The organism is Bacillus sp. FJAT-45066 (assembly GCF_002335755.1).
Classification (GTDB): domain Bacteria; phylum Bacillota; class Bacilli; order Bacillales; family Bacillaceae_I; genus Bacillus_CD; species Bacillus_CD alkalisoli.
Genome location: NZ_NISQ01000001.1, coordinates 2,536,959 through 2,594,629, shown reverse-complemented (window position 1 = coordinate 2,594,629; position 57,671 = coordinate 2,536,959). Strand labels below are relative to the sequence as shown.

The 57,671-nt window shown below is 36.5% G+C and carries 56 protein-coding genes and 2 pseudogenes (2 of these 58 cut by a window edge); 37 read left to right on the top strand and 21 right to left on the bottom strand.

Going from position 1 to position 57,671, the window contains the following annotated elements; genetic code table 11:
* Positions 1–174: the 5' end (the start) of a DUF3231 family protein gene (locus CDZ92_RS13150; protein ID WP_096155656.1), read on the bottom strand. It extends 834 nt beyond the left edge of the window; 174 of the gene's 1,008 nt are visible here — the first part of the coding sequence; it begins with the start codon at positions 172–174; its stop codon lies beyond the left edge, outside the window.
* 144 nt (positions 175–318) lie between these two features.
* On the bottom strand, positions 319–429 hold the full coding sequence (locus CDZ92_RS20520) for a helix-turn-helix domain-containing protein (RefSeq protein WP_369679963.1): 111 nt from the start codon (positions 427–429) through the stop codon (positions 319–321).
* A gap of 512 nt (positions 430–941) precedes the next feature.
* Here CDZ92_RS20520 and CDZ92_RS13145 point away from each other — a divergent pair.
* The 5 genes from CDZ92_RS13145 to CDZ92_RS13125 all read left to right on the top strand — a co-directional run bounded on the left by CDZ92_RS13145 (position 942) and on the right by CDZ92_RS13125 (position 9,636).
* Positions 942–2,219: a hypothetical protein gene (locus CDZ92_RS13145; RefSeq protein ID WP_096155655.1), complete on the top strand. Its 1,278-nt coding sequence runs from the start codon at positions 942–944 to the stop codon at positions 2,217–2,219.
* Positions 2,219–2,566: an endonuclease/exonuclease/phosphatase family protein gene (locus CDZ92_RS13140; RefSeq protein WP_096155654.1), complete on the top strand. Its 348-nt coding sequence runs from the start codon at positions 2,219–2,221 to the stop codon at positions 2,564–2,566. Before CDZ92_RS13145 ends, CDZ92_RS13140 begins: the two co-directional genes overlap by 1 nt.
* A gap of 664 nt (positions 2,567–3,230) precedes the next feature.
* Positions 3,231–5,390 (top strand): glycoside hydrolase family 3 N-terminal domain-containing protein, encoded by a 2,160-nt coding sequence (locus CDZ92_RS13135; protein ID WP_096155653.1) that lies wholly within the window; start codon positions 3,231–3,233, stop codon positions 5,388–5,390.
* 19 nt (positions 5,391–5,409) lie between these two features.
* Positions 5,410–8,754, top strand: a complete 3,345-nt coding sequence (locus tag CDZ92_RS13130; RefSeq protein ID WP_096155652.1) for a GH36-type glycosyl hydrolase domain-containing protein — start codon at positions 5,410–5,412, stop codon at positions 8,752–8,754.
* A gap of 108 nt (positions 8,755–8,862) precedes the next feature.
* On the top strand, positions 8,863–9,636 hold the full coding sequence (locus tag CDZ92_RS13125) for an alpha/beta hydrolase (protein WP_096155651.1): 774 nt from the start codon (positions 8,863–8,865) through the stop codon (positions 9,634–9,636).
* 64 nt (positions 9,637–9,700) lie between these two features.
* Here the strand turns inward: CDZ92_RS13125 and CDZ92_RS13120 are convergent, their stop codons facing one another.
* Positions 9,701–10,039, bottom strand: coding sequence for a hypothetical protein (locus tag CDZ92_RS13120; RefSeq protein ID WP_096155650.1), 339 nt, complete (start codon positions 10,037–10,039; stop codon positions 9,701–9,703).
* 19 nt (positions 10,040–10,058) lie between these two features.
* Positions 10,059–10,328 (bottom strand): 30S ribosomal protein S14, encoded by a 270-nt coding sequence (gene rpsN, locus CDZ92_RS13115; protein WP_096155649.1) that lies wholly within the window; start codon positions 10,326–10,328, stop codon positions 10,059–10,061.
* Between the two features lie 265 nt (positions 10,329–10,593).
* Here rpsN and CDZ92_RS13110 point away from each other — a divergent pair, with 265 nt between their 5' ends.
* Both CDZ92_RS13110 and CDZ92_RS13105 read left to right on the top strand, forming a co-directional pair.
* Entirely contained in the window at positions 10,594–11,118 is a 525-nt protein-coding gene (locus tag CDZ92_RS13110; RefSeq protein ID WP_096155648.1) for a hypothetical protein, read from the top strand.
* Between the two features lie 394 nt (positions 11,119–11,512).
* Complete coding sequence (locus CDZ92_RS13105) at positions 11,513–13,369, top strand: bifunctional diguanylate cyclase/phosphodiesterase (protein ID WP_096155647.1); 1,857 nt, start codon at positions 11,513–11,515, stop codon at positions 13,367–13,369.
* Positions 13,370–13,578: 209 nt separating this feature from the next.
* Here the strand turns inward: CDZ92_RS13105 and CDZ92_RS13100 are convergent, their stop codons facing one another.
* The 3 genes from CDZ92_RS13100 to CDZ92_RS13090 are packed head-to-tail and all read right to left on the bottom strand — an operon-like array spanning position 13,579 to position 15,522.
* Positions 13,579–14,286, bottom strand: a complete 708-nt coding sequence (locus CDZ92_RS13100) for a hypothetical protein (RefSeq protein ID WP_096155646.1) — start codon at positions 14,284–14,286, stop codon at positions 13,579–13,581.
* Positions 14,279–15,157, bottom strand: a complete 879-nt coding sequence (locus CDZ92_RS13095) for an ABC transporter ATP-binding protein (protein WP_096155645.1) — start codon at positions 15,155–15,157, stop codon at positions 14,279–14,281. Before CDZ92_RS13095 ends, CDZ92_RS13100 begins: the two co-directional genes overlap by 8 nt.
* A gap of 2 nt (positions 15,158–15,159) precedes the next feature.
* Positions 15,160–15,522 carry a GntR family transcriptional regulator gene (locus tag CDZ92_RS13090; RefSeq protein WP_096155644.1) on the bottom strand — a complete coding sequence of 121 codons (363 nt, stop codon included), beginning with the start codon at positions 15,520–15,522 and terminating at the stop codon, positions 15,160–15,162.
* A gap of 594 nt (positions 15,523–16,116) precedes the next feature.
* On the opposite strand from CDZ92_RS13090, the gene CDZ92_RS13085 reads away from it, so the two are divergent.
* From CDZ92_RS13085 to CDZ92_RS13075, 3 genes are all read left to right on the top strand, one after another.
* On the top strand, positions 16,117–16,644 hold the full coding sequence (locus tag CDZ92_RS13085; RefSeq protein ID WP_096155643.1) for a hypothetical protein: 528 nt from the start codon (positions 16,117–16,119) through the stop codon (positions 16,642–16,644).
* A gap of 365 nt (positions 16,645–17,009) precedes the next feature.
* On the top strand, positions 17,010–17,942 hold the full coding sequence (locus CDZ92_RS13080) for an SEC-C metal-binding domain-containing protein (protein WP_096155642.1): 933 nt from the start codon (positions 17,010–17,012) through the stop codon (positions 17,940–17,942).
* 54 nt (positions 17,943–17,996) lie between these two features.
* Entirely contained in the window at positions 17,997–18,164 is a 168-nt protein-coding gene (locus CDZ92_RS13075; protein WP_096155641.1) for a zinc-ribbon domain containing protein, read from the top strand.
* Positions 18,165–18,230: 66 nt separating this feature from the next.
* Here the strand turns inward: CDZ92_RS13075 and CDZ92_RS13070 are convergent, their stop codons facing one another.
* From CDZ92_RS13070 to katG, 3 genes are all read right to left on the bottom strand, one after another.
* Positions 18,231–18,986 (bottom strand): ABC transporter permease, encoded by a 756-nt coding sequence (locus CDZ92_RS13070; protein WP_096155640.1) that lies wholly within the window; start codon positions 18,984–18,986, stop codon positions 18,231–18,233.
* Complete coding sequence (locus CDZ92_RS13065) at positions 18,983–19,705, bottom strand: ABC transporter ATP-binding protein (RefSeq protein ID WP_096155639.1); 723 nt, start codon at positions 19,703–19,705, stop codon at positions 18,983–18,985. The genes CDZ92_RS13070 and CDZ92_RS13065 overlap by 4 nt, the downstream gene beginning before the upstream one ends.
* A 478-nt stretch (positions 19,706–20,183) precedes the next feature.
* Positions 20,184–22,367: a catalase/peroxidase HPI gene (gene katG / locus CDZ92_RS13060; protein WP_096155638.1), complete on the bottom strand. Its 2,184-nt coding sequence runs from the start codon at positions 22,365–22,367 to the stop codon at positions 20,184–20,186.
* Between the two features lie 407 nt (positions 22,368–22,774).
* On the opposite strand from katG, the gene CDZ92_RS13055 reads away from it, so the two are divergent.
* The 7 genes from CDZ92_RS13055 (at position 22,775) to CDZ92_RS13025 (ending at position 27,327) form a co-directional block, all read left to right on the top strand.
* On the top strand, positions 22,775–23,461 hold the full coding sequence (locus CDZ92_RS13055; RefSeq protein WP_096155637.1) for a DUF421 domain-containing protein: 687 nt from the start codon (positions 22,775–22,777) through the stop codon (positions 23,459–23,461).
* Between the two features lie 414 nt (positions 23,462–23,875).
* A complete protein-coding gene (locus tag CDZ92_RS20350) occupies positions 23,876–24,115 on the top strand; it encodes a DUF1648 domain-containing protein (protein ID WP_255249820.1) in 240 nt (79 codons plus the stop codon).
* A gap of 446 nt (positions 24,116–24,561) precedes the next feature.
* The gene (locus CDZ92_RS13045; RefSeq protein WP_096155636.1) at positions 24,562–25,089 is read left to right on the top strand and encodes a DUF6773 family protein; all 528 of its coding nucleotides are present in this window, start codon (positions 24,562–24,564) and stop codon (positions 25,087–25,089) included.
* 1 nt (position 25,090) lies between these two features.
* Positions 25,091–25,288 carry a helix-turn-helix transcriptional regulator gene (locus tag CDZ92_RS13040; RefSeq protein WP_096155635.1) on the top strand — a complete coding sequence of 66 codons (198 nt, stop codon included), beginning with the start codon at positions 25,091–25,093 and terminating at the stop codon, positions 25,286–25,288.
* Between the two features lie 286 nt (positions 25,289–25,574).
* Entirely contained in the window at positions 25,575–26,282 is a 708-nt protein-coding gene (locus CDZ92_RS13035; RefSeq protein WP_096155634.1) for a hypothetical protein, read from the top strand.
* 85 nt (positions 26,283–26,367) lie between these two features.
* Positions 26,368–26,928 carry a hypothetical protein gene (locus CDZ92_RS13030; RefSeq protein ID WP_096155633.1) on the top strand — a complete coding sequence of 187 codons (561 nt, stop codon included), beginning with the start codon at positions 26,368–26,370 and terminating at the stop codon, positions 26,926–26,928.
* 99 nt (positions 26,929–27,027) lie between these two features.
* Positions 27,028–27,327: a hypothetical protein gene (locus tag CDZ92_RS13025; RefSeq protein WP_096155632.1), complete on the top strand. Its 300-nt coding sequence runs from the start codon at positions 27,028–27,030 to the stop codon at positions 27,325–27,327.
* Positions 27,328–27,399: 72 nt separating this feature from the next.
* Here CDZ92_RS13025 and CDZ92_RS13020 read toward each other — a convergent pair whose 3' ends face one another.
* The 3 genes from CDZ92_RS13020 to CDZ92_RS13010 are packed head-to-tail and all read right to left on the bottom strand — an operon-like array spanning position 27,400 to position 29,688.
* A complete protein-coding gene (locus tag CDZ92_RS13020) occupies positions 27,400–28,707 on the bottom strand; it encodes an FtsW/RodA/SpoVE family cell cycle protein (RefSeq protein ID WP_096155631.1) in 1,308 nt (435 codons plus the stop codon).
* Positions 28,694–29,137 (bottom strand): PadR family transcriptional regulator, encoded by a 444-nt coding sequence (locus CDZ92_RS13015; RefSeq protein WP_096155630.1) that lies wholly within the window; start codon positions 29,135–29,137, stop codon positions 28,694–28,696. Before CDZ92_RS13015 ends, CDZ92_RS13020 begins: the two co-directional genes overlap by 14 nt.
* Positions 29,134–29,688 carry a sigma-70 family RNA polymerase sigma factor gene (locus tag CDZ92_RS13010; protein ID WP_096155629.1) on the bottom strand — a complete coding sequence of 185 codons (555 nt, stop codon included), beginning with the start codon at positions 29,686–29,688 and terminating at the stop codon, positions 29,134–29,136. Before CDZ92_RS13010 ends, CDZ92_RS13015 begins: the two co-directional genes overlap by 4 nt.
* A gap of 218 nt (positions 29,689–29,906) precedes the next feature.
* On the opposite strand from CDZ92_RS13010, the gene CDZ92_RS13005 reads away from it, so the two are divergent.
* The 11 genes and pseudogenes from CDZ92_RS13005 to CDZ92_RS12960 all read left to right on the top strand — a co-directional run bounded on the left by CDZ92_RS13005 (position 29,907) and on the right by CDZ92_RS12960 (position 39,970).
* Positions 29,907–30,479: a general stress protein gene (locus CDZ92_RS13005; protein ID WP_096155628.1), complete on the top strand. Its 573-nt coding sequence runs from the start codon at positions 29,907–29,909 to the stop codon at positions 30,477–30,479.
* 286 nt (positions 30,480–30,765) lie between these two features.
* Positions 30,766–32,775, top strand: a complete 2,010-nt coding sequence (locus tag CDZ92_RS13000) for a zf-HC2 domain-containing protein (protein ID WP_096155627.1) — start codon at positions 30,766–30,768, stop codon at positions 32,773–32,775.
* A gap of 215 nt (positions 32,776–32,990) precedes the next feature.
* On the top strand, positions 32,991–33,512 hold the full coding sequence (locus CDZ92_RS12995) for a hypothetical protein (protein ID WP_096155626.1): 522 nt from the start codon (positions 32,991–32,993) through the stop codon (positions 33,510–33,512).
* A 93-nt stretch (positions 33,513–33,605) separates the two neighbouring features.
* Positions 33,606–34,877 (top strand): competence protein CoiA family protein, encoded by a 1,272-nt coding sequence (locus CDZ92_RS12990; RefSeq protein ID WP_096155625.1) that lies wholly within the window; start codon positions 33,606–33,608, stop codon positions 34,875–34,877.
* A 172-nt stretch (positions 34,878–35,049) separates the two neighbouring features.
* Positions 35,050–35,163 (top strand): RAxF-45 family protein, encoded by a 114-nt coding sequence (locus CDZ92_RS20415; protein WP_303621592.1) that lies wholly within the window; start codon positions 35,050–35,052, stop codon positions 35,161–35,163.
* A 315-nt stretch (positions 35,164–35,478) separates the two neighbouring features.
* Complete coding sequence (abc-f, locus tag CDZ92_RS12985) at positions 35,479–37,356, top strand: ribosomal protection-like ABC-F family protein (protein WP_096155624.1); 1,878 nt, start codon at positions 35,479–35,481, stop codon at positions 37,354–37,356.
* Between the two features lie 3 nt (positions 37,357–37,359).
* A complete protein-coding gene (locus tag CDZ92_RS12980) occupies positions 37,360–37,692 on the top strand; it encodes a DUF559 domain-containing protein (protein WP_255249819.1) in 333 nt (110 codons plus the stop codon).
* Positions 37,693–37,757: 65 nt separating this feature from the next.
* Positions 37,758–37,982, top strand: a pseudogene (locus tag CDZ92_RS12975) (23S rRNA (pseudouridine(1915)-N(3))-methyltransferase RlmH); the annotation flags it as partial.
* Between the two features lie 106 nt (positions 37,983–38,088).
* Positions 38,089–38,757 (top strand): annotated as a pseudogene (locus tag CDZ92_RS12970) (DNA alkylation repair protein).
* A 351-nt stretch (positions 38,758–39,108) separates the two neighbouring features.
* Positions 39,109–39,519 carry a CBO0543 family protein gene (locus CDZ92_RS20515; protein ID WP_369679962.1) on the top strand — a complete coding sequence of 137 codons (411 nt, stop codon included), beginning with the start codon at positions 39,109–39,111 and terminating at the stop codon, positions 39,517–39,519.
* Positions 39,509–39,970, top strand: a complete 462-nt coding sequence (locus CDZ92_RS12960; protein WP_096155622.1) for a CBO0543 family protein — start codon at positions 39,509–39,511, stop codon at positions 39,968–39,970. The genes CDZ92_RS20515 and CDZ92_RS12960 overlap by 11 nt, the downstream gene beginning before the upstream one ends.
* Positions 39,971–40,086: 116 nt before the next feature.
* Here CDZ92_RS12960 and CDZ92_RS12955 read toward each other — a convergent pair whose 3' ends face one another.
* Genes CDZ92_RS12955 through CDZ92_RS12945 form a run of 3 tightly spaced genes read right to left on the bottom strand, consistent with a single transcriptional unit; the run spans position 40,087 to position 43,782 of the window.
* Positions 40,087–41,205 carry a Ger(x)C family spore germination protein gene (locus CDZ92_RS12955; protein ID WP_096155621.1) on the bottom strand — a complete coding sequence of 373 codons (1,119 nt, stop codon included), beginning with the start codon at positions 41,203–41,205 and terminating at the stop codon, positions 40,087–40,089.
* Entirely contained in the window at positions 41,189–42,298 is a 1,110-nt protein-coding gene (locus CDZ92_RS12950) for a GerAB/ArcD/ProY family transporter (RefSeq protein ID WP_157842781.1), read from the bottom strand. Before CDZ92_RS12950 ends, CDZ92_RS12955 begins: the two co-directional genes overlap by 17 nt.
* A gap of 23 nt (positions 42,299–42,321) precedes the next feature.
* The gene (locus CDZ92_RS12945; protein ID WP_096155619.1) at positions 42,322–43,782 is read right to left on the bottom strand and encodes a spore germination protein; all 1,461 of its coding nucleotides are present in this window, start codon (positions 43,780–43,782) and stop codon (positions 42,322–42,324) included.
* Positions 43,783–43,895: 113 nt separating this feature from the next.
* On the opposite strand from CDZ92_RS12945, the gene CDZ92_RS12940 reads away from it, so the two are divergent.
* Positions 43,896–45,599, top strand: coding sequence for a methyl-accepting chemotaxis protein (locus CDZ92_RS12940; protein WP_096155618.1), 1,704 nt, complete (start codon positions 43,896–43,898; stop codon positions 45,597–45,599).
* A 253-nt stretch (positions 45,600–45,852) separates the two neighbouring features.
* The gene (locus CDZ92_RS12935; RefSeq protein WP_096155617.1) at positions 45,853–46,179 is read left to right on the top strand and encodes an MGMT family protein; all 327 of its coding nucleotides are present in this window, start codon (positions 45,853–45,855) and stop codon (positions 46,177–46,179) included.
* Positions 46,180–46,368: 189 nt separating this feature from the next.
* On the opposite strand, the gene CDZ92_RS12930 is transcribed toward CDZ92_RS12935, so the two are convergent.
* On the bottom strand, positions 46,369–47,217 hold the full coding sequence (locus CDZ92_RS12930; protein ID WP_096155616.1) for an AraC family transcriptional regulator: 849 nt from the start codon (positions 47,215–47,217) through the stop codon (positions 46,369–46,371).
* Positions 47,218–47,587: 370 nt separating this feature from the next.
* Here CDZ92_RS12930 and CDZ92_RS12925 point away from each other — a divergent pair, with 370 nt between their 5' ends.
* Together CDZ92_RS12925 and helD are read left to right on the top strand one after the other, a co-directional pair.
* Complete coding sequence (locus tag CDZ92_RS12925) at positions 47,588–48,181, top strand: hypothetical protein (RefSeq protein WP_096155615.1); 594 nt, start codon at positions 47,588–47,590, stop codon at positions 48,179–48,181.
* Positions 48,182–48,565: 384 nt separating this feature from the next.
* Positions 48,566–50,878 carry an RNA polymerase recycling motor HelD gene (gene helD / locus CDZ92_RS12920; RefSeq protein WP_096155614.1) on the top strand — a complete coding sequence of 771 codons (2,313 nt, stop codon included), beginning with the start codon at positions 48,566–48,568 and terminating at the stop codon, positions 50,876–50,878.
* A 321-nt stretch (positions 50,879–51,199) separates the two neighbouring features.
* On the opposite strand, the gene CDZ92_RS12915 is transcribed toward helD, so the two are convergent.
* Together CDZ92_RS12915 and CDZ92_RS12910 are read right to left on the bottom strand one after the other, a co-directional pair.
* Complete coding sequence (locus CDZ92_RS12915; protein WP_255249818.1) at positions 51,200–52,171, bottom strand: sensor histidine kinase; 972 nt, start codon at positions 52,169–52,171, stop codon at positions 51,200–51,202.
* Positions 52,172–52,184: 13 nt separating this feature from the next.
* Positions 52,185–52,883: a LytR/AlgR family response regulator transcription factor gene (locus CDZ92_RS12910; RefSeq protein WP_096155613.1), complete on the bottom strand. Its 699-nt coding sequence runs from the start codon at positions 52,881–52,883 to the stop codon at positions 52,185–52,187.
* 176 nt (positions 52,884–53,059) lie between these two features.
* Between CDZ92_RS12910 and CDZ92_RS12905 the strand changes: the two genes are divergently transcribed.
* Entirely contained in the window at positions 53,060–53,809 is a 750-nt protein-coding gene (locus tag CDZ92_RS12905) for an ABC transporter ATP-binding protein (protein WP_096155612.1), read from the top strand.
* The gene (locus tag CDZ92_RS12900; protein WP_096155611.1) at positions 53,799–54,956 is read left to right on the top strand and encodes an ABC transporter permease; all 1,158 of its coding nucleotides are present in this window, start codon (positions 53,799–53,801) and stop codon (positions 54,954–54,956) included. Before CDZ92_RS12905 ends, CDZ92_RS12900 begins: the two co-directional genes overlap by 11 nt.
* A gap of 366 nt (positions 54,957–55,322) precedes the next feature.
* On the opposite strand, the gene CDZ92_RS12895 is transcribed toward CDZ92_RS12900, so the two are convergent.
* A complete protein-coding gene (locus tag CDZ92_RS12895) occupies positions 55,323–56,126 on the bottom strand; it encodes a hypothetical protein (RefSeq protein WP_096155610.1) in 804 nt (267 codons plus the stop codon).
* Between the two features lie 172 nt (positions 56,127–56,298).
* Between CDZ92_RS12895 and CDZ92_RS20345 the strand changes: the two genes are divergently transcribed.
* Positions 56,299–56,421, top strand: a complete 123-nt coding sequence (locus CDZ92_RS20345; protein ID WP_255249817.1) for a hypothetical protein — start codon at positions 56,299–56,301, stop codon at positions 56,419–56,421.
* 12 nt (positions 56,422–56,433) lie between these two features.
* On the top strand, positions 56,434–56,703 hold the full coding sequence (locus CDZ92_RS12890) for a DUF6054 family protein (RefSeq protein ID WP_255249857.1): 270 nt from the start codon (positions 56,434–56,436) through the stop codon (positions 56,701–56,703).
* 61 nt (positions 56,704–56,764) lie between these two features.
* On the opposite strand, the gene CDZ92_RS12885 is transcribed toward CDZ92_RS12890, so the two are convergent.
* Positions 56,765–57,013, bottom strand: a complete 249-nt coding sequence (locus tag CDZ92_RS12885; protein WP_141395229.1) for a hypothetical protein — start codon at positions 57,011–57,013, stop codon at positions 56,765–56,767.
* Positions 57,014–57,429: 416 nt separating this feature from the next.
* On the opposite strand from CDZ92_RS12885, the gene CDZ92_RS12880 reads away from it, so the two are divergent.
* Positions 57,430–57,671, top strand: partial view of an ABC transporter ATP-binding protein gene (locus CDZ92_RS12880; RefSeq protein WP_096155608.1) — the 5' end (the start) only. Its footprint extends 652 nt past the window's final position; 242 of the gene's 894 nt are visible here — the first part of the coding sequence; the start codon lies at positions 57,430–57,432; its stop codon lies off the right edge, out of view.

Sequence of the window (57,671 nt, the reverse complement as noted above, 5' to 3'; positions counted from 1 at the left end):
AGTACCAACATAAGGGGCTATCTCTCCATATAGATTATTCATAATAGTCTTGGCTTTTTCGTCATCGGCTTGCTCTATAAAATATTCTAACATACGTAAAATCATTGTCTTTTCTTGATACGTAAGCCATAATACACCTAATTCAGATGACGTAATTGCTGATTTTTCTGGCATATAATTTCCTCCAAAAATTTTTTATCTGCTTAGGTTTAGCTTAATATGGTATCTTCATTCACTTTTTTTATACTATTTTACTCATTTTCCTTCCACATAAAACCGATAGTTTAAGTACAAAATCGCACAACGGAACGTTTGTAATTAATCGGTGTTCCTTCTGTAATAAGTAGGGGGGGCACCTTCCATATTTTTAAAGAAACGGCTAAATGACTGGATTGTTTCAAATCCTAATTCATCTGCAATGGTAGAAATGGTGTAATAATGAATTGCGTCGGTTGCCTATTGGTATCAAGCGGCGCCGCACAATCCATTCCCTGCATTGCCAGATAATGAGGACCTAGAAGTAATATAGAGGTAAATATTCTAAATCACGCTTAATCTGGGTTTCTTATCTGGTTAGATAAGAAACTCGCTGCAACTCCTAGACAAGACATTTTCTAGAAATTTTATATAAATTAGTTAAAACCCTTGATAAAACGCTTTCATCACTTTAGAATAAAAAATAACACTTTCATTGAAACGTTTCAATGGAAGTGTTAGGTTAAATGTCATGTAAGGTTGAATGGAATCTTTAATCTATGAACCGCGGACGATAGATTTAAGATTTCAAAAGAAAATATTGATTCATAAATATAATAAACATTTAATGCAGAATTATATAGTATTAAAATGCAAAATTATATAGTATTAATTGTTTTTTTCACTTAACACACCTTAATTATGAAACTGATTCAAATAATAACAAAGTGGAGAGGAATATTTATATGAAACCTATAACAGATTTTTATTCAAAATTACCAAAAGACGTAAAAACGTTCTTTGATCGTCAGTATCGTGATTCCTATGAATTGTTAGAAGCATCTCGTCACCCTAAGACAGGCCTATATGCAGACGGTTTTATGACATTAGGAGAAAACCCAGATTTTCGTTGCTCGGTTGCAGCTACAGGCGTTGGTCTAATTGGCCTTTGTGTCGCTGATCTAGAAGGATGGACAGATAATGCGGAGGAGAAAGTGACTACTACATTAAAAGCTCTTCGCGGAGAAGTAGAGGGTTGCTCCGTTGCTCGTGACGAATCAACAGGATTTTTCGCTCACTTCGTTGATATGGAAACAGGTGAAAATATTAAATCAGAAATTTCCACGATTGATACGTCAATCGTAATAGCAGGTGCTCTTTTTGCTGGCCACCATTTTAAAGAAAAAGCACCTCATATACTAGAAATGGCACAAGAGCTATTAAAGGAAATTGACTGGAGTGTTGTTGTAGCTGATAAAGATACGGGTGTCATTAACATGGTCGTGAAAGAAGGAAAAGGGACACTTCCTCTTCCTGCATATAACGAATATGTCATCGTTGCCTACCTTGCACTATTAGGGCAACCGGAAAACAAAGACATCCAAGATCTATGGTATAAAAACTTCTCAGAAGATAAAATAAAAGATTTACCTATCGTCAACTACCGCGATATTCCAGTACTTACGGACAGTGCAGGGAAAAACTTCTTGTCATCATTTGTACATCAGTTCCCGTTCTATCTTGTACCGAATTATGGGGATAGCGAAGTTTATAAGGAATTTTATGAGAATGCTTGTACGGCCGATCGCTTAAAGTGGAAAGAGCTTGATGATGTTCCATCCTACGTATGGGGCTATGGAGCAGGTCCAAATGATGGGCTTTTCGGTGGATATCATGCGGATAAAATAAATAATGCACCACACGATATTGCATCTGCATATATTGTTGCTGGTTTCCTTCCAGTATATCCTGCGGGAATACATGATCTATATGCGTTGTACAAACTTCACATTCCGTATGATGTATATACGAATGAAAATGATAAAGAGGATGAAAATAAGTTCCGCGCTGCTTATCAATATGGATTACATCGCTACTCTTGGTGGCATCTAGAACAGCCAGAACGCTGGTATCCAACGAAAGTAACGTTAATTGACTGGAGTTCAATGTTATATGGACTAGCTGCATTTAAACACGGAATGAACTTCTTTACGGAACGTTTAACAAAAGTAGAAGAGAAATAATGCACGATTTTCAATTAGAAAAGCGTGGTGAAAAGATGGAACTAAAAGTAATGACGTTTAACATTAGGGTTCATGTCCCTCAGGATGGTAGTAATGCATGGCCATACAGAATAGAGAAAGTGTCTAAAATAATTTTGGACCATTCTCCACTTGTTATCGGAACGCAAGAAGGCTCATTGCATATGCTTGAGGATATAGGTAAAAGGTTGCCAGATTATCGTTGGACAGGTCAAGGTAGGCGAGGCGGCATGAAGGATGAGTTTTGTGCTGTTTTTTACAAATATAACTTGATAAGGCGTCTCAAGTTCATTATCGTCAAAGAAAAAGACAAAAATGAACTTGATTAGACGTATCAAGAACATTATCTCCAAAGAAAAACTCAAGAATGAACTTGATATAAAAGAGGTTTTGGCATACCCAAGTGAACATAAATTGAATTGGCCCCAAGACGGTTGTTTGCTCTTTGGGGCAGCTCCTATATATTTTTAATTAGCAAAATTTTGTACAGTCTCTTTTTCTTCATATATTTAAAAAATAAAAAGCTCCAAAAATACGTCATAAAAACATTGAAAACGTATACATAAACCTATATAATAATTTTATTGAAACGTTTCAATGAAAAAGTAGTTTTGTAAATAAACCTATCTTTTTTTCATTGAAATATTTTTTTGAGTTTTTATTGTAACGTTTCAATTATTGATAAATCATCAGATACTATATTAAATTGGCTCTGTTAAAGGTTAGTGTTGATTTTTGATACCAACCTAGCAGTTGATTTCCGCGCAAGTCGTAGACTCCTGCGGGAGTAGCGGTGGCCTGGAGACCCCACAGGCGAAGCCGAGGAGTAGGTTTTTTCACGACAGTGAAAATAACCTTCCTTTTTACCGCCCGCGGAAAGCGGAGACTTGCGCGGAAATCAACAGCGGTCTTTAACAGAGCCATTAAATTAAATAATTTATGCTGGCATGTAGCCAAGATAAAAGAAAACTTATAGTTTAACGGAGGGGTAATATGACGAAAAGTCGCTCGCACCAAATACTTGAACAAATGACATTAGATGAGAAAGTAGCACAGCTGCTACAATTAGCAACGTTATTTTATAAAGGATCCTCACACGAAGGACAAATTACAGGTCCGATGCAGGATATGGGGATTAACGAAGAGATAGTAAATAATAGCGGTTCCGTTCTTGGTGGTGCTGGTGCACAGGAAGTTATGAACATACAAAAAACATACATGGAAAATAACCGTTTAGGCATCCCTTTACTAATGATGGCAGATATCATCCACGGTTTTAAAACTATTTTTCCAGTTCCATTAGCAATTGGTAGTTCGTGGGACATGGAGTTAGCAGAGAAAAGTGCAGAAATTGCAGCAGTAGAAGCTGCTGTATCTGGAGTGCATGTAACGTTTGCACCGATGGTAGATTTAGTTCGTGATCCTCGCTGGGGAAGAGTAATGGAGTCAACTGGTGAAGATCCATTCCTAAATTCCGATTTTGCTAGAGCAATGGTACGTGGATTCCAAGGATCGGATTTAACGAATGATACAAACAGAGTTGCAGCCTGTGTGAAACACTTTGCTGCCTATGGAGCTGCAGAAGCTGGAAGAGATTATAATACGGTAGATATGTCCGAGCGTATTCTTCGTGAATCGTATTTACCAGCATATAAGGCAGCTCTTGATGAAGGCTGTGAAATGGTAATGACAGCATTTAATACAGTGGACAGCATTCCTGCTACTGGAAATAAAAAATTAATGCGAGAAATACTTCGTGATGAATGGGGCTTTGACGGTGTTATTATCTCTGACTGGGGAGCTGTAAAAGAAATCATCGCACACGGAGTAGCTGCTGATGAAAAAGAAGCGGCGCAAAAGGCAATTGAAGCAGGTGTTGATATTGAAATGATGACACCTTGCTATATTTCTAATTTAAAAGAGCTAATTGAAGATGGAACTATTTCTGAAAGCTTACTAAATGAATCAGTGCTACGTATTTTGCAATTAAAAGAAAAACTAGGATTATTCGAAAATCCATATCGTGGCGCAAATGTAGAACTAGAAGAAAAGTTAATTTTAAGTGAAGAACATCGTCAAGTTGCGAGAGAACTAGCAACAAAATCATGTGTCTTAATGAAAAATGACAATGTGCTGCCTTTACAAAAAGAACAAAAAATCGCATTAATTGGTCCTTTCGCACATAATGGCGACATTTTAGGCCCATGGTCTTGGCAAGGTTCACAAGAGGTTGCAGTAAAAGTAGATGAAGGCTTTAAGATGAAAATGGATCCAGCCAACCTTTTCGTAGCGCAAGGCTGTGATATTGAGGCCGGAACAGAAGAACAGCTTCAAGAAGCAATCAACGCGGCAAAAAATGCTGATGTGATCGTCCTTGCATTAGGTGAGCATTCCAGAATGAGTGGAGAAGCGAAGTGTCGTGCAGATATTCGTTTACCAGAAGCACAACTTCACTTAATTGCCCAGTTAAAGAAATTAGCCAAGCCAATGGCAGTAGTATTGTTCAATGGACGTCCATTAGATTTACACGGAGTTATCGACCAAACAGATGCAGTGTTAGAAGCATGGTACCCAGGAACAGAAGGTGGAGCAGCTGTTGCGGATTTATTATTCGGTGATGCAAACCCATCAGGTAAGATTACCATGTCGTTCCCATATTCAGTTGGTCAAGTTCCAGTTTACTATAACTGCTTCAATACAGGTCGCCCGCAGGATGAACCTGTGACAGAATATGTATCTAAATATTTAGATATTCCAAATACGCCACTTCTTCCATTCGGATTCGGACTAAGCTATACAAACTATGTGTACGGTGAAGTATCACTTTCTACCGATACACTTACAGTAGATCAACCGATAACTGTAACGGTTGATGTTACGAACAACGGTGATGTAGCCGGTGATGAGATTGTACAGCTCTATATCCGTGATCTTGTTGGAGAAGTTGTACGACCGTTAAAAGAACTAAAAGGGTATGAAAAGATTACATTAAATCCAGGTGAAACGAAGACGGTTACATTCACGATTACAGAAGAAATGCTTCGTTACCACCATGCTGATTTACAGTTTAGTAGTGATGCAGGAAAATTCCTTGCATTTGCTGGTCCTAACAGCGTAGAAACACAAGAAAAAGAATTCGTATTAGTAAAATAACGCAATATAGGAGGACATCATGACAACAACAATTGAAACGTCAAAATACAATCTAAAAGCGGGAGAAATAAACTTTACATTCTTAAACAGTGGTGACTTATTTGAAGCAAGTCATAACTGGGTGATGATTAATCAACTATTAGCTAACCCTGTTGATGGATCATTAAATAACATTTACTTACGTTTACATCGTGAAGGGGGAATGCAAGTTTTTCCTCTTCTAGGCGTGAAATCTCCAAGCACATTTTATGCATCGGAAAAAGCAATGACTTGGAAAGGAAACATTGAGGAAGTAAATTATGAAGTAACATTCCATTTAACTACTCACGGTGTTTGGTTCTGGGATGTGAAAGTAGAAGGGGAAAATGTTGAAGTTGATGTGATTTACGGACAAGACATGTCAATTGCGAGTAAAGGTGCTGTTCGTAACAATGAAGCATACGTTTCCCAATATGTAGACCACACTGTTTTTGAAACAGGGGAAAAAGGTTATGTTGTATGTTCTAGACAAAACCAACCACAACCTGGTGGATTCCCTTATATGCAACAAGGTTCATTAACAAAAGCAACAGGCTATTTAACAGATGGCTTCCAATTTTTCGGTTTACCTTATAAAGAGACGGATATACCAGAAGTATTATTACAAGATTCACTTCCAAATAAAGTATACCAATATGAGTTTGCTTATACAGCACTACAATCTGAGAAAGTAACACTAGCTGGTGCTACACAGTTTGTGTTCTATGGCTTATTTAAAGAAAACCATGAAGAAGCAATTACAGAGTTAGAGTTTGAAGACGAAGTGAAACTTGCGTGGGAAAGTATCCAAGGGACAGTAGTTGAACTTGGGGTGGAACAACCTAAGGTTCGAATCTCTGAGAAAATTGGTACACCAGTCCATTCGGAATCCTTAACAATCGATGAAGTAAATAAATACTTCCCGACTAGACGTCAAGAAGAGTGGGATGGAGATACGTTATTATCTTTCTTCACAGAAACACATGAGCATGTCGTGTTAAAAGAGAAAGAGTTAGTTGTGGAACGTCCACACGGTCATATTATCATGACTGGTCAAAATGACAAAATGAAGGAAAATGTGTTCTCGTCTACATCTTATATGTACGGAATATTTAATTCTCAAGTAGTTGTTGGAAATACTTCTTTTAATAAGATGCTTTCTAATGCTCGTAATGCATTAAATATTTTCAAAACATCAGGTCAACGTATTTATGTAGAAGTAGAAGGAACGTACCAACTATTAACGATGCCTTCAATGTATGAAATTGGTTTTAACTATGCACGCTGGTATTACAAAACAGCAACAGATATGATCATCATTACAAGTTACACAATGGTGGACACGCCAGAGCTTCAACTACATGTTCAATCAGAAAGCGGGACACAATACCGTTACCTTGTGACAAACCAAGTGGTTGTAAATGCGAACGAGTTAGAAACACCATACGTTATGGAAGAAGAAAACGGGGTTGTGACGTTTACAGCTCATGAATCTTCTATGAGTGCAAATGTTTATCCAGAGTTAACATACAAGTTCTGTGTTGATGGTACGAACATGACGATTAGTAATGAAGAAGCATTAGTAGAAAATGCACACCTTAATTCTGCAGCATTAGTAGTTTTAGAACTTGATAGCACTAGCGATTGGACGATGACGATTCAAGGTTTATTATATGGTGAGGAAGTTCCTTTTACAGAGAAAAATGCTGCGGATGAAATTGCACGTTACCGTGAATTTTTACGCGAATGTATGAATGGCTTTGACTTATCGCAAAATGGTGGAGAAACAGAAGAGTTAGAAAAAGTGAACAGTGTTGCATGGTGGTACACACATAATATGTTAGTGCATTTCACTGTACCACACGGTTTAGAGCAGTATAGTGGTGCAGCTTGGGGAACTCGTGATGTATGCCAAGGGCCGACAGAATATTTCATGGCTACGCAGAAATATGAATCGGTAAAAGAAATTTTGAAAACAGTGTACAGTCACCAATTTGAAGACGATGGCAACTGGCCTCAATGGTTCATGTTCGACCGTTATAACAAAATTCAAGCAGGAGAAAGTCATGGAGACATTATCGTATGGCCTTTAAAGGTGCTTGCAGATTATTTATCCGTTACAAAGGACTTCTCTATTCTAGAGGAAAAAGTTCCGTATACAATTCGTGGCCAGTTTGACTTAACGGAAGAAACAGCAACTATTTTTGATCACGCGAAAAAACAAATTGACTATATGAAAAACAACTTTGTTCATGATACGTATTTAAGCTCCTATGGTGATGGAGACTGGGATGATACGCTTCAACCTGCTAACGCACAATTAAGAGACTACATGGTTAGTAGCTGGACCGTTTCTTTAACGTATCAAGTAATGAAAAAGTTTGCTACTGTACTAGAGGAAGTTAACAAAGAGGAAGCAACAGAGCTAATGGCGTTAGCCGAGGGCATTGAAGCAGACTTTAAGAAATATATGCTTAAAACAGACGTAATTCCAGGCTTTGTTTACATGGAAGAGCCAGGAAAAGTAGAATATATGGTTCATCCAGAAGATACAAAGACTGGTATTAACTATCGTCTACTTCCGATGACAAGAAGTATGATTAGTGAACTATTAACACCAGAACAAGCAGCTTCTCACTATGAGTTAATCAAAAAAGAGTTTTACTGCCCAGACGGCGTACGCTTAATGAACCGTCCAGCGAAATACGAAGGCGGAGTAAGTAAGCACTTCAAACGTGCGGAACAAGCTTCTAACTTTGGTAGAGAAATAGGTTTACAGTACGTTCATGCTCACATTCGTTTTGTAGAAGCGATGGCGAAGTTAGGTAAAGAAGAGGAAGCATGGAAAGGCTTATCCATGATTAATCCAATCGGTATTCAAAACGTTGTACCGAATGCAGAACGTAGACAAAGCAACGCATACTTCAGTAGTTCTGACGGGAAATTCAATTCACGTTATGAAGCACAAGAACAGTTCGGGAAATTACGTGATGGAAGTGTGCAAGTAAAAGGTGGATGGCGTATTTACTCCAGTGGACCTGGAATCTATATGAACCAGCTTATTAGTAATTGCCTAGGTATCCGTCAGGATAATGGTGGATTAGTAGTAGACCCAGTACTTCCAAACCATTTAGATGGACTAACATTTGCTTATAAGTATAATGAACGACCTGTTACCTTTACGTACCACCTACAATCAGGTGAAAGGTATATGGAAATTAATGGTCAAAAGATAGAGGCTGAAACAACTTCGAATAGATACCGTCAAGGCGGACTGTTCGTAGATAGTGAGAAATTAATGTCCTTACTGAACGAAGACTCCAACAATATAGCTATATATCTATAAAAGTAATGTGGTGGTCAATTATGACCGCCACATTATCTTTATTCAAGGCTCTTAAGACCTAACGAAGCAATTGTTTGGAAGGCTAAATTATAGGGGGGAAGAGTAAAGATGGCAATAATAAAATGTGATTTTTTCTCCGAAGTATTAGGTTTAAGTACTTCCATGACAGTAATATTACCGCAAAAACCACTAAATAATATAGAGAAGGATACAAAGCTTCCTACTCTGTATTTATTACACGGATATAGTGATGATGATACCATTTGGACCCGCAGAACTTCTATTGAGCGTTATGTAGACGGATTAGGCTTAGCGGTAGTTATGCCGCAAGTACATCATAGCTACTATACGGATATGGAGAATGGTCACCGATTTTGGACATTCTTATCAGAAGAGTTACCAGTAGTAGCTCGAACATTTTTTAATCTATCTGACAAGCGAGAAGACAACTTTGTTGCCGGATTATCTATGGGAGGCTACGGTGCCTTTAAGTGGGCACTTCGCCAACCAGAAAAATTTGCAGCCGCAGCTAGCTTATCTGGGGCATTAGATGTTGTGAATACAATGGAAATAATGCCAGAAGAAAGAAAAAGAGGGTTTGAGCTAATTTTTGGTGATAAAGCAGTAAAAGATACGGAGAATGATTTGCTTTGGTTATTGCAGCAAAAAAGTGGTGAAAATCAGATGCCCCTTCTTTATCAATGCTGTGGTACAGAGGACTTCTTATACCACCAAAATGTAAAGTTTAAAGAGGTTTGTGAGCAATCCAACGTCGAACTAACTTCAACCTTTAGCCCAGGTAATCATGAATGGGGTTATTGGGATGCACAAATTCAAGATGTATTAAAGTGGCTACCACTTGCTCGTAATAAACACGATTGATGTGAAATGGGGACGGGGTTTGTTTCACATTTTACTACTAATAATGTGAAACAATCCCCGTCTGTCATAATAAATAGAAGAAAAATTTTTTATCATTTTGATTAAAAGAACTTGTATAGTCTATTAAGCATGCTGATTGAAGTCTTTGATCTAGTTTTACAGAAATTTCTCTTTCAACTTCTTGTATCATTCTTCGAATTTCGTCAGATGGTAAACTAAAATGTATCGACGCAATATGATACGGATGATTTTTAGTAAGTAATTGAAAGTATTGTTCAGGTGTCTCAGCTTGTGATTCATAGCTTCCTTCCATATCCTCAATGAATTTATAAATCATTTTCTTTTCTTGGGGAAGAGAAGAGATTATACTTTTTTTCATGTAACTAGCAAAATACTCATTCAATGCAACACACCTCAGTTCTTTACCAACTAGATTTCTTCACACCAGGAATTTGTCCTTTATGAGCAAACTCTCTAAAAGCAATTCTAGACATTTTAAATTTGCGTAAGTACCCTCTTGGTCTTCCAGTCACCTCACATCTATTCTTAAGACGAGTTGGGGAAGAATCTCTAGGTAATTTTCTTAAGCCTTCAATGTCACCTTTTTCCATAAGTGCTCTTCTTTGGTCGGCATATTTTTCTACTAGCTTCTGACGCTTTAACTCTTTCACTACTTTTGATTTTTTCGCCATTTAATAAACCTCCTAATTCAGCCTAATTGAAAATAGTAATTATTACGATTTATCAACATTAAATCATAAATAGGAATGAAAATCAAATTATGTGAGATGTGAAAATGGGACGGGGTTTGCTTCACATTCCCTTAAACTTCGAAAATGTGAAGCGAACCCCGTCCCTCTTTTTCAAAATAAAAAGGGATTTTTAGGTTAAGTAGAGAATAAACTTATGTAAATATTACCAATAAAATTAATCCCTCATAATCAGGAGGATACTGACATGTTGAAGATAAAAGAAAACATAGATCTTATACTAATATGTTTTGCTATTTTAGTACCGATTCCAAGTGGGGCTTTTTTATATTATTACGATTTTCCGAAGAAGATTGACATGGAATATCCTGCTTATGAGTATAGTGATGAAGAGCAAGAAGTTGGTGAAGTAACAAGCGTGAGTGTAAAAGGTAAAATAAAGAGACCACTCTTTCGAAAATCAGAGTTTGAAGGAAGTATTTTTATCGAAAAATACGAAATAACAAAAGACTATCCGGACGAAGCATGGATTGACATGGACTTTTTCGTCGGTAACATGAACTATATAAAGTTTGAAAATAATAAAATTGTAACAAAATTTTTTGGCTGGTTGATGACAGAAGAAAACCTAGCTTCTATGTTAATTTATGTGGATCCATATCCGGAAAGAGGTAATAAATCTGCCTTTCTAAATACAAAAATAGCTGTACCTGCCACTAATTATGAAGAAGCAACGGCGGTGGAACAGCGACTTTATAATTTACATAAATGAGTTTTAAGTATATTACACAGTGTCAGTCCTAAATTCGTTCAAACTTAAGCGGATATGGGATGGCACTTTTTTTATATGTAAGATTTTGATTGGTTATATTAACATACTAATTTTTAAACAAACGTTTGATTGATTTTTATTAGTAAAGCTGTTATGTATATCTGAGAAGTGCTTTGGCTTACAAGTTACCTTTTAAAATGTTATTTCAGAAAAGGGAAGTTGGGGACGGGGTTCGTTTCACATTCAATTAAAGAATGAGAAATGAACCCCGTCCCCATTTCACATCTAAAAAGAATATGTTCAGAACTTTTGAAAAGAATAAGAATACTAATAGTTGGAATGAATATTCCATGTAAACTGGCACTAATTCGATTGTTTAGAGGAGTTAGCATTAATGCGATATAAGGGAAGAATATCGAGAACGATACTAGTATTTTCGCTTTGTATGGTATTCATCATAAGTGATTATAGAATTATAGGTTATATTCCTATGAGTGACGCAATTGCTACCATCATTTTCACGGCCCTTGGGTGGTGGTTTGGAAAGCAACATGATCAACTTCAATACTATGCCAATCAGTTAAAACTAAGCAAAAAAGAATTACAAAGTCATTTTGATAATGGCTATTCTTTTCTATGGGAAAATGACTTAAAAACGAACAGAATAAAAGTGTCCAAAGGGATTGAGAAAAGTACAGGGTATACGGCAAAAGAATTTGAAGAAGATTATGACCTTTGGCTTAAAATAGTCCATCCAGATGATAAAAAAAGAGTAGATATCTTCTATCATGACTTGCTATTAGGATATCCTGCAAAATGTGAATTTCGATTTTTTCGCAAAAATAGAGAAGTACATTGGTTTGAGCTCTTTGGAAAAGCAATGAGATCCGAAGAAGGTAAAATTTTAAAATTAAATGGTGTAGCATATGATATAACCGAACGAAAACAAATGGAAGAAAAACTGAAGTACATAGCCTATCATGATAATCTAACAGGACTACCAAACCGAACAATGCTAAATTTTAGTCTGCAATCAGCATTTGAAAGGTGTAAACAAAATCAAACCATGTTAGCTGTCATGTTTATTGATATTGATCGTTTTAAAATGATTAATGATATGTTAGGTCACGCTGCTGGGGACAAACTTTTAATTCAAGTTAGTGATAGATTAGTGGCAAATGTGGATGGTGGTGTAGTAGCTCGTCAAGGTGGAGATGAATTTATATTATATTTAGAAAACACAAGCAAGGAGAAAGTAAAACAAGTAGCAGAACTGATTTTACTAGATTTTACAGCACCATTTTATATAGAAGGTGAGGAGTACTATACAACACCGAGTATAGGTATTAGTATTTTTCCTAAGGACGGTCAAGATATTACCACACTTATGAAGTATGCGGATACTGCCATGTATTGGGCCAAAAAACGAGGTAGAAATAATTATCAATTTTATATACCAGAAGATAAAAATATAATGGACCGGAAACGAAAATTGGAACAAGGATTAAAGAAGGCACTTCATAACCATGAATTTGAACTACATTATCAACCTAAAATACATCTAGAAACAGGGAAGATATACGGGGTAGAGGCGTTAATAAGATGGAAACATCCGGAATTAGGTCAGATTCCTCCTATAGAATTTATCCCGATAGCGGAAGATTTAGGAATGATTGTTCCTATTGGAAACTGGGTGTTAAAAGAGGCGTGTAAACAAAATAAAATATGGCAATCATCAGGAATTATGATAAAAGTAGCCGTCAATGTATCCACTATTCAATTTGAAGACATAGATTTTATTGAAAAAATTAAGAAAGCGTTATCCGAAAGTCAATTGTCATCAGATTATTTAGGTTTAGAGATTACAGAAAGCGTGATGCAAAATATCTCCCATAGTGCAACCGTGTTACAAAAAATAAGGAACCTAGGAGTAAAGATATCTATTGATGACTTCGGTACAGGGTATTCTTCATTAAGTGTTTTGAATCATTTACCAATTAATTTAGTAAAGATAGATAAAACGTTTATTAAAGAAATCTTAACAAATTCTAACACAGCAGCACTAGTAAAAACGATGATAAAAATGGGAGAAAATCTGCATTTTGATCTAATCGCAGAAGGTATTGAAGAAATAGAGCAGGTGGAGTTTTTGATTGAAAATGGGTGTAAATATGGACAAGGTTATTATTATAGTCGTCCTCTACCTGCTAATGAGGTGGAATGTATTTTAAAGAGAGGTACATACGCTTGATAGACTATTAATATCCTTTATGAGAAAACAAACCCCGTCCCCAATTCTCACAACGAAAAGTTGTTCTTCCACACCTTAAATAAAACAAACACAATAGGTTGGATTAGTAAGGAAGATTTAGAATGAGAAAAATGGGTGAGAAATGGGGACGGGGTTCGTTTCACATTCAATGAATGAATGTGATGTGAAATGAACCCCGTCCCCGATTCTTATCTTGCTACTCCGGCTATAGTGGAAGCTTTACGCAACATAAGCCATACTGGTAAGGCTGATAAAACTATTACTGTAATCAAAAGAGTGAATGGTAAAGATAATTGAATTGATCCATTATCCATCGCAACAAATTGTTCCACTAGAACGTTTCTAGTTTCAGGGAAGAATATAGTAACCGTAACAAGTGCGACCAACATTAGCCCACCAGCTAATCCTAAACGATAAAACACCGATCCAAGCAACAAACAAACGCTATAGAACAAACTGCATAACACAATATCTACAAGCATGTGGTTATACCAAGTATTCGCTAATGTTGTTCCTTCTACTGTTGTAAGAATGGAAAAAGAAGTAGTTTGTAGTATGCTCGTAGCACCATTTAATAAAGAATTAACAAGTAAATGAATAACGGACATAGTTACAGCAAGTAGCACGTTAAAGACTAAGTTGCCGAGAACGTAACGAGTTCTCGTAAAACCAAATTTGATGGAATACGGAAAAGTTATTTTCGTTTGTAAAAACCCTGCAATTCCGCAGAAAACGTACGTTGCTACACTTATGGATACAACCATATTTACAGAAAAACTGTACGAGATCGCTAGTAAGAAAAAAGAACTCGCGATAAATATAGTCCAAAATATAGAAAAGGAAAATCTCATATCTATGGCAAAAAAGTAAAGAATAGCTTTTAAATCTCTAAGCATATTGTTTTCCCCCTTGTTTTTCCTCGGTTAAGTAAACCATTAAGTGCTGAATATTGGTTGGCTCTATCGTTAGGCCAAGCTCTTTTGCGTGTGACTTATCGTACTTTTCCCCGAAAAGAGTGACTTCTTTATGCCCTGCTAGTTCGGCTGTATGGACAACATTTCTTCCTTCAATAAATTCATTTACTGCCTTTTTGCTGCCAGAAATACTCACTGTTAGCTCGAGTAATTGTTCCGTTGTATGGTGGAAAAGTAGTTCTCCTTCTTTAATCAAAATCACTTCTTCAAATAAGTTACTTACTTCGTCAATTAAATGGGTAGATAAAATAATGGTTCTTGGGTAGGCTTCGTATTCTTCTAAGAGGATGTCGTAAAATGTGTAACGAGCGGATGCGTCTAATCCAATATATGGTTCATCGAAAATAGTGATTTTTGTGCGGCTAGCTAAACCGATAATAATACCAAGAGCAGATTCCATACCTTTAGAAAGGCCTTTTACCTTCATTTTTTCGTCAAGGTGAAATACTTTCAAAAGACGATTAGCCGTATCTTGGGACCAGTTTGGATAAAATAAAGAAGCCATTTTTAATGTATCTTTAATTTTAAAGCTCCTCATAAAGTTATTGCTTTCGTTAATTAAATATATATCTTTTAATACTTCACGGTTGTCAAAAGGTTTTTTTCCATTCACAAGAATGTTCCCACTTGATGGAAGCATGTAACCTGCTAGCAACTGCATTAAGGTCGTTTTACCAGCACCATTGCGACCTAACAATCCGTAAATTTTATTTTCTTCTAAAGTTAAACTTAAGTTATTCAATGCAAGTTTTGCGCCATATTTTTTCGTCACGTTTTGCATTTCTATTTTCATTATTATTCCTCCTTTTGAAAATAAGCTTGTAATTCTTGTGGGTCAATTCCTAACTTTTCTGCTTCTTTCCTTAATGGAACAACATAGTCGCTGTAGAAAGCTTTTTTACGCTTCGCAAGGATTTTGTTCCTAGCTCCTTCAGCCACAAACATTCCGACTCCTCTTTTCTTAAATAAAATATCTTCATCAACTAGCTGATTAATTCCTTTTGCTGCTGTAGCGGGGTTGATTTTATAGTGTTTTGCAAACTCATTGGTGGAAGGCACCCGTTCTCCTTCACTTATGGAACCATCCAATATACTTGCTTCAAGTTGTTCTGCAATTTGTACGAAAATTGGTTTGTCTTCCATCAAACGTGAGTCCATTTCATCACCTACTTACTTAGTTAGTTAATTGGTTAGTTACTTATGTAATTAACTATAAAACCGTTGGAAAGAAAAGTCAACATAAAAAGAAAAACTATACAATTTTTTATGAGAATGGGTTGGATGGTTGGTTTCGGGTTAGGAGATATTTAAGGTAGGAAAGTGGGCTTTAACTCCCTGACCTGAATAAAGCCCAGTGCTCCGTTAAGGAAACACTGGGCTTACATTATTAAATCTTTATATTTTTTTTAGTGTTCTAAATCATTAACCTGCATTTTGATTTAATTGCAGAAGGTATTGAAAAAGTAGAGCAAGTGGAGTTTTAAATTGAAAATGGAATGGATGTAAATATGGACAAGGTTATTATTATAGTCGTCCTTTACCTGCTAATGAGGTGGAAGCTATTTTAAAGAGAGGTACATACGCTTGATAGAGTATTCAAATTCTTTATGAGAAAACAAACCCCGTCCCCAATTCTCATTTAAAGGATTCGAAAATGTGAAACGAACCCCGCCCCAATTTCACATGGATAATAAACCATATCTTGCAAATAATAACCACATCTAAGTAATCAACAGAAAGGGGATAGCCGAGTTGATAAGAAAGTTATTTGTGGTTGTTTGTATCATGGGATTGTTGACTGCTTGTGGTGGAAATGATGAAGCAGAAAAAGAATCGACCAAAGATGAAGCCAAAGCGGGACAAAAAGAAGGGAAAAAAGCTAGAGGGGACTTTACTACAGCCGAAGAACTAGAAACCATGGACTTTGATTCCAAAGACTTTAATTGGAATGATATTTATTTATCAGCAGAAACCTTTAATGAACTATTATTCCGTTTTACCGAAGCGGACGATCAAGGTGAGTTGCTACTAGAAAGGGCCGAGTTAGTAGAGTTTGATACAGTGGAACTAGTGTTCAACAATTACGAAGGTAATTCACTAGAAAATTCCCTCCAGGCAGTATTTCTTGATTCAGTTGTGCGACAGTTTTATAAACACTCCGAGCTATACGAAGGAGAAGAACCACATATTCGTGTCATTGATTTAGATGGACTTGTAATAGCAGAAAATAAAGAACCAATCAAATTTGGTGAAGTAGAGAAAAAGAAAAAAGAATCATAAATGCCAGCGCCCCCACTACAATACAATCTTACTGTTTGGGGGGCTGGCAATTTTGTTATAGTGTATTAAAATTAGTTAATATAGAAATACTGAAAAGTGTAGAATAATAACCTCATATAGTTGGATTAAATCTTTAAATGAGATTAGTATACTCTACGTTATTATAATAGAAAAAATATATACTACTAATTGAGTGAGTTTCATAATGTACAATTACTAAACGAAAAACGAATAGTGAACCTATTCTTTCTTATAAATAACGTTTTAGATCGAACGTTATTTAATTATAATAAACTTAACATTTGTTTTTCACTAAAAGAACAGTAATTATGAAATTGATTCAATTATTCAAAGGAGATAGGAACATGGTCAAAATTAATAGAAATGATTCATGTCCTTGTGGTAGTGGGAAAAAATATAAGAAGTGTTGCATTGGAAAACTAGAAGAACTGAAAGTGAAACAAGAGGAAATGAAAATATCTAATCCATTACTAACTTATGAGAAAATAGATAAACTAAGTACAGATGAAATTACCCAAAAGTTAGCGAAAATGGGCATTCCATTTAACAAGGAACTATTTTTAAAAGATATAGAGAGATTCTATTCTGCGGAAGCAATTTCGGAAAATTGGTTTGAACAATATAAAGTTACTGCTAAGGGGCTAGAAGAAGATTTCCCGTGGCTTGCTGCTTGGGTACTGTGGGTAAGGATGGCTCCGCTAAATAAGTTATCGTTGGAACAAATGGATGATATGATTAAAAGTGGATATGACAATTTAGATACAAACTTGCTTGCTGCTTGTGAAACTTGGTTACAAGTTTGGGAGGCTATTAAGCATAGAACTAATGCTGTATTCCAAACCTTGGACTATTTAAACAAACAATATGAGGGCTGCTTTTTTATCAGAAATATTTGTCAAGACTTGGAGAACGCGCTTTATAATGCGGGTCTGGAAGATTCAACATACTTTGAAAAAAGAATTACGTATTGCCGTGAATTTTGTGCCCTTTTTCCTAAAGAAAGTCAGCTAATCATACATAACATGCGACGTGCCATTGGTGAATCTTTTGCTAGATTAGGGAAATACGAAGAAGCTGAAGTAGAATTCTTAAAGCTAGTAGAGGATTTTCCTGAAAACCCTTGGGGCTATGTTGGCTGGGGTGACATGTACTTTTTTGGACCTAAAAAAGATTACGATAAAGCAAGGCAGATTTTTAAAAAAGGTCTAGCTATTGCCAAGGATAAAGAAGAAATTTTGGCTTTAATAGAACGTATAGAAGATATTGAAAACATGTAGTTTATACCAAGTGAAGAGTAGCGCGATATCGTATGTGACAGAAAAACTAAAGAAATGCGAGATAACACTATACGTGAGGCTTTAGTGGGGGCTGCTCCTCAGGATATTATCTTAAAATGTTGGGATTGCTGGGACCGTTATACTTTTACCATAGGAGAACAGGAATTTTATAAACAAAAAGGATTTGTTTACCCCAAAAGGTGTAAAGAGTGTCGTGATTGATTATGTTTGGTACCTGATCCCGTATAAGTTACTAATGAATGTGGATCAGGCACCAATTTGAGTCCATTACTCTCTTATTTTCATTAACTGCTTTCGGTTATTAAACAGTGTAGGATAGGATAGTAACCCTAACATAACACTCGTAACAGACGCGGTAGTTAATAGTAAAAATAATATGAGTAGTTGGAATTGAACAGCTTGAATAGGGCTAGCGCCAGCAATAATTTGGCCACTCATCATCCCTGGCAATTGGACAAGTCCGATTGTTTTTTGGCTTTCAATTGTAGGTATCATACTAGCTTTAATAGAAAGTATTAGTTGGGAATGTATCGCTTGTTTAGGATTCCCACCTAAAGAAAGTATTAATTCGATTTCATCTTCTCTCGACTCCACTTCTGAAATAAAACGATCCAAAAAAAGAATACCCAACACCATCGAGTTTCCGATGACCATTCCGCTAATCGGAATGATATATTGAGCAGTTGCGGGTATGATGCCAAATCCAAGTAAAATCCCTTGCGTTAACACTTGGATAAATAGTAGGGTAGCGGTCACTTTCCACACAATCCCTTTTATTGGCGTTTCTTTTTTTGTTACATTTTGAACAGCTGCTGCAATCATTATAACGATTATAATGATGATAAATACATAACTTTCCGCTTCAAAAACGAATGTTAATAAGTATCCAACGATAAAAAGTTGAATAATAGAACGAACGACAGCAATGGTTGTATCCTTTTCCAATCCAAGTCGATACGTTTTTGATAAAAAGATAGGAATAAATACAAAAACAAGTGCGATGAGTAAAGCTAAAGGGTTCATCTGATATCCCCCTTTAAGAAAGCTTGTACGTGTTCGTTTTTTGACTTCAGTAAGCTATCACTTTTACAAGCTTCTATTAATTCTCCACTCATTAACACCCACGTAGACGTTCCGACCGATATTGCTTGTTGTATGTTGTGGGTTATCCAAATGATGGTTGTTCCGTACGTTTGACTAACCCTCCCAATTAGTTCATCAATTTCTTTTTGGGACACTTGGTCTAAAGAAGACGTAATTTCATCTAACAATAATATTTCCGGACGGTTCACTAACGTTCTAGCGATGGACACTTTTTGACGTTGGCCACCTGATAAATCTTTTATGTTGCGTTGGATATATGCTTCTCCTAGTCCAACAACATTTAGTAAGTGTTTTGCATCTTGCTCGTCCAATACTTTTCCTTGCAACTGGAGAGGCAAATTTAGATTATAAAAAACATCGCCACTTACCATTGGTGCACTTTGAAGGGCAATACCTACAAGTTTTCGTAACTCAATCGGATCGTATTCTTCGATTTGTTTTCCCTTTATGAGTAGTTCACCAGATTTTTTCGTTAATAATCCGTTGCATAATTTGAGCAATGTCGACTTGCCTGCCCCTGATGGACCAACAAAGGTAGTAATTTCTCCTTCGTATACGGAACCAGTAATTCCTTTTAAAATATGAACGTTATCATCAGAATAAAAGTGGACATCCTTAAATTGAATTACTTCATTCAAAACGCTTCCAACCTTTCACAATATCTATTCCATTTAGTATGTCCAATGAATTAGGAATGAATCGAGGGGACTGACACTTTGGTGCAAAAATGAAGTACAACGGGCTTTCGGTTTATATGGGAAATGAACTTCATAAGGCGTATGAAGTTCAACTAGCGCCGAAAAAAAGAAGTGGATGAACTTCATAAGGCGTATGAAGTTCAATTAGCGTCAAAAAAAAGAAGTGGATGAACTTCATAAAGCCAATAAAGTTCAACTACTCCTAAAAAATCTCCCAAGATGCAATTCAGTATTCAAAAAATACATAGTACAAATTGAATTGTTTAAGTCTCTTAAAGAAAGAGACTGGAATAAAAGAACATTTAAACAAACAAAAATCCGAACTATCATTCAACATTCAGCAGTTTGAATGTTGAAGTAGTTCGGATTCTTTATTAATGAAATTTTTCTAAGCTAGAACCTAGTTTCGTTAACTAATTTATTTCAAATCAAAACGATCTGCATTCATTACTTTTACCCATGCTGCGATGAAGTCACGAACGAATTTTTCTTTGTTGTCTTCTTGAGCGTACACTTCAGCGACAGCGCGTAGTACAGAGTTAGAACCAAATACTAGGTCGACTCTAGTTGCTGTTCTTACCACTTCACCAGTCTTACGGTCACGTCCTTCGAATAGGTTGCCGTTTACTGGCGTCCATGCTACACCCATGTCTAATAAATTTACGAAGAAGTCATTCGTTAATGTACCAACTCTGTCTGTGAATACACCATGTGATGTGCCACCGTGGTTCGCGCCAAGAACACGCATACCACCGATTAGTACAGTCATCTCTGGTGCAGTAAGACCAAGTAGTTGCGCCTTGTCTACTAGAAGCTCTTCAGCACTTACACTAAATTGTTTCTTTTGATAGTTACGGAAACCGTCCGCAACTGGCTCAAGCACATCGAAGCTTTCTGCATCTGTTTGTTCTTGTGTGGCATCACCACGTCCAGGCGCGAATGGCACCGTTACGTCATAGCCTGCATCTTGTGCAGCTTTTTCAATAGCAGCAGAACCACCAAGGACGATTAAGTCAGCGAGGCTAACATTCTTTTCTAAATGGCTTTGAATTTCTTCATAAACCGAAAGAACTTTCGCTAGTTGTTCAGGTTGGTTAACATCCCACTCTTTTTGTGGAGAGAGACGAATGCGAGCACCATTTGCGCCACCGCGATTATCGGAACCGCGGAACGTGCTTGCAGAAGCCCAAGCCGTTGTAACAAGCTCGCTAGTTGTTAATCCAGAATCTAAGATTAATAGTTTAATTTTTTCAATTTCTTCAACCGTTAGTTCATAATCAGCAGTAGGAACTGGATCTTGCCAGATTAACTCTTCTGTTGGAACTTCAGGTCCTAAATATCGAGAAACTGGCCCCATGTCACGGTGTAATAATTTGAACCATGCACGAGCAAATGCATCTGCAAACTCGTCTGGGTTTTGGTGGAAGCGACGAGAAATCTTTTCGTATGCTGGATCCATTCGTAAAGCAATATCTGCCGTCGTCATCATTGTTGGAACGCGAACAGATGCATCTTCTGCATCTGGTGCAAGATGCTCATCAGCAGGATTGATCGGTGCCCATTGGTGTGCACCAGCTGGGCTCTTTGTAAGCTCCCATTCGTAACCAAAAAGTAAATCAAAGAAGCCATTATCCCATTGAGTTGGGTTTGCAGTCCATGCGCCTTCAATACCACTTGTGATCGTGTCACGACCTTTACCGCTACCGTGAGTGCTGGTCCAACCAAAGCCTTGAGCTTCAATAAGAGATGCTTCTGGATCTGCACCAACGTGAGCAGCATCGCCAGCTCCGTGTGCTTTACCGAAAGTATGGCCACCGGCTACTAGTGCGACTGTTTCTTCATCATTCATTCCCATACGGTCAAAAGTTTCGCGAATATCGCGGGCACTTGCAAGCGGGTCAGGGTTACCGTTTGGACCTTCTGGATTCACATAAATAAGCCCCATTTGCACAGCAGCAAGTGGATTTTCAAGCTCACGATCTCCTGTGTAACGGTTGTCACCTAGCATTTCCTTTTCAGAACCCCAGTAAATATCTTCTTCTGGATGCCAAATGTCTGCACGACCACCACCGAAACCGAATGTTTTTCCACCCATTGATTCGATTGCTACATTTCCAGTTAAAAGAAGTAAGTCAGCCCAAGAGATTTTGTTTCCGTACTTTTGCTTAATTGGCCATAAAAGACGGCGTGCTTTATCCAGGTTACCGTTATCAGCCCAGCTGTTTAATGGAGCAAAACGTTGGTTGCCTGTGTTACCGCCACCACGACCGTCACCAGTACGATATGTACCTGCAGCATGCCAAGCCATACGAATAAAGAAAGGACCATAATGACCGTAATCAGCTGGCCACCAATCTTGACTGTCTGTCATTAACGCTTCCAGATCTTTTTTAAGCGCGAAATAGTCTAGCTTTTGGAATTCCTCTGTGTATTTAAAATCTTCCCCCATAGGATTAGATTTTTTGTCTTGTTGATGAAGAATATTTAGATTTAACTGATTCGGCCACCAGTCACGATTTGTCGTCCCACTTGATGTTTGACTAGTAGTGCCTCCATGGCTAAAAGGACATTTTCCTGCACTTGCATTGTCATTCATGTTCATCCATTTCTCCCCCTATTTAAAAAGTTTTATATTTTAATAAACTTACTAACTAAATAATGATAATTATTATTACTTTATAATTATACTAAATAATAATCTAAATTACAATAATTATTAATAAGTGTTAATTATAAATATAATATAACTCTAATTAACTGAAAAATACTAATAATATGCTCGTGAACTTTGTGTGAACTGTGGGGTCAGACCCCACGGTGCACTTTATCCCTACAAATCATTATATTTAGCTTGTCTACTAATTATGAGTGTGAAATGGGGACGGGGTTCATTTCACATTTTTTCAACATGAGAAAGAAACCCCGTCCCCATTTCCCATATTTGTAAATATTTTAGTAATAATAAGGGAACTATTTAGAATGATAACGGTTTATACAGGGGGGCTATAGATGACTGTTATAGACATTTTTGTTCGTACAAGTATTTCCTTTATACTTTTATACATATTATGTCGCATTCTTGATAAGAAATTAATTGCACAAATGACTTTCTTTGATTTTGTTGCAGGTATTACAATTGGCTCTATTGTTGCAAGTGGTATTGTATCTCGTGATGTGCCGATCCTCATAACCATGGCAGGTTTAATATTATTTTGCTTATATATCTATATAAGCAATGTTATCGCTCTCAAAAGTTTTAGGGGGAGGAAAATATTAGAGTCAGAACCTACAATTGTTATAAAGGAAGGACAAGTATTAGAGGAAGGGTTGAAGAAGACTTTGCTTACGATGGATAGCCTTTTAACTAGTTTACGTAAAAAGGGTGTCTTTAATATTGACGAAGTTGAAACAGCCTTATTAGAAACGGACGGAACCATTTCAGTATTAAAAAAGCCAGCCTATTTACCGGCAATGCAAAAAGATGTTTTTAATATTCAAGCATCTAGAGGAGTAGGGCAAGCTTTTATTATAGATGGAAAGATTTTAAAGAAAAGCTTAGAGTTATTGGGTAAAGATAAAGAGTGGGTAATAAATGTGATAAACGAAAATAATATCTCCAGGGTAGAAGATGTATTTTTTGCACAAATCGATCGAAATGGCAATATTTATATTGATAAACGAGAAGATTACCTATAAGAAACCGGATTATTTGGACAATAAATTCTTTGTAAACACTTTATTAATTTCACCAGATTAATCAATTGAAAACCTAGTAGAAAAAGCGATAATTGTTACAGCAAAAGCCCATCAAAGCCAAACAAGAAAAGGTACAGATATACCATACATTACATACCAGTTGCAATTGCTGCAACTGGTTGTATTCTTAATGATACGAGATGGTCTTGCAAAAAACATTGGACTTAAAATAGCGACTGCTGGCCAGTTAATAGCACAATGATTTGTACTTATAAAAGTTTAATAAACTGATAGTTGTTGAGTCTAGTGATGCTAGTTCTCTGAGGGGTTTCGCCCATAGTCCATAAAAATTAAGAAACCATCGTCCCTTTTAAACGTATAAGTAATAAAAGGTATGAGAGGAAGTGAATCATATTGAATAACTCTTGGGAAAGGCCAGTTATAAAAATTCCGAAGACAAAGATCGAGTGGTTAATGGATATAGTGGGGGGAGCTTTCTTCTTTGGAAGTGTTATATTACTCATTTCCGTTTGGTCGAGGCTGCCTGATAAAGTGCCAGGGCATTACAATTTAACAGGGGAGATAACACGCTGGGGACATAAAGGCGAGTTATTAATTTTACCGATCGTCAGTACGTTTATATTTTCTTACTAACTATATTGGAAAAATACCCACATATACACAACTATCCAGCCCGTTTAAACGAGCAAAATGCGCCACATTTTTATGCGATTAGTAAAAAACTATTGAACTTAGTGAAAAACGTTTGCCTCCTATTGTTTGCAATCATCCTATTCCATACTGTTTCCGTTGCAATGGGGTGGGGGATTTCGGTCTTGCCACTCACAACCCCGATAACTATTCTCGGCATTTTAGTACCTATTGTGTATACAGTCATTAAAATGAATAGAATATCTTAAGATAAATTTGGGACGGTGGTCGATTTCTCATTTCCTTTAATGAGAAATCAACCACCGTCCCTATTTCACCCCCTTCGACCCCATTGTAATAAATATATATAACTAAATGACGTATATATATTGCAAAATGTTAAAAATATGTTATTATAAATGTAAAGTAAAAATGATGGAGGGATTTGGATGAATTTTTTTAATAAGAATGCGGTCTTAAAGGATGAACGAATAGTTGCATTGCAAAACCGGATTTACCGTGAAATCTATTATCTAGTCATTGGTATTATTTTTGTATCACTAGCGTATAAGTTGTTTGTTGGAACCTTTGACCTTCAAAATATCGCGTTGGAATTAATTCTACTTCTTACAGTTGGGGCTTATTATACGTTAAGAAGTATGCAGTTAGGTGTATTTTCCGCAGAGGTGGAACTACATGATCAACAAAGTAAAGTTCCAATGAAGTGGAAAACAGTTTTAACTGGTGTTGTTCTCGGAATAGGGATTGCTTTATTTTTTGGTATAAACAGTGCCATTCGCTTTGCGGAAACAACTGCAGAAGCATATAACTTCTTTTTCCTAGTATTCTTTGTCTCACTAATAATTTATTTACCATTCTTCTTAATCTTCTTTGGTGGGAGTTTTCTAATGGCCCTTAAAGGTAGTGAAAAAGCGATGGAGAAAGAATTGTTAGATGACGAAGAAAAGGTGAATTAACATGAAAAATATTCGGATGAAAATGGCGAGAGTGGAGAAAGATCTTTCACAAGAAGAATTAGCGAAGATTGTTGGTGTTTCGCGACAAACAATAGGGTTAATTGAGCTCGGTAAGTATAATCCGACCTTAAGTTTATGTGTATCTATATGTAAAGCACTATCGAAAACATTAGACCAACTGTTTTGGGAAGAAGAGTAGTTGAGAAATTTTGAATCGGAGGGTCATGTGAATCGGAGGGACAGACACCTTGATGCATAAGTGCACCGAAGTGTCTGACCCCTCGAATCAGAAGAAGTAGCTCCAATAAGAACAATTTCTGATGAAGAGGCCAACAAAGAGTTTGTCATTAACACATTCGCAGAGACCCATTAATGAAAGTGAGACGAATTAAATGAGACTCTATTACGATGGCCTCTAGAAGTCACCTTTAGGGGAACGTCACTTAGGGTACAAGATATTGTCGTAGATACTAAGGAGGATATACATGAACATCCTAAAAGCAGATCTAATATGCAACCATCAAGTGCCGTGCTCAGATGGAACATACCATAATACATACGACATACGTGTCATTGTTAAAGTGAAAAATGAAGAACTTAGTTTCTTTTATACACTAGATGAAAAAAGCTCAATGTGGGGCCATTCACTTCCCTATGACCAATCCGGCGATGTGAGGCCTGCACTATTAACTAAAGAAGATTTTCATAAATTGTTCTCCGATCCAAAAGTAAGAGTTCACGTTAAAGAAGTGAATAGATTAATAGGGCTAGAAGGAGAAAGCACCTTAGAAACTCTTCCAGATGAAGCCTTTAGTACTTATGACTTTGTTGATTTTCATAACCTTTGCAAAAAAATAGCCAGAAACCTTCGCGTAAAGTTTCAAATATTAACATACGATGACCTAGATATGTGCAGCTATAATGCAGTAAAACTTGACTTGAAGGATGGCACAATCTATATACTTTGCAACGATTACAATATAGCGTTTACGGAAGAGATAGGTGGCTACCCACGTTTCACCTATCACCAAGAACTAGCTTCTTTTTTCGCACCGCCATACAAAGTATGCACAATAGAACAACTAAACAGCCCATTCCGCATCCATCGCCCATTATCCAAATGGGAAGAATACAGCATCAAACACTGGAAACCCCAAACCCAAGGCGAGTTCTTGTTTAATTATTGGGATTGATGAAAAATGGGGACGGGGTTGATTTCTCATTCTTTCAAAATCACCCCCGTCCCCGTGCAAATTTATCCTTTAGGAGTAAAGAAAAATGAATATTCATATCATGCAAGACTTTACGAAGGACCAAGATTGGATAGTCATTCACGGAGATTACGAACAATTCCATATATGGGGAGATAACGAGGATTACGTGGAAGATACAGTTGTGTTATTGCAAAAGGCTGCGACTTCATGCTTCAAATTTCCTTTTTATATTCATTTTGAAGGATATGAGGATGACGCTAAATCAGTATTATTAATGAGAGATCAATTCGAAATTCATTATCAACCTTCAGGCCGAACGGTCCTTACGATGTTTAATGGAAAAACGTATCATGCAGAAATACCAGCGTTCACTATCACTATTCCAAACAGCGAAGTACTAAAAAAGGTGTTTACAGAGTGGTTTTATTTAGCGCAACAAAATTCCATGTGGCTAATTACACAAGGTAAGAACGTGTATTACAAAAATAAAATTGCATCAATTGAAATGAGCAAGGAACCAACGATGCTGCTAGCAGACCACGATGCGCAAGGCTTATGCATTATAACGAATCAATCTTCTTACCAAAGTAGAGAGGGGCTGCGATTGATTTTTGAAAAAATCTAGGGGAAAATTGGGGACGGGGTTGATTTCTCATTCTTTCAAAAAATGAGAAATCAAACCCCGTCCCCATTTACCTCCATTTAAAAGAGAGGAGTGGTTCAAATGGACAAGATGAACGAGCATTTCGAAACAGCCCTTGAAGCCTGGACGATGATGCAAAAAACAGAAGGGGATGAAGGAGCGGAGTGGGCAGAGAGATTTGAACAGTATTTTTACGAGTTCATTCATGAAATGAAGGCATGGTGGGGCAGGCTAGAAGAAAAGCCTGAAACGGTTGAAGAGGCGGAAGAACTGCCAGCCATTAAAAGCTTCACGGAAAGAATACCTGGTCCTGTATATATAACCTTTTTAACCGAACTAGAAGATATTATAGATGGTGTTGAAACGAGCAGGTTTGATTGAATGTTTCGGAGGGACAGACACCACGGCGCAAAAATGCACCGCGGTGTCTGTCCCTCTGATTCACTTCTAACATTATATCGTAGACTCCACAATATCCTTTCTCCTATAGACGTTCAAGACTAAACCTAATAGCGTTGCATAAAATAGAAGTCTACTGCCGCCGTAAGTGATAAAAGGTAAGGAATAGCCAACAATAGGTAAAATCCCAAGTCCCATTAATATGCTCCACACAGCTGGCAATGCAAAGAGGGCACTTGCTCCAATTACGAGTATCCTACCAAAATGATCGTGTGTTTTAAACGCATTCATCGTCATTCGATAAATAAAGAGTAATAGAAGGAAACATAGTACAATACCAAAGCCCCAACCTAACGAATAGACAAGATACGGAAAAGCGAAATCAGTATGTATATCTGGAAGCTGACCGATCACAGCATCTTGCTGAAAACCATTACCGAGCCATCTTGCTTGGGAAAATACATCTTTTAAAACCATATAAATATACCCGTAGCCATATGGATCTTCTTCTGGTTTTAAGAAAGATGTGAGGCGAGTGGTAAAACTATGCCTTCTCACTTGCCAAAGGAAAAAGATAAAGAAAGATAATACGATTCCGTTTACAGCTACTAACTTTACTAACACCTTCTTCGGCATCGACGAATAGAGAATCATTGTGAGAGTACAAACTGCATAAATTATACTAGATGCAAAATCTGGTAGCGTCAAGAATAGATAAAGTGGACTCCAGAATAATCCAACTAATAGCAGCTGTTTTTTCCAATCAGAGAAGAGGTGCATGTTTGAACTAATTCCTGCCCAACCTAAGAATAGTAAAAATAAACAAATGACGGTCAAGTCTAACCTTATATCAGATATCCATATCGCTCTACGCGCTCCGTTAATCAAAGTCCCAAAAAGGCTAGTATAAAGTAGCAGTAGAAAGCCTGAAACGTAAAAGAATAGCCATCCATTTTTAAGACGCCGATAATCAAAGAAAAGAATAGAAACGATAACAATGACAGCCAATGTAAGCCAGATTGCTTGACGAAGGATAAAATTATAACTAGCAGGTAAAGATAACACGCCACCTGATAAAAGGAGAAAGCTTACGCTTGATAGTAAAACAAATAAAATAGTCAGCATCCAATCCATTCGCGGTTTATGGAGTTTGTTTAATTGATCCCCTAATGTATAAGCGTTCCCCATTTTTTCTATCGCTTTTTCTTCTGCATCTTCAATCGACATTTTCTCTTTTTGATAAGTTTGGCGCAGTTCACTCATATGGTTGTAAAGTTCTTTTTTAATGAGAGAGTGCGCTTCTTTTGATTTTACTCTCGAGGTTACTTTCTTCAGAAAATCTTCAAACTTAGTCGAGCTCATAAGAAGCCTCCTCCAGCAAATGCTTGAAGCTCCATTGCTTTTTCGCTCCATCTTTAGTAGCTAAGGCTAATTGTTTCTTCCCCTTAGACGTTAATGTATAATACTTTTTTTCATCTTGCCAAGAGGAGGAAAGAAGCTGTTTATTTTCTAGAAGGTGTAACAGCGTATAAAGCTGGCCTTCGTTGTTATGAAAGCATCGTTCATCACGCTGAAACAGATAGGTGCAAATTTCATATCCATGTTTCTCTTCATTTTGAAGTGAGGCCAATAATTTGACAATCGTTTCTTCTTTCCAGATAGGTTGTATAGACGTCAATTGTTTTGATTGTACGGATTCCTTAATCGCATGTTTACGTTCATCAGACAAAGAAAAGTCTTTGAAGACGGTTTTCTTCATCGTGCTTTTAAGATTGAAAAATGGATCCTTCATGTTTTATCCTCCTCTACCATTTGTTCTTTTACTAATTCTCGCGCACGCTGTAACCTTGTTTTAATCGTATTGCGGTTCACACCAGTAACATTACTAATCTCCGTTATGGAAAGCTCCTCATAATAATAGAGAAAAATAGCTTCCCGATATTTTGTGGGTAAGCACATAATGGCTTGGACAAGACTATTTTCTTCAGACATTGCAACAATCTGTTCTTCTATCTGTTTAGCTTTCGAAGGTATATAGGTTAGTAGTTTTTCATTAAAGGTCACTTTACGATGATGCCAGCTTCGTAAATAATCTTTACAATGGTTGCTCGCAATACGGTACACCCACGTTTTCAACGAGGATTGCTCGTTGAATTGATGAAATCGTTCATAGCATTTAATAAATATCTCTTGCGTTAAATCTTCCGCAGTTGCTTTATTTTTGACATATGTATATGTAAGATGCAAAATTCGATCGCTATATTCATTGATTAATACTTCCAACACTTTATCTCGGGCGCATTCATTTTCCGTAGTTATTGCTACATGTTCCATCTCACTCATCTGGCAAATCCCCCCTTTCTTCATTTTAGACGATAGAGTGCGTTAATTGGGTGGGGAAGAGTGAAAAAATATTTTTCAGTGTTGCGGAGGGACAGACACCGCGGTGCAAAAATGGATCGGGGTGTCTGTCTAGTTAATTCATTATGTTTATCATCTCTCCATACTGGGAATCTACTAATTAGTACTTAGCAATTAACAAAATCTTAGGAGGTAATAACATGAACAAGACAATTGTTGGTGGAGTATTCCGAACACAAGAAGAGGCTATTCGTGCAATTGAGGAGCTTCATGCTATGGGTTACACGAAAGATGAAGTTTCAGTTTTTGCGAAAGATAGTGATGATGTTAATAGTATACAAGATGTCACAGGTACTGAAGTGACAGAAAAAGATAGTGGACGAGCTGAAAATGCAGCAAAAGGTTTAGGCATAGGTGCAGGAACAGGTGGCGTTATTGGTGGTGTTGCAGGGGTTATTGCTTCGATTGGATTATTAGCGATACCTGGTATTGGTGTACTTGCAGCAGCAGGACCATTAGCGACTGCGCTAACGGGGGCAGCTATTGGAGCAAGTGGCGGTGGACTCGTAGGTGCTCTTACAGGAGCTGGGATCCCAGAAAAACATGCACTCGAGTATGAAACTCACCTAAACAATGGGCATATCGTAGTACTAGTAGAAGCAGATGAAGCACGTGAAGAAGGATTATATAATAATTTCTCTTCAAACAATTCACTAAATTCTCATACTTATGCTGACCACGTTCGAGTGGATAATAGAGTAGATAAATACTAGGTTATGTTTTGGTTTAGTGACAGGGACCTTACCCGTTTGGATCGAAGCCCTTGTCCCTTATGCTTTAAACAAAACTCGTATTTTTTAGAAAATGAATAGATGATATAGTAAAAAAACGTTTCTTCCACAATAGAAGAAACGTTTTTTTTGTTGTGTGGTGTTATAGCCAGTCCCCCTAGTTTGGTGATATTTTAGGTACTAGTGGTCTGACCTCATTTAGTAAAATCTACCTATCCAAACGCTACCAATATGTTATAATATTCAAAAAACGGTAAGGGGTAAAATAATGCCGATGGAATATGAAAAAATCATTGCTGAGTATGAGGCTAGCTTATATCGAGTTGCTTCCTTATTAACGAACAACAAAGAAGATGCGGAGGTTTTAGTAATAAATACGTTTTTACATATGAAAAAGGAGATAGCTAGTCTTCCAAAAGAGAACGACCTTTTTCACGAATTTTTTTCAACGAATGCCGTTATACATATGTATCACAACATACCAACTCTAAAAAAACGAAAAGAAGCTTCGTCACAACACGAACTAGTCGAGCTCCACTTTCTTCAATTAGAACAGACAGAACAACAATCTCTATTACTTTATTATCTATTTAAACTGTCATTCCCATCCATTAGCAAACTACTAAACGTACCTACCAACACACTTGAGAATGTCATCCTTACTTTTCACCAAGAAATTTCTCACAAACCGAATAACGCTGACTGCTTAAGCATAGAAACTACTACCAAGTACACTCATCACCTACTATCTCCAGAAAACCGCACCGAAGTGGAAGACCATCTAGAATTTTGCCCAGCGTGTCGTAGTCTAGTAGATGAAACGAATGGTACGATGAAAAAAGTGCAAGCGTTCATTCAACCAAACCCACTAGAAACACCTTTTGCAGAAAAAGCAATAGCAAAAACGCAAGACAAAACAAGAAAGAAAAAGTCATTGGCCTACCAACTACTTACGGCTGCAAGTATTGTCCTATTGTTTGGTCTTATCGTGTTAAATATGCCAAAGTTTGAGGGATGGACGAAGCTTGCTACTAACTACGTGAAGTATGGTGATTTTTATAACGTTTGGGAAGAGGGAACCTATGTAGCAGAAGCAAGCGGCGTATCGTTTGAGATTACGGGTGTGGAAATTACACCGGTGTTGATGCGCGTCGATTTTCGGATAGAAAATGAAAGAGAAAGAGTACTAGAATTCGTGGATAATGAACAAGGAAATCACTTAATTAGTACAAGATTTACGGGAGAAAGTGGCTTGTTTAATTTAATTTCCGATGAGGAGGAACATCGGATAAGTAACCTAACATTGATCAGTACGAATGAAGAAGCAACAGAAGGTTCGTTTTTTCTAGATATAACGAAAGGGATGTGGACGTTGGAGGAGATTCCAGAAGCGTTTGACCTTCGTTTCACCACATCCAGAATTGGTGGTGTATTTGGTCCTTGGGAAGTGACCGTTCCAATTTTGTATAAAGATGGAATGAAAAAAGCGAATACCATCGAGTTAGATCAGAAAGTATCGGTTGGGGAACTTTTTGATATTTCGCTCTTAGAGTGGACAACAAGCTCGACTGGAAATGTGATGAAAACAAGAATAGATACCTCCGAGGCTTTACGTGAATCGCGTGCAAACGATCAAAAATATATAGAATCCGTTCAGCTGAAATATAAAATAGAAACGGAACAAGGAGAAGCTCTTCTTCAACATCCGTATGGGATGTTTTCGTTTTATGTAGACGAATATTCCGAAGGTGGATTTTACGAGTTGGATAGTGACGAATCCATTTATGAGCAAGCATTCCACCCGTATACGTATAAAATGGTGGAAGGTAACTATCATACAACGAAATACAATAAGGAGCCTTTATATTTTAGTTTATACGAAGTGACCATGAGTGAAAGGACCGACTTTTCCTTTCCACTACAGCTAAAAGAAGTGGACAAGGAGCCGATGAACATAACATTCGACGGGACTATCTTTGAATACTTAACAGTTGTAAAAGAGGAAGGGGAAGAAAGAATAACCTATCGTGTCACAATTACAGGAAAAGAAGAAAATCCTCGCTATGAGCGCAGTTATTATTTTGACATGGAATACGTGGAGCATGAAGATCCATATGCTTATTATTTCTTAAGTGATCAAGGTCATGACATACAGAGAGAATTAGCGGAATTCTCTATAAGTGTTCCGAAAGATCATATAGATACGGTTTATATTAATGCTAGGTATGTGAGTACGACGATTCGGATGGATGAGCCGGTTAGGGTGCCGGTGTATTAAGGGGAGTTAAAGCAAAAATGAAATTGAGAAAGCTCAGCGCCAGCCAACCTGTTACACAGAATCCTTTCTTAAGAAATTTGCTTTGAAGGGATAGGGATCTTGACGCATTTGTACCAAGGTTTCTGTTCCTTCAATTCACCATTTATTTCATACACCAAAAACAGCCCACCATTTCTATTACTATTAAGATAGATACAATAACAGGAGGAACTACTATGGAAAAAGAAAACAAGATTTCCAAAATATTATTTTACCTCGGCTGTGCAGAATTAGTCATCGGCTTCTTTGTAGGGTTATATTTCGGTTCAGAAACAAGCTACTCATTTAATTGGTATGTTGCATTTCTATTTTGGGGTGCCGCCTTTATAAGTGCCATCTTTATCTTCGGTTTTTCGGAAATCATAGAACTACTGCACAAAATCAATGAAAATACGAAAAGAAAAAACAACACCACTAACTCCTCAGAACGAGAACCTGTTGTTACAATAGAAAAGAGTAAGGTTGTACAAAAGCGATGGGAGCTGTCTAAAGATGAAGTAGATAGAATTTCAGATTACTTCTCTAAGAAAAAGCTAGCCATCGAAAAAGTAATCGCTACTCCTTTCCAAGATGTTGTTTACGTAAAACTATCCAACAACACAGTGAAAATAATGATGGTTGGGAACTTCATCCCGGAAGAGATTCCTAGTAATTTGCTGTCGGATGAGTTAAAACAATGGTTAAGAGAAAATAGTTAACCAAAGACGAACGGCAGGGACAGCAGCCACAATGCAACAACGCATTAATCGGCCTGTCCCTATTATTCTATTAAAAATGAAGAGGTGATAAAAATGAGAGAAGCATACCATGTAATCGAACAAGTAACCGAAAGACTACCATATCATTTAACAAAAGAACATGTACAATCCTACAAGCAACTCGCGAAAAAAGGTATTTACCAATGTCCTTATTGTCAGGCGGAACTAATCGTCAAGTACAGTGACATAAAAGAAGTCCATTTTTCCCATAGGCATTCAGAAGCTTGCACAGAATCAAAAATGGCAGATAAAGCAGAAAAAAAGTATAGAAAACAAACAGAAAGAGAAACTCCTCAGCATAAGACCCTCGTAGATATATTTATAGATGAACTAAAATCTACTTCTAAGATTAATCCCACTATCAATGTTGATTACGGTTATCGTGCAAACATAAACTTAAAGCAATATCCTGACATTTTTCTAAAAATTGGCCAAACGGAACTCGCTATTTCCATCGTGACAAACGTTAACCCCAACCTAGATGCTACCCTTGCAAAAGAAATACAAAAACGCCACAAGTACTTTCAACAACAAGGCATGCACCCTATCTGGTTCATAGAAAATAAAGAACTAGCCATTGAAAAAGAAAAACATGCCATCGTCCTATGGGAAGCAGAAGCATCCATTTCACTACATACTTCCGAAGATAAAAAATGGGAAACTGCTTTAAAAACAATAGCAACAGATCTATCATTCTTTAAACCATATAATTACGTAACCTCCATGCCTAATTTAAAGGTAGAAGTAAGGAGTTTATATTATATTCAATCAACTGAAGACGGAATCTCCGTGCTCATTCATCGCTATCTAAAAGACAGAATACAAAAACCATTTCGAGCATTTTTATTAGGAGAAGGATACAAAATACCATTCTCCCAAGCATTAGCAATAAACGAAAAAAAGTTAAACTTAAGCGATCCTCAAATAGAAGAATCAAATAGAAATCAATTTATCGAAAACTATCATTTCCTACACAAAGAACAAGAAGAAGCCGAGCTCAGAAGAATAGAACTCGAGGAACAACAAAGAAAAGAACTAGAAAAACAAAAAGAATTATTACGCCAACAGATGATGGAAGAGAGAAAAAAGCAACAACTCGAGGCAAACGAAAACAAAAGAGCCATGCATTATGATGAATTGAAGTTGTTACTAAGGAAAAGAATCAACCTAACCCAAAAGGAACAACAAGAACTCTGGTCCAAATACATGCTCCGAAAAATCGGACCAAAGAACGCCCAGAAAGTGTGGAATGTTGTTGAGGAAAATGATGTGAGGTCGTTTGAGGAGTTGAAGAGGTTGTTGTGAGAAACAGGGACGGGGTTAAATTCACATTTTAATAGGATGTAAATTTAACCTCGTCCACATTTCACATCCTAGAAGAACTGTTCCTGTGGCTGGAAATTTCCTAATCTTCATTTGATAATATTACTAAATAATGCTAAAATAAACATAATTTTTAGAACGGAGGTGGGAAAGGATGTTAACTACTGTTTTGGTGCGCGGTTTCTGGAATGAATTCTTATATTTCGTCCGTGCAAAATTTGCTGTATTAGTTGTCAACGGGATACGTATGCCCATTTTTAGCAACTAAATAGCAAAATAAAAACAGAGAAAACATCTCTTTACCCACAATAAATATAGGTAAAAAGAGGGCGTTTCCTACGCTCTTTTTTTGTGCCTACTTTTCTGAAGGAAGCCATGGGGATTGCTGTATTCTCTTTGGCTTTTTCGTGTTTTTAAAAGGTGTTTTAGTAAAGGTTTTGTAATCTATTAAAACCAAGAGTGTAGTTGAAGAAGATTTGAAGAAGGAAATTGATTGCTACGGAAAGCATGTACCTGTAAAGAAAATAACGGATACAGCTCTTACACATAAACAACATTCAGTAAATAACTAGGAGGATCAAGCATGATCACATGTAGTGTAAACAAAGTGAAAAAAATGTACGGAGGAAACTCCATCTTTGAAAATATAACATTTGAAATAAATGAAAACGACCGAGTGGGTCTAGTCGGTCGAAATGGTAGCGGAAAAACGACGTTGTTTAGATTGCTAGCTGGAGAAGAAGCCCCCGATGCTGGCCAAATTCATTGGAAAAAAGGCTTGAAAATCGGCTATCTGTCGCAAATTCCTGATTACCATAATGAACATACAACAAAAGAGGTACTACAAACTGCTTTTTCTGATCTATTAAAAACAGAAGAGAAGATAAAGCAATTAGAAGCGGAGATGAGCAGAGAAACGACAGAAGAGAAAATGCAGCGACTCATACAAGAGTATGGCAACCTCCAAGACCATTTTACAATTCAAGGTGGCTATGAGATAGAAGCCAATATTGAAAAAATCGTAAATGGTTTAAACATAAAATCTCTATTAAATAAAGCATTCTCAACATTAAGTGGAGGAGAAAAGACGAAGGTTGGATTGGCCATTTCCCTTCTGCATGAACCGGATTTACTGCTATTAGATGAGCCGACTAATCACTTAGATTTGATGGCAGTTGAATGGCTAGGAAACTTTTTACAAGAATATCGTGGAACGGTTGTTGTAGTTTCCCATGACCGTTATTTTCTAGATGAAGTAGCAACCAAAATACTAGATATGGAGGACGGCGAAATAACCTGCTACCACACGAACTTCACAGGATTTATGAGAGAGAAAGAAGAGCGACTGTTAAATGAGTTCCAAGCATTTGAGGAACAGCAAAAGAAAATAAAGAAAATGAAAGAAGCGATTAAGCGGCTACGTGAGTGGGCAAACAGAGCGAATCCACCGAGTGAAGGTCTTCATAAAAGAGCACGTAACATGGAAAGAGCGTTAGAGCGAATGGAGAAAATTAATCGCCCTATCCTAAATAGAAAGAAAATGAATCTAGAAATGGAAGCAGCAGATCGAAGTGGAAAAGACGTAATCATACTTCGTGATGTATCAAAGTATTTTGGTGATCAACTACTCTTCCAAAACGTAAACCTAGATGTGAACTATCAACAAAGGGTGGCTATTATAGGCGAAAACGGAACTGGAAAATCTACATTAATTAAGCTCATGCTTCACCAATTAAAACCAGACAAAGGAGAGGTTCGTTTAGGCAGTAATGTGAAGGTCGGCTATTTATCCCAACATATTTTTTCTGACATTACGGACGATACATTGATAGATGTCTTCCGTAGTGAGGTGCGTGTGACAGAAGGAGAAGCGAGAGGGATTTTAGCGAGGTTTCTATTTTATGGACATACCGTCTATCGAAAAGTCTCCCAGCTCAGTGGAGGAGAGAGGATGAGACTACGCTTAGCGCAGCTAATGTACCAAGATATCAACCTGCTAATCTTAGACGAACCAACCAATCACTTAGATATTGAATCAAGGGAAGTTCTAGAAGAAGCATTAGAAGACTTTAATGGAACGATCTTAGCAGTTTCTCACGACCGCTATTTTCTTAATAAACTGTTTGAAAAAATTTATTGGATCCAAAATCAAGAAGTAAATGGATATGTAGGAAACTATGATTATGCGAAAATGAAATGGGATGAAAAGGCATTGCGGAGTAAGAAAGTAGAGGTCACCCAAGAGAAGAAAAAGGAGGGGCAACATTCCAGTAGCACGAAGAAAAAGGAAAGGAATAATTCAGAACTGTTGAAGAAGGAATTAGCTATTGTAGAAAATCGGATATTAGAAGTAGACCAGCAACTTGCGGAAAGTACCGATATAGACGTTTTGCAGAAGTTATATAGAGAGAAAGAAGAATTGGAGAATCGTTGGGAAGAGATTTGTGAAGGGATAGAATGAGTTTTGGGTGCAAAATTAGGCTATGGGGCCAGTCCCACAGTTTGGACACAAGTAGGAATGTCTGGTTATCGAATTGATATGGCAATCTTGCACCCAGAAGACACATCTCGATACATTCTAGGCATCGAGTGCGATGGTGCCATGTACCATAGCTCACAAAGCGCCAAAGACAGAGATGTATACAGACAAAACTTCCTCGAAAGCCGCGGCTGGAAAATCGAAAGAATCTGGAGCCGGAACTGGTGGAGAAACCCTACCGGTGAGATAGAAAGAATCGACCAGAGGGTGAAGGAATTGTTGGAAAAGGAAAGTGTTCAGAAGGTGGTTGTGAAATGAAAGTTTAAAGGTGCCTGACCCCCAACTAGTAAAACTTTAACGTACTGAGGGCAGGCACCTTTTATGAAGAACTTGTGAAAGAAATAGACAAGCTAGCTACATATGGAAATAGTAAAATAGCTTTCATCATAGGCGGATCACTCGGACTAAGCAGTGATGTTATGAAACGAGCAAACGATGCGTTACCTTTTTCTAAGATGACTTTTCCACATCAAATGATGCGTTTAATACTACTAGAGCAAGTTTATAGGGTGTTTAGGATTATTAGGGGTGAACCGTACCATAAGTAACGGCGAAATGAATCACTCCTTTTTCATTGTTATGATAGGATTGTATGCAATAAGACTTATAATGAAATTTAGTTATTGATATATCCCGCATAAGGAGTTGTGTCAAATGAATAAAAATAAAAGCACAGAAATAAAACGCTCAACAATAGCAGAAAACATTCTACCTCAGATCAATAGTAAAACTAAGCTAGGCGACTTACGAAAAATCGCGAAGGACATTAAAAAAGATCACGAACTAGCTATGGAACTTTGGTCAACCGGAGAGTTTCTGCCCAGACTATTGGCAATCTTAATTATGGACAAAAAACATCTTTCACAAGATGTACTAAATAAGCTTGATAAGGATATGCAGACTCACACATTTGATGAGCGAAATAACTTAATGGATTGGTTAATGGCTAATCAGCTTACCAAAGACAAGAAGAACATTGCAATGATGAAGTTATGAGAAAATAGTCCTTCTTCTCTTCAAAGGCGAACTTTCTGGTATTTTCAAGCGCGATTGAGATGGACTGGAAAAATACCGCCTGATAACACCGCAGACTTACTATCTGCAATTGAAGCTAATATTACGCAGGAAGAACCGGAAGTTCAATGGGCTATGAATTTCACCGCAGGCTGGATAGGCGTTTATGATGAAAAGTATCGAGCACGTTGTTTTAAACTTGGTGAGAAAACGGGTCTATACAAAGATGAAATGGTATCAAAAGGATGTACACCCAATTATTTGCCGGAGTTCATTACGATTGAAGTTAACAAACGAGTTAATAATTAGTTACCCTGAAAAAATCATATGGAAGTCGGTGCCTGACCCACAGTACACTAAAATTTTACTGTACCGGGGTCAGTTTTTTTTATTTGGAAGTGTAACTGTGACCCCGTCCCCGATTTTACACTTCGTTTTAATCAAACCCAATCAGCTATTATAAAGATTAGTGTAATATATCTAAGTTTGAAAATTTTAGATATAAGTTTTAGGGGAAGGCACCGCTTTCTGCATAAATCTTCATAAGTTCACTCATACTTAAATTAGGGGTGAATACATATGAAGTTCGACTATTTTGTGCTATCTTCTCTATGGGTAATATTTCCTATAATACTTTGGAAAGCAGTACCGTGAACTCGAATACGAGAGGTAGTAGCTACCTTTTTGTTTTTTCAAATGTTAACTTGGCTATTTAGCATCGGATTAACCAATGCGGGGTTACTCGAAGCGCCTGTCCGATTTTTTAAAGATGCTACGACAATCAATTTTACAATGGAATATTTAGCGTTTCCTACCGCAGCTGTTTTATTTCAATTGTATTTCCCTATTAACGCTAAATTTCTGAGAAGATTAGTCCATTACTTGTTGTGGGTAGGAGTTATTTTATCTTTTATGATTCTAATAGGGACATTTACAAACATCATGAACATAAAGATAGATAATCTAATAAGAAGCTTCTTTAATTTTACTATTGAATTATGGTTATGCCGTCGTTATGTAGTGTGGCTTTTCAAACAGCCTCCAAAAGGGTCTGATACATATGAATATTGAGTTTATGCTTTTATATGTTTTATATGCTATTACTTTTATTTCTTTAGGCTTTATTCCAAAAAACAAATGGAGAGAGGCTAGTATTGCCTTTTCTTTCCAACAATTCGTTACCTGGTTTTTGGGTTTACTTGTCGTCCAATTAAATTTAATAGAATACCCTGTTAGAGAACTTGCGAATGTCAATGGTACAAGTTTTTTATTCGAATTTATTATGTTTCCAATCATAAGTAGCTTCTTTTGTATTTATTATCCCCAAAAGAAGACCATATGGAAAAAATTCGTATACATTAGCTCTTTTTGTACAATTCTAACCTTGTTAGAAATCTTATTCGAAAAGTACACCAATCTAATAAATTATCTTCATTGGGACTGGTATGTTACATGGATTACTGTATTTGGTTCATTAATATTAATATGGAAGTTTTACAAATGGTTTTTTCAATTGAAATAGATAAACATGATAAACTAGGGACGGGGTTACATTTCTCATTTATAAAATGAGAAATGTAACCCCGTCCCCGTTTTCTCTTAGCGACCGGAGTTCTGGCCCTAATTTTCGGTTAATTGTTAGTTAATAATTCCACGGTCTATAATTTTCACATGGACATTAGATTTTATGGAGATAGAGGGATACAATTCTTTCCAATCATGATTTTCCCAAAATGTATTATGCAAGGCAAATACTCTTCTACCAATACCAAACCCATCACAGTTTGCTTCTTGAAGTTTTTTTATTACTGCTTCACTTTCCGTTGTTAATATTTTCGTTAAAACATTATCTAGTTTTATTACCTCTTTTTTTTCCTGCAAATTATCGTGTGGATATTCTATGACATCCACATAAAGATTTAAATCAATTTCCGCCTCTATAGTGTCATTCTTAGGTACTATCTTCATTTTTCTATCCAATTTTTTAATTTCAATGGTGATGATATTATCGAATGGTTGTCTGTTATTACTCGGATCGTCAATCGTAAGGGTCATTTTTGCAGATTTTCCCTTTTGGTCTGCAAGTAGTAAAAATAACATCGATTCATGGGCATCTAATACTCCACTTTGTTTTTTGTCATTAAATAGCGCTGTTCCAGAAACACTAATTTCTTGACTTGCTTTATCCAATTTAAGATAGGGAACAATGAAGTCTTGTCCTTCATCAAACATAATTGGGCATATATATTCTATAGTTTGAACTGGTACATATGAATGTTCCTCGGCACTGTTTAGCAATTCGGTTATATAGATACTAATCCGAGGTTTATTTTTAGGGTATAACATAATATAGTCTTTTGCAGTTCCATCCACAACGGCAATTTTGGCGTTTAACGCACTTAATGGATCTCGGTACATACTGTCTAAAAATGGATATACATCTGTTTGGGCAACAGATGGTCCCAGTAAAAATACTTTTAGTTTTGAAATCTCTATATGTCCTGGTATGGACCTGTCTAAAGCTAATTTCGTTTCATTGAATGATTTGCCGACTGCTACGGCATTTAATCGATTATCAACTGTTTCTTGACTAGGTAATAATGGAGCAGATACAGATGTTTGCACTTGACCATCTTCTAGATAATCAACACCTACAAGCATAAGTAAAGTTGCTTCTTTTAGTAGTCTTTCATCCCAGCAACCAGTTAATAATATCAAAACAGTTAAAATGGTAATGGTTTTATGTAGTTGTTTCATTTTTTTCTCCTTTCCTCTTAATAAAGATAGAAAGTATTAATAGAAAAACAGGTAAAAAGAACAAGAAACCGAAACTAACAAAACTGATTACTTTTCCTATATCTTTAATTAACAAATATTGTTCTCTAGGTATAAACGTTAAAAAAAAGGAAAGAAATCCAACCACTATAACAATTGCTTTAAAATTTACTTTTTTAAACGTATACTTTAATCCAAAACTTGCCATATAAAGGTAAGATGATGCTGTAGTAATCACTAACAATACCCATAAAGTGACAAAAATTAAGTCAACTCTCTCAATAATTGGTGAAGTAAAACCTTTCGTCATATAAAGTACTGGATGTGGAACTATGTTAATTTCCTCCGGACTAAAATAGATAGAGCAAGTAAAAACGGTAAATGAATAAATGATAGTTACAACGATATTTGCCAAACTCGACATAAAATAAGCTTTTTTAGGTGCTATCTTTGTGTGTGTGTATCCAACCATAATGACCTCTAAACCAAGCATTGCAATAATACAGTCTTTGGAAGCGATAAGGATGTTTTGGAGTCCGTTATATCCAATTGGCAGTATATAGAATATATTTACTCGTTTATAGGAAATGGCAATGGAGATAATAATTAGAATAATTATAGGAATCGTCAAAACATAAAATCGAGCAAGCGGTTGGAGACCAGCTCTGACCAAGTATACAATTGGGATTAATAATGTTAAGACTATAAGCCAATGTGGTGTATAAATGAGAATCCAAGTTTTGATTATCTCACTATATAAAACCAAGACGAACGAAAAGATCATAATAAAAAACAATATATATAATAAGTTAAAAAAAGAACCAATTTTCTTTCCAAATATTAAAGTTTGTTTACTAAAAATGGACTCCATTTTATTCTTGTTTTTTAGTAACATCCAAATAACAGTTATAATAATTTGAATTCCTATACCAGCAATTAAGACAGAAATCCAGCCATCCCACTTTGCATTTTTGAAAACTGTATTTGGAAGGGATAAGATACTTATTCCTATTTGCGTCTGTACAATGAGAAAAAATAGTTGCCATTGTGTTAGTTCATTTTTATTAATATTCACTTTGTTGCACACTCTCTATCATTTTACTTATTAGATGATTCATCTTTTATTATCCAGTTTGGAAGTCTAAATATGCTATCTCTAAATTCTTTTGGATCAAAAGGTGATATAGGATAAAGATATGGCTTTCCGTAAGATTCTAATTGGCAAAGGTGAATTAATATAATGGAAAACCCAATGATAATTCCAATAAATCCAAAGCAAGCAGCAGCAACCATAAGCGGAAACCTCAAAATTCTTTTTGACATACTTAATTCATAGGTAGGCACAGCAAAGGAAGCAACTGCAGTTAGTGCAACAACAATTATCATTAAAGTGGAAACTAAGCCAGCATTTACAACTGCATCTCCAATTACTAAACCTCCCACAATACCAATTGTAGGTCCCAATGGATTGGGAAGTCTTATTCCTGCCTCTCTTATTAATTCAATAGTAATCTCTAATATAATTGCTTCAACAATTGGTGGATATGGTATTTCTTGAACGGAATCTTTAAAAGTTAATGCCAAATCTCCTGGAACAACTTCATAATGAAATGCAATGACTGCGATGTAAAGTGGAGGTAAGCTTAAGGCAATAAGGAAGCTCATTAAACGTAAAATACGATAAAAGCTCCCTATTATCCACCTACTTTGGTAATCATCTGGTGACTGATAAAAAGTAAAAAATGTTATTGGCAAAATGTAAGCAGTCGGACTCCCATCAATAAGAAGTACAATTCTTCCTTCAAGTAAATTAGTTACTACTCTGTCTACTCTTTCAGTATTTAATACTTGCGGGAAGGGAGAGAAAGTATTATTTTCGAGTAATTCTTCATTGAAATAAGTGTAGTTGATATTGTCAGTATTAATATTTTTTAATTTATTATTTACTTTAATAATTACTTCTTTATCTGCTAGTTCTTCGATATAAAGTAGAGCTATACGATCATTTGTCTTGTTCTTATCACTTTTAATGTATTTTACAACCATTCCAGGGTGGTGAACATTGGACCGTATTATATTGATATTTGAAGAAATTCTTTCAATTAGCCCTATATGAGATCCTCGTATAACTTGTTCATTAATTGGCTCTGAAACTTCTCTCTTCATCACGTTTTCTACATGTATAGCAATAATAATCGGATTATTATCTTGAATAATTAAACATTTACCTAGAGATAAAAATTCAACAGCCTCATTAAGGTCATTTGTTTTTGCATACTTATTTAGTGAGGTATTTTCAAGAAATTCAACTGATTGATGATGAGCTAATGGCGAAAGAATATATTTTTGTAATTCACTGTGGTCTACTCTAGAAGCAAAATAAACCAAGGTGATTTCTTCATTAAACTCCTTTATTATTAAGTCATCCGTATCATGTGTAAGTTTTTTAATTAAGGCTATATTAAGGGACTTATCTAAATCTACACTCAGTACTTGTGTAAGACTGTTTGTTTTATTATCTTGTTTTTTCGAATAAAGCCTCTTAAAATACATACTCATCCTGCTTCCTAAAAAGTTAATTAAAAATAGTATGTATATTAATTGAAAATTTATCCCTCTAAGTCGATATATTAAAGGTATGATGCTAGTTTGATTTTAGGAGGAAATTTTAAGTGCTTAGAACTATTAAGAGTAAGTTGATTTTTTCTATTAGTATTTTAATAATCTCTTTAATAACGATTTGTTTAGTTACAATATTTTCTTTTACAAAATTAAAGGGTGAACTTGATTATATAATCGAAAATGATTTTCAAGTGATATCGAATGCTAAGGATATTCAAAAGCTTATAGTAGATATCGAAACTGGAGAAAGAGGTTTTTTATTCACAGGGGATACCATCTATCTAGAACCTTATTACCATGCTAAAGGTGCAATAGTGAATAAGTTTGACCTAATTTTAGAGGATGTTAGTAATAGTCCACAACAAGTAGAAAGTATAAATGAGATACTTACTTTAGTGGATAAGTGGCTAGTGGAATACATTGATAGAAATATTGATATTAGAATAAAAAACGACCTTCAAACAACCGTTGTTTTAGCTGACTTTGAAGGTGGAAAATATTATATGGACCAAATCAGGGTATTGATGGAAGAGTTTATTTTAGAGGAGCAATCACTTACCGAGAATAGAGTGGCTGAACTGAATTCCTTAATCCTATGGACAGAGATCATCTTAATTATATTCATTGTTTTGATTATCATCATAGCTACTATACTAGGAATTAGCATCACAAAGAATATAACAACTAACCTACGTTATATAAGTCAGCTGATTTTAGATATGTCCAATTCAGGTGGAGATTTAACGAAAAGAATTAATCTGAAATCAAAAGATGAAATTGCTGAATTAGGAGAAAATACGAATAAATTAATAGAGAGTATAGGTAACTTAGTAAAGGAAGTTAATCAAACAGCTAATTCGGTTGCGATAAGCAGTGAAGAGTTACTTATTGCTTCCAATGAAACAACGAAAACCATTTCACAAATAGCTGAAACAAACAATGAAATAGCCACAGGTTCAGAAGAAACCTCCACTTATGCGGAGTCTTCTCTAAATAAAATGGAAGAATTGAATATGTTTAATAAAAATGTGAATGAAAAAGTTGTCATAGTCAAAGATAAATCGTCCGAAATGAAAGAAGCTTCCGATCAAGGTGTAGCAAGCGTGAATAGACAATCGGAAAGTATCCAAAAGCTACAATCGTTATCAAATGCTAACTTAGAAATGATGAAAATCTTAGTCGATAAATCAAGCGAAATTGAAAAAATCGTAGAAGACATCAACAAAATTGCGGAACAAACGAACCTTTTAGCACTAAATGCCGCAATCGAAGCATCTCGTGCTGGTGAAGCAGGGAAAGGCTTTGCAGTAGTAGCAGCAGAAGTTCGAAAACTGGCCGAGCAATCCAAACACTCTTCTAAAAATGTAGGAACGATTATTTCTGAAATTCAACAAGAAATGGAAACGGCAATATCCTCTACAAGTGAAGTAAATGATGAGGCGAAATTAAGTGTCTCCAATGCTAAATTAACGAAAGAATCATTATCTGTTATTGAAAATAAAATATTCGAAACACTATCATTAGTGGATAATATTAGAGAAGAAGTAAACAACACATATAAACTGAGTGAAGAAGTAACAGAAGTGTTCAGAGAAGTATCTGAGATTGCAAAAGAAACATCAAAAGGAAACCAAAACAATGCTGCAGCTTCAGAAGAAGGTTTAGCCGCAATGGAACAAATGAATTCCAGCGCAGTAGAACTAGCTGATCATGCGCATAAGTTAAAAGAAATAGTGGCTAGTTTTAAAGTTTAATAATAGCAATGAAGAAGAGGCGGCTAGGAAGTTAGAGGAATCTGATTTTTTGGTAGCCTCTTTATTTCTAACATAGTAATTTTTAAACAAACGTTTGATTAAATGATAATGAAATAGTAGCATTCTTAAGGGATGTAGAGTTCCGGTTGGAAATTAACATTATTAATTGTTTTAGTAGGAAAGAAATCTTTGATAAAACAAGAGCATCTTATTACTAGTAAAGAACGTTTGATTGATAGGAGGACCTATTATAGTGACACCTTTTACCGAAAGAGTGATAGACATTATTCGATCCATCCCTAAAGGCAGGGTCATGACATATGGGCAGATAGCAGGGCTCGCAGGAAGTCCAAGAGCAGCCAGACAAGTTGTTCGTATCCTCCATTCAATGAGTAAGAAGCATCGTCTCCCGTGGCATCGAGTAATTAACGCTAAGGGACAGATTGCCCTTCAAGATGATGAGTCCTACAACGAACAAAAGATGACCCTGCAAATCGAGGACGTTGAAATAAGTGCCAATGGAAGTATTGATTTATCAAAATATCAGTGGCATCCATGTGAAATTGGGGACGGGGTATAATTTCTTATCTTCGATTTGACGAATTTCCATAGATATATGTTGGATTTTTATTGCCAGTCTTCCAGGTTGGTAAAACGTTAACGTACTGGGGGTAGGCACCTTTTTTTGAAAAAAAGACGGACTAAGAATACACCTAAGTCAGCCTTTAACACGTTTGGTCTGGGATAGAAATAAGTAGAGGCTTATTTTCTACTTTTTCTTAATAGAGATCCAGATCTCACTTTTTTGATCTTTGCTAGCTAGTATTTCCGGTCCCCCTACTATTAGCTCATAGGAAGATGTCGGTAACCACTCGGAGTAAATTCGCTGCCAATGCTTTTCTACTTGTAGCCAATCCCCATCCACTTCAAAAATTGCCCAGGTTAACGCAGGGACTTCTAATGTTGAATACTCACTTTTCTCTCCCTTTGTAGTAACGGCACCAATATATTGGTTAAAAATTACCTTCCCATCCGGACTCTCTGAGTAGTTGACGGATACATGAACAATCCCAATAGGTTCCTTATTAGAGAAGGACTCCATTTCACTCATTTTCTCATCACTGATACCTGCAATCATATTTTCATAGGTAGGGGATAGGATTTCATTTTCCATTTTGACCTCATACTTAACTCCAATAACTTTAAATGCTTCATTTTCAACAATACGGTATTTCATTTCGATTCCTCCTTGAATAGTTAATTGAAAGGTCATTCTTGGATATGCTTTTAATTTTTGTTGAGGCCTTCTTGATAAGGAAGGAGTTACTCCGTGGTAATTTTGAAAAGCTCGTGAAAAGGCATCAGGAGATTGATATCCATACTTCATTGCAATATCAATTACTTTAACTTGAGAGTCCTTCAATTCTAGAGCAGCCAAAGTAAGTCGCCTTCTGCGAATGTACTCAGAAATAGTGATACCTGACAGAATGGTAAATAGACGTTTGAAATGATACTCAGAGCAGAAGGCTCTATTCGCTACTTCATTTAATTCAATAGTACTAGCCAAATTGTCTTCAATATAATTTAGAGCATTGTTCATTCCTTGTAACATATCCATTTAATTTAACCACCTTTCATCAATATACTAACAGGATAAAAGACCCATTACCCGACATTACATGCTCATTTTAGTCGGGTTTCGATTTTATATTTATACAGTGAAGATTTCTAATTGCAATATTTAGTTTTCTTAAACATTTGTGGAGAAAATAAGGCGATAGAGCCAGTTCCCAAGTTTGGTAAAACCTTAAAGCATTGGGGGTCTGGCCAGTTTTTCGAAGTAACTAGTTGTAGTAATAATCATTCATTATTTCATTGTTTTGGATAGGGATATCTTAATAAGGTTACAATACACAGAAAAGAACTAGTGTTATTCATTGGATTTCTTAAATTTATCAAATTTTTACTATTTGAAGGGTAGAAGTGGAATGGTGAATAAACAACAATTAAATTTGGAAGAAATAATTGATTTACAAGAACTTGTCTCTAAGAAATGGCTAGACTATTGGCAACAGTTTTCGCATTTTGGTACTTGGCAATTTTGGGTTAACTTATCCATGTTTATAATTCCATTAGCTATATTATTTTACAAGATTGATCGAAAAAGAGCGATATTATTAGGGTTTTATGGAATTAATTTCAATCTTTATATTTCCTACATCGTTTCATACGGATTGAAAAATGGACTATGGGCATTCCCGTTTCATTTTTTCCCCTTTTTACCTGAAAATGTAAGTTTAGATTCATCTCTTATCCCTGTTTCCTTTATCTTAATGTATCAATGGACATTAAACAAAGGTAAAAATTATTACGTTTATTCTATTATACTAGGGGCAGTATTTTCCTTTATTTTCAAACCATTACTAACTATGCACAACATGTTTCAGATGTATAAATGGGTAAATTACTTTCACATCTTCCTTGTTTATGTCTTTGTCATTTTTCTTTCAAAATGGGTAACTAATTTGTTTATTTATCTAGAAAAAGAAGAACATGCTAAAAAAAGTGAAAAAAGATTTTAATTTTTTGGTATAAAGCCCCCCTGTATGCTAAAAATGCTGCGTACTGTGGTTTATTCATATTTTAAGTGCATATTTCGGTGTCAGTCCACCGTCGGGTAATCATCGTCTAGCTGAGAACTCTTGCTAAAACATAAAAAGAGTAGTATTTACCTTGAAAACGGTAAATACTACTCTTTTTTATATGGATTGTGAGATAGTTTAATGGAAAAAGATTAAAAATTGTAAGTCCAACACATTGAAAAAAATAAGATCTTGTGGTAAATTTATATAGATATGCATCGTTTAATTGGTATTTAAATATATTATCCCTATTATAATTATACAATGAAACCGATGCGTTAGTCAACCCTTTTATAGAATTTTTTTAAGGAGTGAGTGTTTGCTATGAATTCAGAACTTCAGCTGGAGCAACAACGAGTAGGCAGTGTAATGGAGACAATTACGGAGGAAATCAACAGACTGGAAGAAGAAACGGTAAGACGTAAAAACGAAGTAGTTGGTATCCGAAGACACTTTTGGGATGAAGTCAAAGTAAATACGGATTCCTTTGATGATTACCTTGAAACCATTATCGGCTTGCGTCAAGAGGCCCAAGCGCTGTCCGTAAGTCAAAGCACCCACAGACATGCATCCAAACGTTTATCCACGCTGCGCCGAATGGAGGAAATCCCGTACTTCGGGCGGATTGATTTTATGGAAGAAGGAACTTCAACTCAGGAACAAATCTATATTGGTATCTCCTCGCTTACTGATACTAGCGGGGAAAATTTCCTGATCTACGACTGGAGGGCTCCTGTCTCGAGTGTCTATTATGATTACCAGCCTGGTCCAGCTAAGTATGTAACACCAGAAGGCGAAATCGAAGGCATATTGGAGAAAAAGTGGCAATACATTATCCGTGGCGGCGTGCTTCAATCGATGTTCGATACGAGTCTTACGATTGGAGACGAGATTTTACAGCTGGTTCTGGGAAAAGGCAAAGACAAACAAATGCACAACATAGTAGCGACCATTCAACAGGAGCAAAACAGGATTATTCGTCATGACCACGGGAGATTACTCATTGTTCACGGTGCGGCTGGCAGCGGCAAGACATCTGCAGCTCTGCAACGGATTGCTTATTTACTCTACAAATATCGAGATAATCTGAATGCGGATCAAATTATTCTATTTTCTCCTAATTCGATTTTTAACAGTTATGTGTCCAATGTGTTGCCAGAACTTGGTGAAGAGAATATGCAACAGGTCACATTTCAGGAATACTTGGATCATCGGCTGAGTAAAGAGTTTCAAGTTGAAAATCCATACGAGCAATTGGAATATGTTTTAACTGCAGCAAAGACTCCTGCGTACAGGTCAAGGCTTGCAAGCATCCGTTTTAAAGCATCTACCCGTTTTTTTGAGGCGATTCAATCATACAGACAGTCACTAGAATTATCAGGAATGCTATTTAAGGACATTACCTTCAGAGGGAAACCAATCGTTACGGCACAACAAATAGCAGAATGGTTTTACAGTCAAGACACGTCACTCCGTTTCCATAATAGACTTGAAAAATTGACAGAATATCTATTGAAAAAAATAAATGAGGTCCAAAAGGTCGAAAGAACAAAGCAATGGGTACAGGAGGAAATCGAGCTACTTAGCGAAGATGATTATCATAAGGCACACGCCTACTTAGCGAAAAAACGCGGATTTAATAGAGAGTCGATTGGCGATTATGAGATCGAGCCAGCCGCACTTGCCCAATTGATTGTTCACCAAAAATTGAAGCCGTTGCGAAAGAGAATCCGAACGTTTCGTTTTGTCGATTATAAGGGTATTTACAAGCAACTATTTACTGATTCCCTGCAGATCAAACAGTGGATCGAAGGGGAGACACCAGCGGAGTGGGCGGCAATATGTCAAGGAACACTAGATATGCTAGAGGAAGATAAATTATTTTATGAGGATGCAACCCCATTTTTACTTTTGAAAGAGTTGATCGAAGGCTTTCAGACAAACAGCTTGATCAAACACATCGTTGTTGACGAGGCGCAGGATTATTCACCTTTTCAATTCGAGTTTCTAAAGCGTTTATTTCCTTCTGCAAGAATGACTGTGCTAGGTGACTTTAATCAAGCAATATTCGCACATGCTAGTGAAATGGTAGATTTTCATACACTTACCAATCTATACGGACCAGATAAAACGGAATTGATCAATATAACACGGAGCTACAGGTCAACAAAACCAATCATCGAATTTACACGCAGACTAGTACCTAACGGCGAAAGGATTATCCCTTTTGAACGTGACGGTGAGAGACCCGAGCTAAAACAATTGCACGATCACGCAGAACTGCACAGCTGCATTGCCTCCAAAGTCGCCGAGTTACAAAGTGTTGGCTATCAAAGTATTGCGATCATATGCAAATCTGCGGAGGAAAGTGTACGTGCATATGAATCTCTGTCTGGCATTGATGAAATGAAACTCTTAAAGAGCAACTCGATTGAATATGAGCAAGGAGTAGTTGTCATACCGTCATACTTGTCCAAGGGTATCGAATTCGATGCCGTCATTATTTATGATGCATCGGAGCATGTATACGGTGAGGAGAGTCTGCGCAGAGTTTTTTATACTTCCTGCACGAGAGCAATGCATTATTTGCAGCTTTACAGCGTAGGAGAACCGAGCCCATTTTTGCGGGATGTATAGGTGATAAACCGGGGACGGGGGTTGAATTCTCATTCTTTCCAAATGAGAAAACAGCCCCCGTCCCTGTTTTCTCCTCAAGAAAAAATAGTTGCCGTTAAAAATAAATGTCTAAAATAAATTAAAGGGATTACTGAAAATCAAATAAAAAGTTTGGGAAAGTGATTTATTAAAAGTAAATCACTTTAAAGATATTTAACTTCTTCAACGGCCTCTTAGAGTATTAACCTGTTATGTTATTTATACAACATAAGCCATTTTGACACGGTGTGTCCCCCATTTTGGTAAAACTTTAACGTGGGCTGGCACTCCAAATAATTCATTCTATTTAATTGCGGGAATCTTAATCTTAACTTCAAATTCTTCCTCTTTGTAGACAAAGTCTAAGAAGCCTTGGTGTTCTTCAACAATTTCTTTAATTACCTTTGTGCCAAGTCCTTCGTGGCTTCCGCCTTTTGTCGTTTTACCGTACGTGTGGAAAAGTTCGTCGAGTAATTTGGTAGGTATTTGCAGGCTATTATTTTTGCATTTTAGTATATAAAGGCCACTTCTTTTATAAAATTGCACGGTTACTGTCGCTTGCTTTCTGCTCTTCTTTTGCCATTCTTCCGAAGCATCTATACTATTTGAAAGAAGATTACCTATAAGTGTCACCATTTTCTGGTCAGGTAAAGGAAGCGTTGATAAAGGTACATCTAGGTCATAAATGAGATCAACATTCAATTTCTTCGCCCGAATGTAGGCTTGGTGCAAGACGCCAGCAACTACACCACTTTCTCCTTTTATAGAGAAATTTGTTTCCTCGTAGCTATCTACTAGTTCATCTAAATACACTTTCGCCTCTAACTCTTTCTTATTTTCCAACATAAAGTGAATAGCAGACACATGCTTTAGAAAATCATGTCTTTCGCTTCGAACAACTCGGAAAGTTTCATTAATTTGCTCCAACTGCTCTTCGTGTTTATCAATAGTTCTTGCCAATTCCGCCGTTCCTTTCGACCAGCCAGTTCTAATTATTTCTAAACTAATAAATAATACGAATAAAATAAATGACATCCAAATAGAAGAAGATAGCAAAGACAAAAGTAATACTAGTACTTGTAAAACCACTAAAATCAAATTCCATCTGAAAGGCAAATTTTCTACCTGTAGTAAAACAGTACGATACAAATAAAATACGATTCCTAGTATGAAGAAAATGCTAACAAAGATAGGTATTACATCTTCAAGCAAAGATTGTAGGTGGAAAAATCCTAAAGCTCCAATTATAAGCCAATATAAGTTCTTCTTCTTCACGTTCATTCACCCTTTAAAAATAATGCTGTTGTAAAAATTCCACTTTATCTTTTGTAATCATTGCTTGTTCTTCAAGTCCTTCAAAGGAAACGATGTAAGAATTCTTTGCGTAAAGCGAGAAATTTTTTACATAATGGATATTAATGATGAAAGAACGATGTGATCGGAGAAAATCTCGTTCTCGTAATTCACCTTCAAGTTCATTTAACGTTTGGTACGTTTTAATTGGTCCTGTTTTCGTGAAAATCGTCGTAGAACGACCAGATCGTTCGATGAACACGATATCTTTCTTTTGTACGATATGAATGTCATTTTTTTGTTTCAAATAAAGTCTACCAGCAATTTCTGCTGCATTAGACTTTTCTAAAATCCGCTCTATACTCTTCACTAAACGGTCTTTCGGATAAGGTTTCATGATGTAGTCATGGACATTTAGTTCAAAAGCGTGAACAGCATATCCACTATTTCCCGTAACGAATATGACCGCTATATTAAGGGCGTGTGAGTGAATAATATCTGCTAGCTCGTATCCTGATAGATTAGGCATCTCAATATCTGCAATTAACAAATCTACCGCTTTTTTCTTTATGTACTCATAAGCTTCTTCTGCAGATTGGGTGGAAAACACAATCTCTACATTAGGAATACCCGCTACAATCCCATTCAATTTATCTAAATCTATATACCTATCATCTACAAGTCCAACTTTCATTGTTCCGCCTCACTTGTATTCCTACATATTTTCCAAACATTCTCTTATTTTACCATTCTTACAGTTATTTTGACATATTCACGACATGAAATGGAACATTCACGACCAAACTACTGATTCGACTTGCGTTTCTTTGTATGATAAAACCAAGAAACCAAACAAAAGAGGTGGAAAAGATGATTGAAATTCGAGAAGTAACAAAGAAATTTCAAGACAAAAAGATATATGTAACGGCTCTAAAACATGTATCCTTCAAGATTAATAAAGGAGAAGTGGTTGGACTACTAGGAGAAAATGGGGCAGGGAAAACGACTTTACTACGAACCATTGCAACGCTATTAACCCCTACAGATGGGAAGGTTACTGTTGCGGACTATGATACTGTGAAAAATCCTGATCATATTAAAAAGAAAATCGGGGTGCTCTTTGGAGGGGAAACAGGCCTTTATGATCGTTTAACAGCTCGAGAAAATTTAGAGTTCTTTGCGACACTTTATGGGTTAAGTAAACATGAAACAAAGGTGCGAATCGACGAATTAGCAAAAATGTTCGGTATGAGAGATTACTTGGATCGTAAAGTTGGCGGGTTTTCCAAAGGAATGCGTCAAAAAGTTGCGATTGCTAGAACGATTATCCATAACCCAGACATCATCCTTTTCGATGAACCGACAACAGGACTTGATATTACGTCCTCGAATGTGTTCCGACAGTTAGTGCACCAACTTAAACGCGAAGGGAAAACGATTATTTTTTCTAGTCACATCATGGAAGAAGTGACAATGCTATGTGACACAGTGGCGATGATGCATAAAGGAGAACTTGTCCATCACGGCTCTCTAGAATCTCTTTATGAAGAAGAAGGAAGCAAAGATTTGAACTACATTTTCATGAGTAAATTAGTTAGGGGGAATGAATATGTTTCGTAATATGTATCTCAAAGAAATGAAAGACTCTTTTCGGGACCGTCGTACATTATTGTTAACAGTTTTACTTCCAATCGTCATGATGACAGGTCTTGTTCTCTTCTATGAGCGTTTGGTAGAGGAGGGGGCAGATGAAAGGTACCAACTAGCTGTTGATCAAGCGTTCAGTCAACAAGAAGAATCTTTACTTGCTAATTTTTCTAATATTGAACTTGTAAAAGTAGAAGATCCGACTGCAACATTACAGGAAGGTGACGCCCAAGCAGCATTAATATTAAGTGAAGATTTCATGGGAAAAGTAGCGAACGGAGAAGAAGCAACAGCAACGATTATTGGCGATTCTTTTAGTCAAAAGTCTTCACATTTAATGACGCAAGTGACAGTAGCATTAGGAATCTATGAAGCTACTGTCATTGCAGAGCGTTTAGACGGAGAAGGTATTCCTCAGCAGCTAGTTCAACCGTTTGTACTGGAACAAAAAGAACTAACTGAAGAAAATGTTAACATCAATTTAATTGCTATGCTAATACCGTTAATTTTGGCTTTAGCTATCGGAATTGGTGCAAGTCCATCTGCAGCAGACTTATTTGCTGGAGAAAAAGAAAAGAAGACGATGGAAGCATTATTAATGACGCCTGTAAACCGCATGACGCTACTAATAGCTAAATGGCTAACCATCTCGTCCATTGGCGCAATTACAGGGATTGTCACACTCGTTGTGGTAGCTCTAGAGATTAACTTTTTAACAGAAAACTTAAAAAGCGCAGTCTCGTTTGGCGAAAACGCATATTTAGTAATCGGTGCAGCGTTTCTTGTATCCATCGTCTATTCCATGTTTGTCGCAACATTATTAATGGTAGCTAGCATCATGGGGAAAACAGTGAAAGAAGCACAAAGCTATAGCACACCAATATTAATGGTCGCTGTATTTCCATTAATGATAACAACTGGAATCGGCATTAACGAACTATCGTACCAACATTTTGCAATACCTATTATGAACTTCTTTACGATTTTAAAGGAACTTAGCTTCGGAATCGTAAACTACCAACACCTTGCCATCATGATCGGCAGCAACATACTGTGCATCATCGCAGGGCTAATCATCAGTAGAATAATGTTCTTGAAAGATAAATGGGTAATGAACTAGAGCGGTTTTGAGGTGGGTTAATGGGTTTTGGGGTCAGGAGTAACTGTCCACCATTTTTTGTGGAAATGGGTTATAACTCCTGACCCCTCAACCCACTTTTTTTACTATAATATATAACATAATAGACAAAGTAGTAGAAAGAAACATAAGCAAAAAACTTATAAAGCTATTGAAGTAAAATACGATGGACAAAATTAATAATAAACATGAAAGTAGTAAAACGCATAAAAATAGTATTTGTTTGAATGTACTCATCATTACTCCTTACTGATCACGACCGTATCGTCTTATTATTCCAAGTAAGCTAAGGTGTCTGCCCCCAGTTTAGTAAAACTATTGCCTACTGGGTCAACACACATTTCACTACTACTGCCTATCAGAATAAGCTTCTAACAATTCTTCTCTGCCATCCTTATAAATAACCTCGATCAGAATAGATGTGGCATTGGGATTATGTAAGTTTAGACGCCACGTATTTCCGCCATTAGCTCTTGTTCTTTTTCTTAAAGGAACAGTTCGAGTAAGCTCATTCCCATTATATAGAAGCGCACTTACAGACTCCGCCTCGAAAAATTCAAATAATACTTCCCATTGCTCTAATTCCATGTCAATCTGAGTTAATACATCATTATGATCAAGGCTTGAACCAGAACCCATAATCATTACCGGAGAGGGGTAATAATATTCACTCGGTATGGTAGCAACAGCCCCTGTTTTGATGGAACTCCCTTTTTCTACTAACTGAAACTCATATTCGGCAGTTGGAGCAAGCACAATCGGTACGGTAAAAGTAGCATCTCCAATTCGTCTCATCTCGGAAATCTTCCAATCCTCATCTCCAGTTACACGATACTGGTACTGAACCGTCGAGTCTCCACCTACTTCTCTCAACGTAACTTCATAGTCAAAGTGAAGAGAAGACGGGGTTGAAAGATTCTCGTTCGGAACATAGTGTTCTTCTGCAATCCAACTATTACTCTCTTTGAATTCATAAAACGCTTGCTCGATATAATATTGTTGCTGCTGTAATTGCTCTGTCACTCTATCTAAATTTCTTATGTTATACCGAAGTTCATCGTCTAATGTGTTTACTTTTTTACTAAGGTTATAGTTCGCAATTAAACTAACAGCTAACCCGATACTTAAAGTTATGAAAATACCTTTTTGCATATTGTTTCACCTCCACATGACAATTCTAGGAACCGAAATTAATCTTAATATGTATATTTTACTATGGATTCAAAATTTTGGTAAGAGGGAGAAGTTAGGGACGGGGTTACATTTCTCATTCTTTCCAAATGAGAAATATAACCCCGTCCCCGTTTTCTCCTTTGCAGGACTAATGGCTTTTTCTGTGGAATTAACTAAACATAACACGGAAAAAGTAATTATGGGAGATGATGAAACTGTCATGGCAAAGTATGAAACGATCATTAAAGGTAAGTTTGAAGAAGTAGTCAATTAGTTACAAAACGATATTCGTAATAGTGGTATTAGCATGAACTTAGTGGATGAGAGCGACTATGCGACGGGAGATACTAAAATAGCAGTTCGGGTTTATGATAAGTACTATATGAGAAATGGAAACAGAGCCAGTTTGAGCCTGACAGTTGTTGGTTTTGAAGAGAAAGTCTACATTACAGCAATTGGTGCAGGTGGAGGCAGTGGAGTTATCTTTAACTTTAGCCTTGGTGCCGAAAACGACATGGTGGATATAGTACAAAGAAGTGTAGAAAAAATGGGTTAAAGAACGGCAGTGAAAAACACCTTGAATCATCGTGAATCAAGGTGTCTGACACTCAGCATCATTATTTCCATTCAATAGGTAAAGAATCAATGGCGTTGAAATACTTATATTCGTTTAAGATTTTGTAGTGGCCGTAATCGATGTTAAGTGCTTCCCGGTTACCAAGCGTAATATATCCGTCTTCTGTTATATGAACGTTTAATCTACTGTTTTTGTTTACTTCCACGAAAAACGTATCTCTACGAAGGCCCATGCTTTCAAAAGGTGGGTGCTCGACTTTTTCTAATTCTAATCCTTTAAAAGTGGACATAAGCTCGTTGATAAGTTCTTCATGAAGTTCAACCAGCCCCAGAAAAAAGAGCCAGATGAACTTCATAAGGCGGATGAAGAACCAGCCCCAGAAAAAAGAGCTCGATGAACTTCATAAGGCGGATGAAGTTCAACTAGCCTTAGAAAAAAGAGCCAGATGAACTTCATAAGCGCGATGAAGTTCAACTAGCCTCAGAAAAAAGAGCTCTTGAACTTCATAAGGCCGATGAAGTTCAACTAGCCCCAGAAAAAAGAGCCAGATGAACTTCATAAGCCCGATGAACTTCAACTTGTCACCGAATTCTTGTTTTACTCTGCATAAAATTATCTAAATTTTCCTTCTATTAACTCGATAATTATACTATACTAGAATCAATAGACTTTGGGAAAAAATGTATTTATTAATAGGAGGTTAAAATGATACTTCAAGTTCGAAATATACATAAATCATATGGGAAGCAAAAGGTACTACAGGATGTATCTTTGACGATGGACAAACCTGAGATTGTGGCTTTGGTTGGTCCGAATGGGTCTGGAAAGTCTACTTTGCTTAGTATTATTACGAACCTTCTTACTGCAGATAAAGGGGAAGTAACGATACTAAATCGTACGAATAAAGATCCGGATATTTTCCGTGAGATATCTTTTATGCAAGATAA

Coding starts and splice junctions, on each gene's coding strand:
- CDZ92_RS13135 (WP_096155653.1), top strand. CDS start 3,231: ATGACGAAAAGTCGCTCGCACCAAATACTTGAACAAATGACATTAGAT.
- CDZ92_RS12900 (WP_096155611.1), top strand. CDS start 53,799: ATGTTTCGTAATATGTATCTCAAAGAAATGAAAGACTCTTTTCGGGAC.
- CDZ92_RS13075 (WP_096155641.1), top strand. CDS start 17,997: ATGCGAGATAACACTATACGTGAGGCTTTAGTGGGGGCTGCTCCTCAG.
- CDZ92_RS12930 (WP_096155616.1), bottom strand. CDS start 47,217: ATGGATATGTTACAAGGAATGAACAATGCTCTAAATTATATTGAAGAC.
- CDZ92_RS13040 (WP_096155635.1), top strand. CDS start 25,091: ATGAAAAATATTCGGATGAAAATGGCGAGAGTGGAGAAAGATCTTTCA.
- CDZ92_RS13105 (WP_096155647.1), top strand. CDS start 11,513: ATGCGATATAAGGGAAGAATATCGAGAACGATACTAGTATTTTCGCTT.
- CDZ92_RS12945 (WP_096155619.1), bottom strand. CDS start 43,782: ATGAGTATGTATTTTAAGAGGCTTTATTCGAAAAAACAAGATAATAAA.
- CDZ92_RS13010 (WP_096155629.1), bottom strand. CDS start 29,688: ATGAGTGAGATGGAACATGTAGCAATAACTACGGAAAATGAATGCGCC.
- CDZ92_RS13070 (WP_096155640.1), bottom strand. CDS start 18,986: ATGAACCCTTTAGCTTTACTCATCGCACTTGTTTTTGTATTTATTCCT.
- CDZ92_RS13015 (WP_096155630.1), bottom strand. CDS start 29,137: ATGAAGGATCCATTTTTCAATCTTAAAAGCACGATGAAGAAAACCGTC.
- CDZ92_RS13145 (WP_096155655.1), top strand. CDS start 942: ATGAAACCTATAACAGATTTTTATTCAAAATTACCAAAAGACGTAAAA.
- CDZ92_RS13080 (WP_096155642.1), top strand. CDS start 17,010: ATGGTCAAAATTAATAGAAATGATTCATGTCCTTGTGGTAGTGGGAAA.
- CDZ92_RS13130 (WP_096155652.1), top strand. CDS start 5,410: ATGACAACAACAATTGAAACGTCAAAATACAATCTAAAAGCGGGAGAA.
- abc-f (WP_096155624.1), top strand. CDS start 35,479: ATGATCACATGTAGTGTAAACAAAGTGAAAAAAATGTACGGAGGAAAC.
- CDZ92_RS12910 (WP_096155613.1), bottom strand. CDS start 52,883: ATGAAAGTTGGACTTGTAGATGATAGGTATATAGATTTAGATAAATTG.
- CDZ92_RS12995 (WP_096155626.1), top strand. CDS start 32,991: ATGGAAAAAGAAAACAAGATTTCCAAAATATTATTTTACCTCGGCTGT.
- CDZ92_RS13140 (WP_096155654.1), top strand. CDS start 2,219: ATGCACGATTTTCAATTAGAAAAGCGTGGTGAAAAGATGGAACTAAAA.
- CDZ92_RS20345 (WP_255249817.1), top strand. CDS start 56,299: ATGGCTTTTTCTGTGGAATTAACTAAACATAACACGGAAAAAGTAATT.
- helD (WP_096155614.1), top strand. CDS start 48,566: ATGAATTCAGAACTTCAGCTGGAGCAACAACGAGTAGGCAGTGTAATG.
- CDZ92_RS13100 (WP_096155646.1), bottom strand. CDS start 14,286: ATGCTTAGAGATTTAAAAGCTATTCTTTACTTTTTTGCCATAGATATG.
- CDZ92_RS13020 (WP_096155631.1), bottom strand. CDS start 28,707: ATGAGCTCGACTAAGTTTGAAGATTTTCTGAAGAAAGTAACCTCGAGA.
- CDZ92_RS13005 (WP_096155628.1), top strand. CDS start 29,907: ATGAACAAGACAATTGTTGGTGGAGTATTCCGAACACAAGAAGAGGCT.
- CDZ92_RS13125 (WP_096155651.1), top strand. CDS start 8,863: ATGGCAATAATAAAATGTGATTTTTTCTCCGAAGTATTAGGTTTAAGT.
- CDZ92_RS12885 (WP_141395229.1), bottom strand. CDS start 57,013: ATGTCCACTTTTAAAGGATTAGAATTAGAAAAAGTCGAGCACCCACCT.
- rpsN (WP_096155649.1), bottom strand. CDS start 10,328: ATGGCGAAAAAATCAAAAGTAGTGAAAGAGTTAAAGCGTCAGAAGCTA.
- CDZ92_RS13000 (WP_096155627.1), top strand. CDS start 30,766: ATGCCGATGGAATATGAAAAAATCATTGCTGAGTATGAGGCTAGCTTA.
- CDZ92_RS12895 (WP_096155610.1), bottom strand. CDS start 56,126: ATGCAAAAAGGTATTTTCATAACTTTAAGTATCGGGTTAGCTGTTAGT.
- CDZ92_RS13035 (WP_096155634.1), top strand. CDS start 25,575: ATGAACATCCTAAAAGCAGATCTAATATGCAACCATCAAGTGCCGTGC.
- CDZ92_RS13030 (WP_096155633.1), top strand. CDS start 26,368: ATGAATATTCATATCATGCAAGACTTTACGAAGGACCAAGATTGGATA.
- CDZ92_RS12990 (WP_096155625.1), top strand. CDS start 33,606: ATGAGAGAAGCATACCATGTAATCGAACAAGTAACCGAAAGACTACCA.
- CDZ92_RS13095 (WP_096155645.1), bottom strand. CDS start 15,157: ATGAAAATAGAAATGCAAAACGTGACGAAAAAATATGGCGCAAAACTT.
- CDZ92_RS13055 (WP_096155637.1), top strand. CDS start 22,775: ATGACTGTTATAGACATTTTTGTTCGTACAAGTATTTCCTTTATACTT.
- CDZ92_RS12960 (WP_096155622.1), top strand. CDS start 39,509: ATGAATATTGAGTTTATGCTTTTATATGTTTTATATGCTATTACTTTT.
- CDZ92_RS12925 (WP_096155615.1), top strand. CDS start 47,588: ATGGTGAATAAACAACAATTAAATTTGGAAGAAATAATTGATTTACAA.
- CDZ92_RS12905 (WP_096155612.1), top strand. CDS start 53,060: ATGATTGAAATTCGAGAAGTAACAAAGAAATTTCAAGACAAAAAGATA.
- CDZ92_RS13045 (WP_096155636.1), top strand. CDS start 24,562: ATGAATTTTTTTAATAAGAATGCGGTCTTAAAGGATGAACGAATAGTT.
- CDZ92_RS12955 (WP_096155621.1), bottom strand. CDS start 41,205: ATGAAACAACTACATAAAACCATTACCATTTTAACTGTTTTGATATTA.
- CDZ92_RS13025 (WP_096155632.1), top strand. CDS start 27,028: ATGGACAAGATGAACGAGCATTTCGAAACAGCCCTTGAAGCCTGGACG.
- CDZ92_RS13090 (WP_096155644.1), bottom strand. CDS start 15,522: ATGGACTCACGTTTGATGGAAGACAAACCAATTTTCGTACAAATTGCA.
- katG (WP_096155638.1), bottom strand. CDS start 22,367: ATGAACATGAATGACAATGCAAGTGCAGGAAAATGTCCTTTTAGCCAT.
- CDZ92_RS20415 (WP_303621592.1), top strand. CDS start 35,050: ATGTTAACTACTGTTTTGGTGCGCGGTTTCTGGAATGAATTCTTATAT.
- CDZ92_RS13110 (WP_096155648.1), top strand. CDS start 10,594: ATGTTGAAGATAAAAGAAAACATAGATCTTATACTAATATGTTTTGCT.